Here is a 57,671-nt window from a genome sequence, read left to right as displayed (position 1 = left end):
GAGGATGAAGACATCAGCATTGAAGGGCTGATGGAACACATCCCGGGTCCAGACTTCCCGACGGCGGCGATCATCAACGGTCGTCGTGGTATTGAAGAAGCGTACCGCACCGGACGTGGCAAGATTTATATCCGTGCCCGCGCCGAAGTGGAAGCGGACGCCAAAACCGGCCGTGAAACCATCATTGTTCACGAGATCCCGTATCAGGTGAACAAAGCGCGTCTGATTGAAAAAATCGCCGAGCTGGTAAAAGAAAAACGTGTTGAAGGCATCAGCGCGCTGCGTGACGAATCTGATAAAGACGGCATGCGCATCGTGATTGAAATCAAACGCGACGCGGTGGGCGAGGTTGTACTGAACAACCTGTATTCCCAGACTCAGCTCCAGGTCTCCTTCGGTATCAACATGGTTGCATTGCACCATGGTCAGCCGAAGATCATGAACCTGAAAGATATTCTGAGTGCGTTTGTGCGTCACCGCCGTGAAGTGGTGACTCGCCGTACTATTTTCGAACTGCGTAAAGCCCGCGACCGTGCGCATATCCTTGAAGCGCTGGCCGTTGCACTGGCAAACATCGACCCAATCATTGAGTTGATTCGCCGTGCACCAACCCCTGCGGAAGCGAAAGCGTCTCTGATTGCCCGTCCGTGGGATCTGGGCAACGTGGCCGCCATGCTGGAACGCGCTGGCGACGATGCTGCGCGTCCTGAGTGGCTGGAGCCTGAGTTCGGCGTGCGTGACGGTCAGTACTACCTGACTGAACAGCAGGCCCAGGCGATTCTGGATCTGCGTCTGCAGAAACTGACTGGCCTTGAGCACGAAAAACTGCTCGACGAATACAAAGAACTGCTGGAACAGATTGCCGAGCTGCTGCATATCCTGGGTAGCGCAGAGCGCCTGATGGAAGTGATCCGTGAAGAGCTGGAACTGGTCCGCGATCAGTTCGGCGATGAGCGTCGCACCGAAATCACGGCGAACAGCTCTGATATCAACATTGAAGATCTGATCAACCGCGAAGATGTGGTGGTCACCCTGTCTCACCAGGGCTATGTGAAGTATCAGCCGCTGACCGACTACGAAGCACAGCGTCGTGGCGGTAAAGGCAAATCGGCAGCACGTATTAAAGAAGAAGACTTTATTGACCGTCTGCTGGTGGCAAACACCCATGACACGATCCTCTGCTTCTCAAGCCGTGGTCGTCTGTACTGGATGAAGGTCTATCAGCTGCCAGAAGCGAGCCGTGGTGCACGTGGTCGTCCAATCGTGAACCTGCTGCCGCTGGAAGCGAACGAACGTATCACCGCGATTCTGCCGGTACGTGAGTACGAAGAAGGCGTGAACGTCTTTATGGCGACCGCCAGCGGTACCGTGAAGAAAACCGCGCTGACCGAATTCAGCCGTCCACGTTCTGCCGGTATCATCGCGGTGAACCTGAACGACGGTGACGAACTGATTGGCGTTGACCTCACCTCCGGTTCTGATGAAGTGATGCTGTTCTCCGCCGCCGGTAAAGTGGTGCGCTTCAAAGAGAACGCGGTTCGTGCGATGGGCCGTACTGCAACAGGTGTTCGTGGTATCAAACTGGCCGGTGAAGATACCGTCGTTTCCCTGATCGTTCCGCGCGGTGAAGGTGCTATCCTGACCGTCACGCAGAACGGCTACGGTAAACGTACTGCCGAAAGCGAATACCCGACCAAGTCTCGTGGCACGCAGGGCGTTATCTCTATCAAGGTTACCGAGCGCAACGGATCCGTTGTGGGTGCGGTACAGGTAGACGATGCCGACCAGATCATGATGATCACGGATGCCGGTACGCTGGTGCGTACACGCGTATCTGAGATCAGCGTGGTTGGCCGTAATACTCAGGGTGTGATCCTCATCCGTACCGCGGAAGATGAAAACGTCGTGGGTCTGCAGCGTGTAGCTGAGCCTGTGGATGACGAAGAGCTCGACTCCATCGACGGTAGCGTCGCAGAAGGTGATGATGAAATCGCACCAGAAGCCGATACCGAAGATGATGCAGCGGATGACGCTGACGAGTAATGTCTCCTGATGCAAAAAGGGCCGGTTTCCGGCCCTTTTCTTTTGCACAAGCAGATAAGTGAACGTTGCGACAAGGCGCGTTTACCGCTACCTTAACCACATTCTTTTTGACCCCGACGGCGGAGCCTCGCCCCCTTGAAATACCTCGTCTCCTTTCGTACCACGCTGAAAGTCTCTCGCTATCTGTTTCGGGCGCTGGCGCTCTTGCTTTGGTTGCTGGTGGCATTATTGTCGGTGTTTTACATCGTTAACGCCCTTCATCAGAAAGAAGCGGAGATCCGCCAGGAGTTTAACTTAAGCTCCGATCAGGCCCAGCGCTATATTCAGCGAACGTCCGACGTGATGAAGGAGCTGAAGTACATTGCCGAGAATCGCCTGACCGCGGAAAACGGCATTCTTGCCATCCGAGGGCGTAATGACAAAACCGAAGTACCGAATTTCGAGCCGCTGTTTCCGGATTCCGATTGCTCTGCGATGGGCAGCACCTGGCGCGGTTCACTGGAGTCGCTCTCCTGGTTTATGCGCTACTGGCGTGACAACTTTTCCGCCGCCTATGATCTGAACCGCGTCTTCCTGATTGGCAGTGAAAATCTCTGCATGGCCGACTTTGGCCTGCGCGATGTGCCCGTCGAGCGCGATGATGCGCTGAAAAGCCTGCACGAACGTATTGTGAAATATCGCAATGCGCCGCAGGACGAGCGCGGGAATAACATCTTCTGGATAAGCCAGGGGCCACGCATGGGGGTGGGCTATTTCTACGCCCTGACGCCGGTCTATCTGGGCAATCGTCTGCAGGCGCTGCTGGGGATTGAACAGACCATTCGCATGGAAAACTTCTTCACGCCGGGCAGTCTGCCGATGGGCGTGACCATTCTGGATGAAAACGGACATACCCTGATCTCACTTGCCGGTCCGGATAATCGACTGAACGTCGACCCGCACTGGATGCAAGAGCGGTCGTGGTTTGGCTATACCTCAGGCTTCCGTGAGCTGGTGCTTAAAAAGAGCTTGCCGCCTTCGTCGCTGAGTATTGTCTATTCGCTGCCCGTGGATATGGTGCTTGAGCGGATCCGCATTCTTATCATGAACGCGATTTTGCTGAACCTGCTGGCCGGGGGGGCGCTGTTTACCCTCGCGCGAATGTATGAGCGCAAAATCTTTATACCCGCCGAAAGCGACGCCCAGCGGCTGGAAGAGCACGAGCAGTTTAACCGCAAGATTGTCGCCTCGGCGCCGGTGGGGATCTGCATCCTGCGCACGCAGGACGGGACCAATATCCTCAGTAACGAGCTGGCGCATAACTACCTGAACATGCTGACGCATGAGGACCGACAGAGGCTGACGCAGATTATCTGTGGCCAGCAGGTGAACTTCGTTGACGTGCTGACCAGCACGCACACGAACCTGCAAATCAGCTTTGTGCACTCCCGCTATCGTAATGAGAACGTGGCAATTTGCGTCCTGGTAGACGTCTCGGCGCGTGTGAAGATGGAAGAGTCCCTGCAGGAGATGGCGCAGGCCGCCGAGCAGGCCAGCCAGTCAAAATCCATGTTCCTCGCCACCGTCAGCCACGAATTGCGTACCCCGCTGTACGGGATTATCGGTAACCTTGATCTTCTGCAGACCAAAGAGCTGCCGAAAGGGGTCGATCGCCTGGTGACGGCGATGAATAACTCCTCCAGCCTGCTGCTGAAAATCATCAGCGATATTCTCGATTTCTCCAAAATTGAGTCGGAGCAGCTGAAAATTGAGCCGCGGGAGTTCTCTCCGCGCGAGGTGATGAACCACATCAGCGCCAACTATCTGCCGCTGGTGGTGCGTAAACAGCTGGGCCTCTACTGCTTTATTGAGCCGGACGTGCCGCTGACGCTGCATGGCGATCCGATGCGTCTGCAGCAGGTCATTTCTAACCTGCTCAGTAACGCCATTAAATTTACCGATATCGGCTGCATTGTGTTGCACGTGTGTCGGGCAGGGGACTACCTGAGTATTCGTGTGCGTGATACCGGCGTGGGTATCCCGGCGAAGGAAGTGGTGCGTCTGTTTGACCCGTTCTTCCAGGTCGGTACCGGCGTACAGCGTAACTTCCAGGGGACCGGGCTGGGTCTGGCGATCTGTGAGAAGCTCGTGAGCATGATGGACGGCGATATCTCCGTTGATACCGAGCCAGGCATGGGCAGCCAGTTTACTATCCGCATTCCGCTCTATTCTGCCCAGTACCCGGCAAAAGCGGTGGTGGACGGCCTGAGCGATAAGCGCTGCTGGCTGGCAGTACACAATGCCTCACTGAATGATTACCTGACGGCGCTTCTTACCCACAGCGGCGTGCGCGTGTCCCGCTATGAAGGGCAAACGCCGGATGTCGACGATGTGCTGATCACCGACGAGATGCTGGAACAACCCTGGCAGGGCAGAGGGGTGGTTCACTTCTGCCGTCGCCATATCGGTATTCCGGTCGAACGAGCTCCGGGTGAATGGGTGCACAGCGTGGCGACGCCGCATGAGCTCATGAGCCTGCTGGCACGTATTTACAGCGTGCAGCTGGAAGATAGCGACGGGGCGACGGAGTTGCCGTCACCGGATGCGCTGGCATCGCTGAATGACGATATGATGATTCTGGTGGTGGATGACCATCCGATTAACCGTCGCCTGCTGGCAGACCAGCTGGGTTCGCTTGGCTATCAGTGCAAAACCGCCAATGACGGCGTGGATGCGCTGAACGTGCTGAGTAAAAACCACATTGATATCGTTCTTAGCGACGTCAACATGCCGAATATGGATGGCTACCGTCTGACGCAGCGTATACGCCAGCTTGGCCTGACGTTGCCGGTCGTGGGCGTGACGGCGAATGCGCTGGCGGAAGAGAAACAGCGCTGTCTGGAGTCAGGGATGGACAGTTGTCTGTCGAAACCGGTGACGCTGGACGTCCTGAAACAGACGATTTCCGTGTATGCGGAACGGGTCAGAAAAGCGAGAGTATAAAAAAAGGCCCGTCAGGGCCTTTTTTGTTGTTTCCCTCACACGCCGGGAGGGGGGAGGTAAGGCCATCAGGCCGCACACCCGGTAAACATCAATCCTTATCCGACGCGCTCAGCGTAACGGAGGAGAGATAGTTTAGCAGCGCAATATCGTTATCCACACCCAGTTTCATCATTGCTGATTTCTTCTGGCTACTGATGGTTTTAATACTGCGGTTCAGCTTCTTGGCAATCTCGGTGACCAGGAAACCTTCGGCGAACAGGCGCAGAACTTCGCTCTCTTTCGGAGACAGGCGTTTGTCGCCATAGCCACCGGCGCTGATTTTTTCCAGCAAACGAGAGACGCTTTCAGGCGTGAACTTCTTGCCTTTCTGCAGAGCAGCGAGCGCTTTTGGCAGATCGGTCGGCGCACCCTGTTTCAGCACAATCCCTTCGATATCCAGATCCAGCACGGCGCTGAGAATGGCCGGGTTGTTGTTCATGGTCAGAACAATGATCGAAATGTCCGGGAAGTGACGTTTGATATATTTGATGAGTGTGATCCCATCACCGTATTTGTCCCCAGGCATAGAGAGATCGGTGATGAGCACATGCGCATCAAGCTTTGGGAGGTTATTGATCAGTGCTGTAGAGTCTTCAAATTCACCGACTACATTCACCCACTCGATCTGTTCAAGTGATTTGCGAATACCGAACAGTACAATCGGATGGTCATCGGCAATAATTACGTTCATATTGTTCATGTATAAGGCTACCTTGCTACAGCAAGCTTTTGACGTAGGCGTCAATGTCGCTGATGTATTTTTCAATGCCAGAGGCATCTTTCTCACGAATTAGATGTTCCAGCGTTTCACATAACTGCTTGCCGGGAACCAGATTAAGCATGGCAAACACCCCTTTAAGCCGGTGTGCTGTCTGTGCCAGCGCTGCAAAATCATTCGCAGCGGACTCAGTATACAACCGCTTAACATCATCTGGTACTGTATCAACAAAGAGTGAATAGTATCCGCTGGCGTGAAGCTCGGCATTTTCATTGCCGCCTAACGGTGATTCCGCTATCTCTTCCTGCGCCAGTTGCTCTTCTATTAGTTGTAGTACAGCTTCCTGCATCGCATTGCTTATATTAAAGTTGACGCGCAGCTGGCCTGGGCCGATTTTTCGCACGCCTGGCTCATCATCGCTTAAAAGCAAGCCGGAGGCAGTAAGATTAGACGGATTATCAGTTAAAAACAGATCAAATTCTTGACTTGAGAGTCTTTCATCCGGCGTTATGCAGGCCGCGCCCCAGTTTTCTAACTGACGAACCACAATATTGCGGATCTCGTTCGAGGTCACATCTACCATCACGACCACATCATCCAGCAGGCGTTCTTCGTCTTCTTCCTGTGGATTCGCCGCCATTTTAACGTGCAGTGAGTAACGCGTGCCAAGTGATTCGCGGGCCTTGATATTCAGATGGCCGCCGAGCTTACGTGCCAGCTGATCGCACAGCCAGAAGGTCAGGGCATTGGCCTTGCCGTAATGATCGCTCTGGGTGTCATTCAGGAACGGGAAATGCAGATTATCGATTTCGCTTGTCGTTACGCCTTCCCCGGTATCCAGGATACGGAACGTCAGGCGATCTTCAGCCGACTCGTCGGTACTGACTTCCAGGGTGATCTTGCCGATCTGGGTGGTGGTGACGGCGTACTGAATAATCATCAGCAGAATGCGACGCAGCGCTTCGCGATCGCCGTGACGTTCATCATTTGCCGGTAAATGGTTATTGATCAGCAGCTGCAGCCCTTTGCGCTTGATCACGGGCAGGACCTCAGGCACCACTTCATCGATCAGATTCTGGATAGAGAAGAGGGTCGGCGTTCCTTTCCAGAAATCATTTTCGAGCATATTCGCCAGTTGGATCTCATCTACCATGCGCACCAGCGAGTCGGCCTGGCAGGCAAGCTGATGGCTTTCAGATGTATTCAGCGCCGCCGCCTGGGTAGCCAGCGTTTTTAACGGCTTCTTGAAGGCATCGCCAATATTCTGCATAAAAGCAGCGCGCCCCTGCTGGTTTTTCTCATACAGACGTTGTGCCTGCTTGAGCTTTTTATTCACCAGCACTTCACGATCCTGATCGCGGATGATGAAGATCTGCGTGCGGGAGGCGATCTGGCTGCGGAACTGTCGGATCTCATACAGCTCGTTATTAATGGTGGCCTGAATCACGCCCTGATGTTGATCCGCCATAGCGGTGATGTTCTGCAGATTGAGATGAGGCAGCAGGTGGTCAGCAATTTTATTGCTCATCACCGTACGGTTGGCTTCCTGATCGTGAACCAGCACCCCAAGCGGCAGCACGGAAATAATCTCTTCATTCAGCGCGCGCAACACGCGCAGTTCGTTACTGGTTCCTGCCGGGACCGGAGCGGCATCGCTTTGACGCCCTGACTGGAAGCGGAACGTGCTGTAGCCAAACAGCGCCAGCGCCAGCAGGCCGATATTCAGCAGCAGGGGCAGGAGGATATTTTGCAGCGTATCAAGCAGCAGGGTGCCGAACGGCACTTGCCACACCAGACGCATACCGGTTGAGTTCAGCGAAGAGGCAATTTCGATTTTCGAGCCGTTAAAGGAGATCGATACGCTCTCTGCGGCCTCTTTGTCCGATGCGGCACGCATATTCTGAGTGCTGCTGTCCGGCTCCAGACGGAAGCTGTCGAGCGGCATATCCGGTGGAATCAAGTCATTGATGGGCAAATCGAAGGCCACCACCGTCGCCAGATGGCCTGGCTGGTTAAAGGTGGTACGCAGCGTAAAGTAATGGCCATTCTGCCAGGCGAGGCGGCGCAGAGATGAGAAGCTCTCACGTTCATCAAGGGCGTTCGCCTGCTGCAGCATTTCTGCCCGGCGGGAATCGACAATGCTGCCCACGGTCGTCTCTTTGAAACCGGAAGAGAGATCTTTTAGCGGCAGGGTTGAGATCAGGATCATGCTGTTGTCCTGACCGTTCAGATAGTACATCGACCACGGCACCGTCTCGGCACCCCAAAGGGTATCAAGATAGGTTGAGATGCGCTGGGTCATCTCAAGCGTCGCGCTGTCATGAGAGCCGAAGATCAGCGCTTCGGTTTTGCGCTGTGGTTTTTCCAGATAATAGACGTCTTGCTTCAGGCGAGTCTCCTGAAGCCCGTCTCCGGAAGAGGTTGCCGGCGCGGCCGCGATGTTGTCGTAAATCTGCCAGGTTGCATAGCGCCAGGTATCAATGCGCTTGTGGACGGCGTGGGTAATATCAACAACCTGATAGCTCTTGTCCTTCAGCCAGGCGTTAACCGCGCTCTGAACCATAACCCCCATTGTGACTAGCAGCACAACGATCAAAAGAAGAAAGAAACGGGTGATGCTCCCGGGTAAGAGGGAGAATTTGCTCGGAGCGGTAGTTTCAGTCTGACTCATTGATATCTTTAACCCGTAATGGTCGTGCTCTATGGCGATAGGGCAGTATAAAGGGTAATACCTGAATTTCCAGCGTCACGCTCTTTGAACCCGCCACTTTTTCGGCTGACAATATCGGAGAACGCCATTGCATGAAACATGTACAAAGCGAGTGAGAGTGTACAAATAAAAACCGATACATACCGGTAAATAGCACGAATTAACAAGAAATTGAGATTTGCAGTAATGACGCGGTTCTCGAGGAGAGAGGAAACGAATTTAGTTAATAGTCGTTACAATTTCAGTGCGGTAGCACAAAAAAACGCATGCTACGTAAAGAAAGGTAAAAAAAAACCGAATGCCAGGCATTCGGTAGAATTAGGGATAAACAGACATTCAAATCTGAATGACGGTAATAAATAAAGTTAATGATGATAGCGAGAGTTATTTTAGAGATAACGGCCGATCTTGTTTTGTCATTCAGTGCTGTAAATATTTTTAATGTAGTTTACTGAATTTAAATGTTTTTTCTTCTCGCTTGATGATAAGTGCTAAATTCTTAAGCTCTCTGTGCTTTGTAAAAGTTCCTTGATATTTACATTTTGAAACATGTTTATCGTGAAATGAAACATTTTCAAAGTTTTCGTATCATATTCCCGTTGGATTATTCTGTAATTTTGCGGAGAATGAAATTGCCGACTGGTTAATGAGGGTTAATCAGTAAGCAGTGGCAATTATAAGGCATATAACAGAGGGTTAATAAAATGAAAGTTAAAGTACTGTCCCTCCTGGTACCAGCTCTGCTGGTGGCAGGCGCAGCAAATGCGGCTGAAATTTATAACAAAGATGGCAACAAATTAGATCTGTACGGCAAAGTTGATGGTCTGCACTATTTCTCTGACGACAAGAGCAATGATGGCGACCAGACTTACATGCGTCTTGGCTTCAAAGGCGAAACCCAGGTTAACGATCAGCTGACCGGTTACGGCCAGTGGGAATACCAGATTCAGGGCAACACCTCTGAAAGCGACAACCAGTCCTGGACGCGTGTAGCGTTCGCGGGTCTGAAATTCGCTGACGCGGGTTCTTTCGATTATGGTCGTAACTACGGTGTGATCTACGACGTAACGTCCTGGACTGACGTTCTGCCAGAATTTGGCGGCGACACCTACGGTGCAGACAACTTCCTGCAATCCCGTGCTAACGGCGTAGCAACCTACCGTAACCAGGACTTCTTTGGTCTGGTTGATGGTCTGAACTTTGCTCTGCAGTATCAGGGTAAAAACGGCAGCGTAAGCGGTGAAAACGATTCCGGTCGTAGCACCCTGAAACAGAACGGTGACGGTTACGGCGCGTCTGTGACCTACAACCTGGGCGAAGGCTTCAGCATCGGTGGTGCGATGTCTTCTTCTAAACGTACTGCTGACCAGAACGACACCGCTAACCTGGCGCTGAAAGGCGAAGGCGATCGTGCTGAAGTTTACTCTGGTGGCCTGAAATACGACGCCAACAACATTTACCTGGCGGCGCAGTACTCTCAGACCTATAACGCAACCCGTTTCGGTAACTCTCAGAGCAGCAGCGACATTTACGGCTTTGCTAACAAAGCACAGAACTTCGAAGTGGTTGCTCAGTACCAGTTCGACTTCGGTCTGCGTCCATCCGTGGCTTACCTGCAGTCCAAAGGTAAAGACATCGAAGGTTACGGCGATCAGGATCTGCTGAAATATGTTGATGTTGGCGCGACTTACTACTTCAACAAAAACATGTCCACCTATGTTGATTACAAAATCAACCTGGTTGATGAAAATGAATTCACCCGTCAGGCGGGTATCGGTACTGATGATATCGTAGCGCTGGGTCTGGTTTACCAGTTCTAATCGCTTCATCGTGTGACAAAGGGGGCCTTATGGCCCCTTTTTCGTGCCTTTTCGGTTCTTACAATTCACCCTTTTGGTGTACTCTTGCCGCCCTGGCATGAGGATAATAATGAATGGACATGACTTTTTTACGCGCCAGCTTCCTGGCTATACTTTTTTTCCTGACAGCATGTGACTCTTCCACGCCTGTGGCCAAAACGGATGCTCCTGCGGCGACGGTGCTGGAAGGCAAAACGATGGGCACATTCTGGCGTGTCAGCGTGATGAATCTCGATAAGACACGCGCTGACGAACTTCGCAGCAAAATTCAGTCGCAGCTGGACGCCGACGATCAGCTTCTTTCGACCTACAAAAATGACTCTGCGCTGATGCGCTTTAACCTCTCCACCAGCACTTCCCTGTGGCCGGTGAGCGAAGCAATGGCCGATATCGTGACCGAATCAATGCGCGTGGGCTACAAGACCAACGGCGCGATGGACGTGACCGTGGGGCCGCTGGTTAACCTGTGGGGGTTTGGCCCGAACAAGCAACCTGTCACCACGCCTGACCAGGCGGCGATAGATGACGCCCGCGCCCGGACAGGGTTGCAGCACCTGACGGTGATCAACCAGTACGGACAACAGTACCTGCAAAAAGATATTCCCGATCTTTTTGTCGATCTGTCGACGGTAGGCGAAGGGTATGCGGCAGATCATCTGGCCGCGCTGATGGCCCAGGAAGGTATTTCACGTTACCTGGTGTCCGTGGGCGGTGCGTTAGTCAGCCGCGGCATGAATGCCAGCGGTAATCCGTGGCGGGTGGCGATTCAAAAACCGACCGACCAGCAAAACGCCGTACAGGCGATTGTGGATATCAACGGTCACGGTATCAGCACCTCCGGGAGTTACCGTAACTATTATGAGCTCGACGGGAAGCGGATTTCGCATGTGATCGATCCGCAGACCGGTCGCCCTATCGCGCATAATCTGGTCTCGGTGACGGTCATTGCCCCCACCGCGCTGGAAGCCGATGCCTGGGATACCGGTTTAATGGTCCTCGGTCCGGAGAAAGCCAAAGAGGTGGTCCGCCAGGAAGGACTGGCTGTCTATATGATCACCAAAGAGGCTGATGGCTTCAAAACCTGGAGTTCGCCGCAGTTCGACAGCTTCCTGGTAAGTGACAAGAATTAAAAAGCAAGGTTGCGGGTTTTTAATCAGTGGCACTCGGGCACGCTGTATGTATGCTTGTAAGAGGAGCTGATGATGAAAAACCCGACCTTTACTACCGATGACGATCGCTGGCTGGCCGTGCTGGCTCGCGATCCGCGTGCTGACGATCAGTTTGTCTTTGCCGTGCAAACGACGGGGATCGTCTGTCGTCCGTCCTGCCGTGCCCGCCACGCGTTACGTAAAAATGTCCGCTTCTACCCCGATGTAGATCATGCCCTTCAGGCAGGGTTTCGCCCGTGTAAACGCTGTCAGCCGGACAAACGCGATCCGCAGGAACAGACGCTGGCAAAAGTTGAACATGCCTGCCGTCTGCTGGAGCGCGATCCCGCGTTAACGCTGGAAATGCTGGCGCAGCAGGTCGCCATGAGTCCTTTCCACTTCCACCGCTTGTTTAAGTCCGTTACCGGTATGACGCCTAAAGCCTGGCAACAGGCGGCGCGGGTACAACGCCTGCGTACCGCGCTTGCGCAGGGGAACAAAATTACCGATGCCGTGCTGGCCGCCGGGTTTCCTGATAGCAGTAGCTATTATCGTCAAGCCAACGCTGCGCTGGGCATGACGGCGAAGCAGTACCGGAAAGGGGATGTGGCCGTGCGTTATGCGATTGGTGAGTGTTCGTTAGGCCGTTGCCTGGTGGGTGAAAGCGAGCGCGGGATCTGCGCGATTCTGCTGGGTGACGACGATGCGACATTAACCGAGGAGCTTTTGACGCTGTTTCCAAAAGCAGAGCGAGAAACGCTGGAAGGAGAATTCGCCCGGTGTATTGAGCGGGTGATTAGCGCTATCGATGACCATACCGTGCCGCTGGCACTTCCGCTGGATATTCGGGGCACCGCTTTCCAGCAGCGTGTGTGGCAGGCGCTTCGTGACATTCCCCGCGGTGAAACGGCAAGTTATCGCCAGGTGGCGCAGACGATCGGTAGCCCAGGCGCTGTGCGTGCGGTGGCGGGAGCCTGTGCCGCAAATAAACTGGCCGTTATCATCCCCTGCCACCGCGTTGTTCGTCACGACGGTGCGCTTTCGGGCTACCGCTGGGGGACAGAACGAAAGGCGTTGTTACTGAAACGTGAGGCAAAGAACCCGGAGGGATAATGCTCGATCTTTTTGCGGATGCGGAACCCTGGCAGGAGCCCCTTGCGCCCGGCGCGGTGATCCTGCGCCGCTTTGCGCTTTCCCGCGCGGCGGCGCTGCTTGCCGGCATCGATGAGGTGGCGGCGGTCTCGCCGTTTCGACACATGGTGACGCCCGGGGGGTACACCATGTCGGTGGCGATGACGAACTGCGGAGAACTGGGCTGGGCGACAAACGCGCAGGGCTATGTATATGCCCCGGGCGATCCTGTAACCGGCCAGCCATGGCCGCCGATGCCTGACGTTTTTCGGGCGCTCTGCCATGACGCCGCCGTTGAAGCGGGCTATGCCGACTTTCGCCCGGATGCCTGTCTGATTAACCGCTACGCCGTGGGGGCAAAGCTCTCGCTGCATCAGGACAAGGATGAACCCGATCTGCGCGCGCCGATCGTCTCGGTATCCTTAGGCCTGCCCGCGGTCTTCCAGTTTGGCGGATTACGCCGTAACGATCCGCTGAAACGGCTCATGCTGGAGCACGGTGATGTGGTGGTTTGGGGCAGGGAATCGCGGCTTTTTTATCACGGCATTCAGCCCCTCAAACCGGGAGTACATCCTCAGACCGGCGAGTTCCGTCTTAACCTGACGTTCCGGCAGGCATCCCGTGGCCAATAAAAATAAGAATTATTCTTGATGTAACCGTCCGGCAGTTTAAACTGCTGGCTGATTTTTATTGCCCGGATTGCCTGCATGCAACTACTTCTCCTCGTCTGGCGTCAGTATCGCTGGCCCTTCATTGCCGTCATGGCGTTAAGCCTCGCCAGCGCCGCGTTAGGTATCGGCCTGATCGCGTTTATTAACGTGCGCTTGATTGAAATGGTCGATACCTCACTCGCCGTCCTGCCGGAGTTTCTTGGCCTGCTACTGCTGTTGATGGCGGTGACGCTCGGCTCGCAGCTGGCGCTGACGGCGCTGGGACACCATTTCGTTTTCCGTCTGCGCAGTGAATTTATCAAGCGTATTCTGGACACGCAGGTAGAACGCGTTGAGCAGCTTGGAAGTGCCTCCCTGCTGGCAGGGCTGACCAGCGACGTGCGCGCCATTACCATTGCCTTCGTTCGTCTGCCGGAGCTGGTGCAGGGCATTATTTTGACCTTTGGTTCGGCGGCGTATCTCGCCTGGCTCTCCACAAAAATGCTGGCGGTCACTGCGCTGTGGATTGTTATCACCATCTGGGGCGGTTTTCTGCTGGTGTCGCGCGTCTATAAACACATGGCGGTGCTGCGTGAAACCGAGGATAAGCTCTATAACGATTACCAGACCGTGCTGGAAGGGCGTAAAGAGCTGACCCTGAATCGCGAGCGTGCCGAGCATATCTTTAACCATCTCTATATTCCCGATGCCCGCGAATACCGGCATCACATCATTCGCGCCGATACCTTCCACCTGAGCGCGGTGAACTGGTCGAACATTATGATGTTGGGCGCCATTGGTCTGGTTTTCTGGATGGCGAACAGTCTGGGATGGGCGGATACCAACGTCGCGGCGACCTATTCACTGACGCTGCTGTTTTTACGTACACCGCTCCTCTCCGCCGTGGGCGCATTGCCAACGTTGCTGAGCGCTCAGGTGGCGTTTAACAAGCTCAATAAATTCGATCTCGCACCGTTTAAAGCCGAATTCCCACGCCCGCAGGCCTTCCCGAACTGGCAAACCCTGGAGCTGCGTAACGTCATGTTCCGCTATCAGGACAACGCTTTTTCCGTCGGACCAGTAAACCTGACGATTCATCGCGGCGAGCTGCTGTTCCTGATTGGCGGTAACGGTAGCGGGAAATCCACGCTGGCGATGCTGCTCACCGGCTTATATCAGCCGCAATCGGGCGAGATTTTGCTGGATGGCAAAGCGCTGAGCGCGGAGAAACCTGAGGACTATCGCAAGCTCTTCTCGGCGGTCTTCACCGATGTCTGGCTCTTTGATCACCTGCTCGGGCCGGAAGGGCAGCAGGCTAACCCTGCGCTGGTGGAGAAATGGCTTGGGCAACTGCAGATGTCCCATAAGGTTGAGCTTCAGGACGGTAAAATCCTGAACCTGAAACTCTCGAAGGGGCAGAAAAAGCGCGTGGCGCTGCTGCTGGCACTGGCTGAAGAGCGCGACATCATCCTGCTTGATGAATGGGCGGCAGACCAGGACCCGCATTTCCGCCGCGAGTTTTATCAGGTGTTACTGCCGCTGATGAAGGCGATGGGCAAAACTATTTTCGCCATCAGCCATGACGATCACTACTTCATTCATGCCGACCGTCTGCTGGAGATGCGCGACGGCAAGCTCAGCGAGTTGACCGGCGAGGAGCGCGATGCAGCGTCTCGTGATGCGGTAGCGCGCACGGCCTGATGTCTCGTCTGACCCTCTCCGACCGGGAGAGGGGATAAAATCGCGGCCGATGTGCCGCTTTTTTATGCATCCCGTCACGTTGTTTATTCTTATTTACATATCCCCGCGCTATGCTTAATGCCATCTCATTTCATGGATTTATGATTGATGTCGGTATTAAAGAAAAACAGCGCCCGGCAGCGTGACCAGGAACGTGCGCGTCTCATCTGGCTTCTCACGACCGATAAAGCGGTCACGTCTTCGTTACTGGGCAAACTGACCCTGGCTGAGCAATATGATGTCGGCACTTTAGCCGACGATATTGCTGAGGTAGGTGCACTGGTTGCCCATTTGCCTCCGCCCGACCTGGCGGATACCCTCGAAGCACTTCCCTCGGAAGAGCGTCACGCCCTGTGGCGTCTGGTGCAGGATCACGAGCGCGGGCAGGTGCTGCTGGAGGCGTCGGAAAACGTCTGGGATGATCTTATCGATGAGATGAGCGACCGGGATATTCTTGATGCCCTGCAAACGCTGGATATCGACGAACAGATTTACCTTGTTCAACACCTGCCGCGTAACCTGACCGGCCGACTGCTGGCCTCGTTGCCTGCCGATGAGCGGGCGCGCGTGCGCCAGGTGATGCACTACGATAAACACAGCGTTGGCGCAATTATGGAGTTTGGCGTCATCACGGTGCGCCCGGACGTCACGCTCGGCACGGTGCAGCGCTATTTACGCCGCCTGGGCAGTATGCCCGACAACACCGATAAACTGTTCGTGACCTCGCGGGATAAAACCCTGCTCGGTGAGCTGGAGCTGAAAACGATCCTGCTCAACAGCACTCAGCGGCGGGTGAGCGAGGTCATGGAAAACGAGCCGATGGTCTTCTCGCCGGAGGATGACGCGGAAAAAGCCGCGCGTACCTTCGAACGTGACGACCTCGTGAGTGCGGCGGTGGTGGACTCGGTCGGCAAGCTGATGGGACGTCTGACAATCGATGAGATCGTTGACGTGGTCTACGAAGAGACCGATAACGATCTGCGTGCGCTTGGTGGGATCAGCGCCGAAGATGACGTCCATGCCTCCGTGGGCAGGGCGGTCAAAACCCGCTGGGCCTGGCTTGCCATTAACCTCTGTACCGCGTTTATCGCCTCCCGCGTGATTGATGGCTTCGAACATACCATTTCGCAGCTGGTCGCGTTAGCCTCGCTGATGCCGATTGTGGCCGGGATAGGCGGCAACACCGGCAACCAGACCATCACCATGATTGTTCGCGCGCTGGCGCTGGAGAACATTCAGCCGGGTAACTTTGCCTTCCTGATCTTCAGAGAGATGGGCGTGGCGCTGATTAATGGCCTGGTGTGGGGCGGAATTATGGGCGGCATTACCTGGTGGCTGTACGACGATATGGCATTAGGCGGCGTGATGATGCTGGCGATGGTGCTGAACCTGCTGGTTGCGTCGATGATGGGCGTCATCATCCCGTTGACGATGACAAAGCTCGGGCGCGACCCCGCAGTGGGGTCGAGCGTCATGATCACTGCCATCACCGATACGGGCGGCTTCTTTATTTTTCTTGGGCTGGCAACGCTTTTTCTTCTTTAACCCGACGCTTAATTCGGGCGGGAAGGAGTGCCATCACGATAATCCCGCCCAGCACACCAATGGCCAGGTTGCCGGTTGAAACCGTGGTTGCAACGGTCACCAGCATCACGACCGTTTCCGCAAGGGGGGCATTTTTCACCGTCGCGGGCTGCAGGCTATGCCAGCTGAAGGTTTTGACGGCGACAATCGCCATAATCCCGGCCAGCACGACCATCGGGATGCGGGCCATCACTTCACTCAGCGCCGTCACCAGCACCAGAAGCACCAGACCAGCCGCAACAGTGGAAATGCGGCTGCGGCCTTTGCCCATCTCCACGTTGACGATGGTTTGACCAATCATGGCGCAGCCTGCGATACCGCCATACCAGCCTGCCAGAATGTTACCGATGCCCAGAGCAATGCTTTCGCGGCGCTTGCCGGACGGGGTCGCCGTCAGCTCATCCACCAGTTTTGCCGTCAGCAGCGACTCCAGCAGACCCACAAATGCAATGCTTAATGCGCATGGCCAGATAATGCTCAGCGTATCGGTGTTCAGCGGGACAAGCAGCTGCGTCAGCCCGGGCAGGCCACCGCTCATGGTGCCTTCGTCACCCACGGTCGGCAGGATTTGCCCGGTGGTCACGGTAAACAGGGTTAACACCACAATGGCAATAAGCGGCGCGGGGATACTTTTGATATAGCGGGGCACCCAGAGGACGATCAGCAGCGTCAGCACGAACAGGCCCACAATCAGCGGGCTTCGGCTCCAGAAATGGGGAACCTGGGCGAAGAAAATCAAAATACCGAGCGCGTTAACAAACCCGGTCATCACCGACTGCGGAATAAAGCGCATCAGTCGCGCCATACCGAGCACGCCGAAGAGGATCTGTATCGCCCCGGCCAGCAGAACGGCCGGCAAAATGTACTGCACGCCATGCTGATGCACCATCGGGCCAATCACCAGCGCCACGGAACCCGCTGCCGCCGTGACCATTGCCGGGCGGCCGCCGAGCACGGACAGGGCAAGACACAGCACCACGGAAGCAATCAGGCTGACTTTAGGATCAACCCCTGCCACGACAGAAAACGAAATCACTTCAGGAATAAGCGCCAGGGCAGTAATCACGCCCGCCAGCGTTTCACGCATCACCAGCCGGGGAGAGCGTAATACCGAGGCGACATGGCCTTCATGGGGTAAAGAAGAATCGGGTAATGACATAACACTTCGCAGGTTAGGGCAGGCTTCCGTGCGCGCGATCACAAAACGCAACATACTAGCCAGAAAAGCCGCCTTTTGCCAGCCGCATAGGTAATCCCTCACAAACAATCCATCATTAAATTTCACAATTACAATAATTTCTTAACCTTTAAACACCATTTAAAAGTTGTTACCGTTCCCGCGCAGCTTTTTTCACCTGCAATTTCCACGCATCACGCACTTTTACACTAAGGCATAAATTATGAAAAAAATGACTGCCATGCTCTTGTCTCTGGCCGTGGGGCTGAATACCGTCTCAATGGCGGCAAAAGCTGACACGCCAAAAGAGCAGGAAACGGACGTCCTTTTAATTGGTGGCGGTATTATGAGCGCCACGCTGGGAACCTATCTGCAAGAACTGCAGCCGGACTGGTCTATGACCATGGTCGAGCGCCTCGATGGCGTGGCGCAGGAGAGCTCGAACGGCTGGAACAACGCCGGTACGGGCCATTCGGCACTCATGGAACTGAACTACACACCGCAGAAAAAGGACGGTTCCATTAGTATCGAGAAGGCGGTTGAGATCAACGAAGCATTCCAGATTTCTCGCCAGTTCTGGTCTCACCAGGTGAACAGCGGCGTAATGCACGATCCGCACTCCTTCATCAACACCGTGCCGCACATGAGCTTTGTGTGGGGCGAGCAGAACGTTAACTTCCTGCGTGCGCGCTATGCGGCTCTGCAGCAGAGCACGCTGTTCCGCGGCATGAAATACTCCGAAGATCACGCGCAGATTAAAGAGTGGGCTCCGCTGGTCATGGAAGGTCGTGACCCGAACCAGAAAGTTGCCGCGACCCGTACTGAAATTGGTACTGACGTGAACTACGGCGAAATTACCCGCCAGCTGGTAGGTTCCCTGCAGAAAAAAGAGAACTTTAATCTGCAGCTCAGCACCGAAGTGCGTGGCTTTAAGCGCAATGCGGATAACAGCTGGAGCGTGACCGTTGCCGATCTGAAACACAATGAAGAAGAGCACGTCATCAAGGCGAAGTTTGTCTTTATTGGTGCGGGCGGCGCGGCGCTGAAACTGCTGCAGGAAACCGGTATTCCGGAAGCGGACGATTACGCAGGCTTCCCGGTGGGCGGTCAGTTCCTGGTGTCTGAAAACCCGGAAGTGGTGAATCGTCACCTGGCAAAAGTCTACGGTCAGGCTTCCGTTGGTGCGCCACCCATGTCCGTTCCGCACATCGACACCCGCGTGCTTGATGGTAAACGTGTGGTGCTGTTCGGGCCATTCGCGACCTTCTCCACGAAGTTCCTGAAAAACGGTTCCCTGTGGGACCTGCTGAGTGCGACCACCACCTCTAACGTTAAGCCCATGATGGACGTCGGTCTGGATAACTTCGATCTGGTGAAATACCTGATTAGCCAGGTGATGCTCTCTGACGATGAACGCTTTGACGCGCTGAAAGAGTACTATCCGCAGGCGAAGAAAGAAGACTGGCGTTTGTGGCAGGCGGGTCAGCGTGTACAGATCATCAAACGCGATCCGAAAGAGGGCGGTGTACTGCGTCTGGGTACCGAAGTGGTCAGTGACAAAGAAGGCACTGTTGCTGCGCTGCTGGGTGCGTCACCGGGGGCTTCTACCGCTGCGCCAATCATGCTGCATCTGATGGAAAAAGTGTTTAAAGACAAAGTTGCCAGCCCGGAATGGCAGGCAAAACTGAAAACCATTATTCCTTCTTACGGCACTAAGCTGAACGGTAACGTTGACGCGACGGAACAGGAACTGGAATACACCAGCCGCGTTCTGCAGCTGCAATATGTGAAGCCGCAAGCTGCTGCTGACGCAGCACCAAAGGCAGAGCTGAAGCCTCAGGCGGAAAACAAACCGGTCGCGGATATCGCACTCTGATGTGAAAAAGCCGGGTAGCGTTAGCGCTTACCCGGCTTATTAAACCGCACAGTATCATGGCCGGGTCAGGCGAAATCGCCACACGGCTTATCCTTAACGGACTTCTGCGGTGCCCGTCTCTTCTTCCGCCTTCCACACGCGATATTTCACTTCCACGTTTGCAGGCGTATAAACGACGATTGGCAGCTTGCTGTTATAGCGCAGCAGACTGTTGTCACCCAGATACGCGGTAACAAATTTCTTCTCTTTCTTGCCATCCGGGCAGGCCATCATGGTCGAAACCGGAGACGTCACTTTATCAAAGACGTAATAGTCGTAGCCCCAACCTTCCAGGGTTTTGCTTTCCAGCTGACCGCCCAGACGGTGCTGGTTGCAGTCCACTTCCAGCGTCTGGCCAATTAACAGTTCCACTTTGAAATTCGCTTCATCCTGCTGAGCGGGTAACTGAATGACCTGACGCTTCATCCCTTTTTCCGCTTGCGGATAAGGCGCTACTTTTTCCAGAGGCTGCGCTTTAGGGGTGTCGCTGGCGAAAGCGCTGGTGCTAACGCATGCGGCGGCAATCAGGGCAATGGCAAATTGAGGTGCTTTTTTCACAGTCATTCCTTTATGTCAAACTATCAGGCACAGGTTAACATAATGTTCGTGAATGGTTAGTGTAATTTACTTACATTTTCAATATTGGCAGCGTATAAAACTCTATTCATGCGCAATAAGTGGTTGTTTGTACTGCATTGGAGTCTGGCGGCAGATCGTGTTATTTTAAGCGCCACATAATGTTATTCATCTGTGAAGGGAAGAGAGAGATGGTACGTGCAAAACTGAAAACACCTGAAGGCCGCAAGTTCCTGTTGGCGCTACTGGTTGTGTTTATGATTGCTGCCGCGTGTGTTGGGCGGGCAACCATTGTTGGCGTTATTGAACAGTACAACATTCCTCTCTCTGCCTGGACGACCAGCATGTATGTCCTGCAATCAGCGATGATCTTTGTTTATAGCCTGGTGTTCACCGTGCTGCTTGCCATTCCGCTGGGCATTTTCTTCCTGGGTGGGCGTGATAAACACTAAACGCCTTTCCTGCGATAAAAAAGCCAGCCTGAGCGCTGGCTTTTTTATTGGCTCGTTGTTCTTCCTCAGGTTTTTAATCCGTCGTATCCTATTCTGTAAGCAGTCAGGCCACTGTTTTCAGAGCAGGAGTTACAGATGCTTTCCAGATTTACGGTACTCAGCCGGATCCCTCGTGGGGTCTGGGTAGTGGGTGGCGTCAGTATGTTGATGGACATCTCGTCAGAGAGTATTCACAGCCTGCTTCCACTGTTTATGGTGACTACGCTGGGAACGAGCGTGTTGGTTATCGGCCTGATTGAAGGACTCGCGGAGGCTACCGCTCTCTTTATCAAAGTCTTTTCGGGGGCGATTAGCGACTATCTTGGCAAGCGTAAAGGGCTGGCGCTACTCGGGTATGGCCTCGGTGCGCTGAGCAAACCCTTTTTCGCCCTCGCATCCTCTTCGGGGATGGTTTTAGGCGCGCGCCTGATGGATCGTGCGGGGAAGGGGATCCGCGGTGCTCCACGGGATGCACTGGTCGCAGATATCACCCCGCCGGAACTGCGCGGGGCGGCATATGGCCTGCGTCAGTCTATGGATACCACCGGCGCATTTCTGGGGCCACTACTGGCCGTGGGGTTAATGCTGCTGCTACACAATGATTTTCGCGCGGTTTTCTGGATAGCCCTGATCCCCGGCTTTCTTTCGGTTGCGCTGCTGTATTTCGGCCTGAAGGAGCCGAAAACCCCTGTCGAACATAAACGCACTAATCCCATCAAAAGAGAGAATTTAACGCGGCTGGGAAAATCGTGCTGGTGGGTCATTGGCCTGGGGGCGGTATTCACACTGGCACGTTTTAGCGAGGCTTTTCTTATCCTCCGTGCGCAACAGTCTGGCGTTCCCCTGGCCTTAATCCCGCTGGTGATGGTGGTGATGAACGTGATCTATTCTTTCTCGGCCTATCCGTTTGGCAAACTCTCTGATGGTATGAGCCATACCCGGCTTCTGCAGTGGGGGCTAGTCGTATTGATTGCCGCTGATGTCGTTCTGGCCCTGAGTACCCACTGGATCGGTATTATTGTCGGCGTTGCGCTCTGGGGCATGCATATGGGGATGACTCAGGGGCTGCTGGCCGCGATGGTGGCCAAAACAGCACCTGCGGATTTGCGCGGTACGGCGTTTGGTCTTTTCAGTCTGGTCAGCGGGGTCGGGTTACTGATGGCCAGCGTGGGTGCCGGCGCTATCTGGGAACTGTGGGGCGCAGAATATACCTTTTATGCCGGCGCGGTGATTTGTTTGCTGACGCTGCTTTATCTGCGTAAAACGCCTGCCGAAGTGCGGTAAGAATACGGTTATTAAAATGCTTGTCTTTTTTTAGTCGTACGAATCAGGGCTGGACAGCATTCATGTTGATTCAACCAGCCCTGTCATCAATTCCAATAAATTCCTGCCTCTGTAATTAGCCTCCCGCTATACCGCCACGTTGTTCAATTATCACACCTCTTATCGCGTGAAATCCGGGCATGTATCCCTCTCTGTATTGCTGACGGTGTCTGGCTTGGGCCGTATCAGCTATGCAGGGACAGGGCGCTTTATCCAGAGGAGGGATGCTTTCGTTACGTCAATGCACGCGCACTGAAACATTATTTCACTTTTTTATGCAGGATAATGAACCGGAAAAATTCACCGTCTAAGTGTTATTCACTAAAAAAATGATTGGTTGCGATAACAATAGAGATGTTTTGAAGCGAATTAACAGGGAAATATAGTGGCTGAGTTGATTGTTATTTCTACGATTTGAATTAGGGATATTGATAAATATCAAATGTGTAATCGTTTACAGTCGTTATTATGCGCGGTTTGAAGTGCTTGTTTCGTTTGTTGAAAAAAGTCCCCGACATGTGCCGGGGTAGTTAATTGTTGTTTCTGTTTTCCCTTAACATAAATTAAAGGTAATTATTGTAATGAACCGCCATTCTATCATTTCTTTATCCGTAATAATTGCGCTTTCATGCGGAAGTGTGAACGCCTTCGCTTCTAATTTCATGACCATGGATGAAAAAGCCACTGCTATTCAGTCGATTCGCAATGAAGCCAATCAGGCCATGGAGGATAAGCAGGCTGCATTAAAGGCTTACAATGCCGACCGTTCACCTGAAAATATGGCCCGTTTAGGGGACATCGAAAACAGCTTACGCACTGCAGGCGATCGTATTAATGCAGTACAGGCAACTGAAACGGCTCCCGATGCGCCGCGACCTGTAACACAAAGAACGCCGCAACCCCTGCAGCAGAAAACGCCACACATTACGGGCACGACTTACCGGAACGCTGTGATTTCAATGCAGCAAGTCACAACAGGGCCAGCCTTACCTGCAGGAACTGCCGTTAACACCCCTGACGCCACCAAAACGTCTGCAGTGGCTGCGCCACAAATCACAGGCACAACTTACCGCGCCGCAGTGGTGTCTATGCAGCAAGCGACAACAGGTCCAGCCTTACCCGCTGGCACGGCGGTTACTTCGCCCTCGCTTACTCATACTCCAGCCACCACGAAAGCCCCTGATAACGTTACAAGTGTTGCCATAACAAAAGACACGGGCTCGATTAACGTTGCTGTGTCCAGTATGAAGCCGGGGACGCCTGTGAATATCACGGTTAATGGTGTCACCACTACCACCACCGCAGGGGAGATCGCCAAAGTCGATCCGAATGTGCAAATCGCAGTTCCGCATGTAGACGCGTTGATCGTCTCTCAGCGTCAGGGAAGCGATCATAGCCGTAATAACTCACGACATGAGCATGGAACGGGGAACGGCAGCAACAATGCAGCCAACAGCAACAGCGCCCACGGCTTAGGCGGTGGCAATCATATTGGTGGTGGTAGCGCTCAGTCTGGCTCCAGAAACGTGGGTCACTGGTGATAGTCAATCTCTTGATGGGGTGGTTTTTGGGGGTTGTCAGTGGCTGGTGTATGGCTGGAATAGTGGCAAACCTGAAAGAAATCAGGCGACAACATGTCGAATTTGGGAAGTATTTTAAGTGAAACCCTTAAAAAAAGCGTTACTGATGAAAAAGGCTCAGTGGACATTCATCATTCTGGCAGCGGTGACTACAACAGCATGTAGCATTGCTTCTCAACCCGAAACGGATGCATTAAGCACCCGGCCTTTCATGGGGGGAAATGGTAAACGTGTTGCGGCAATGTCAGATTTTCAAATCTGCGAGGCGTTGGGCTATGCACAGGCCCACCACGAAACGAAAGTTTACAACACGCTTTCCGCATTGTTGGAGCAACGCCAACAGGCGGGCACGCTCAGGATCGCTCAGGGCGATTGCACCGCAGCAGCGCTAAACGTCATCAATGAGGAAAAGGCCAAAGTGAAACCGTAACGCATCAGGGGGGCCTAACGGGCCCCTTTTTTTCCAGTAAGTTACATCACACCCATTTCCCTTTGCAGAAATACAAAAACAACCCGGAAGGGTTGGTTTTCAACAATATGTTGGTCGGAAAAACGCTTCTTGGGGATGTCCTCATGTGGCTTATGAAGACATTACAAACATCGCGGTGTGTTAATCAATGGGGATCAGGGTAGGGTTAGATATGTATCAGCTCAGACTCGTTTTGGCTGTCTCAATACACCGAACCAAACCTAATATGGCAGTAAACGCTCAATCGCGACGTAACAGATTTGGACTTACACTCGTAGCCCATCCACACTTACTCGTGGCAGATCAATTACTGTCTTAATGCTTGTTTCGATGCAGTCAATGATGGACTCACGAGGCCCGCAGCGCCAGTCTGTGCTCGCGTAGAAAGAATTAAGCACTGTATTCATATTTTCAATACTTTCAAAGGCTCGAATGAGATAGTAGCAATCAAGATCGTGCAGAGAGTGACCAAACGACACCACATCGATGCCGTGGCGTTGATGTAGGGGAACGCTAATTTCTGCCATGACGTTATGAAAAACTGCTCCGGTGCCTTTGTGTAAATTGTATTGCAGTATCTCGACTGTTTTCATCATCACTGCTCCAGACGTTGGTGTATCGCACTAAGTCGATTGTCCAATGTTATTGTGTTACACAAAGGAAAATTATCAGCTAAAGTCCGCGCCAGTACATTCGATATGAGGGCTTCAACGAAATTTATTCATTTGTAAGCCACATATCAGACTCTTCAAACATATCCTCCAGCATGCGGTTCAACTTTTCACGATCGCTTTTGCTGGCATCGCTATTGAGTCCGTTAGCCTGCATAGGCTTAACCTTCACTTCAGCATCAGGGAAGATGTTATGCACTCGCTTCGTAAGCTCGGCCAATATAATTTCTCTGGCTCCATCCAGGCCCTGAACATTTCGCTTATCGTAAACCAACTCAACAAACATAAAACCTCCGTAATAACTTCAAGTGGGGGAGGTATTTTTACTGTAAAAATATACAGCGTCAAGCGTGGCGGAATGTTTTAAGGGGGATTGTCGACCGTTGGTGCTGAAACTACAGGTAATGATTCCCATCAGAAATGAAGCAATAAAAAAACCAGCCATAGGTGGCTGGTTTTAAAGAGTATTTTTGGTCGGCACGAGAGGATTTGAACCTCCGACCCCCGACACCCCATGACGGTGCGCTACCAGGCTGCGCTACGTGCCGACGCATAAAAAGAATACTACTCGATTCCGTTTTGAATGCAAGGGAATCTGTTGCTAACTGGTTTATAATTAATCAGTTAGCGATAAAGCGCTTCTCATCCGTCAGAACCTGCAGCAGCAGGCTCAGCTGCGGTTTTTGGTCTTTCAACCGCTCACCCTGCAGATTATACGTCTGATACTTCCCATTGTTGTTCAGCACCAGCGTCAGCGCTGGCGTAGTCACCACCAGCGTGCTCTCTCCGGCAGCCGTCACCCAGTTATGGCGGCGGGTGGCACTGAAGAGATCCTGCCCCTGTGAATACTCGTTTGCTGGCGTGCTGACGTGCAGCAGACGTTGCATCAGGGTCGTCATCACATCTTTATGTTCAGTCAGCATATTGATGCGCTGCGCCGGCGTTCCCGGCCAGTGGATCACCAGCGGAACATGCAGATTTGGACGCGACCACTCCATGCTCTTCGTTTCGTCACCCAACGGGATACCATGACCGGCCGTGACGATCACGACGGTGTTATCCAGCTTGCCAGACTCGCGCAACGCGTCGAGCACGCGGCCAATCTGTGCATCCACATCACCGGCAGCGCGGCTGTAGCGGCGCGCAAAGCCTTTCTGATTCGTGTCCTCAAGGTTGGTGCCGTTTAAGGCAACCCACGAGAACCAGCGGTTATCTTCCTGGGCGTAGCGTTGCAGCCAGCTTATCCACTGACTGGCGGTCTGTTCATCTGTCTGGCTCTGTGCCGCCGGCAGTGAGAAGTCTGACAGCAGCGCCTGGCGATAGAGCGCGCTGTTAAAGCCATCCGAAGAGAATAGCCCTAACTGATAACCCTGCTGATTAAGTCCGGTGATCAGTGCCGCAGGAATACGGGCGGACAGCACGCCGTCCATGTATCCGGCTGAAATGCCGTAGAACAGACCAAAGATACCCGCGTCGGTCGAGTTACCGGAACTCATATGCTGTGTAAACGTCACGTTCTTACTGGCGAAATCAGCCAGAGCAGGCATCTGCTTCTCGTAACGTGAATAATTCAGGCCATCGACGGTGATTAACAGGACGTTTTGCCCGCGGCCCATATCGCGATAGCGTAGTTCGCTCAGCGGATACTGAACGCTGACCGCTTCCGGATTACCCTGTTCGACCAGACGGCGCTGATACTCCTGCGCATCCAGCAGGCCGTGTTTTTCGAGGAAACGGCGGGCCGTCATCGGATAAGAGAGCGGCAGGTTAGCGCGCTGCATGGTAATAGGGCGATAGAAGTTCGCATCCGCCCAGATATACATGATGTGCGAGCTAATAAAGGAGACGAAAAAGAGCGTCGCAACGGGTTTCGCGTAATGGCGCCGACGGGTCAGGCTGCGCAGTTTTTGCCAGCTCCAGGTGGCAAACAGCATCTCAATAAGCAGGATCACCGGAACGCTGATAAACATCAGCTGCCAGTCACGGGCCGTTTCGTTTTGATCCGGGTTGATCACCAGTTCCCAGACGATGGGGTTGAGATGCAGGTGAAAACGGGTAAAGACTTCGCTGTCGATAAGCAGCAGCGTTATCCCCGCCGTCGCGAGGATAGCGGATAAGAAACGCATGAGCCGCTGCGACATGACGATAAACGTCAGGGGGAACAGGATCAGCAGATAGGTGGCGAAAACCAAAAAGCTAAAGTGACCCACAACGCTCATCCAGGAGTAAATACGCCCGGTTAGCGTTGTCGGCCAGTCTGCGACAAACAGATAACGACAGCCAATGACCGACGCTAACAGAATGTTGAACAGGGCAAACCAGTGTCCCCAGCTGACCATCTGGGAGACTTTTTCACGGTAGCGCTGACGATTCGTCACCATAAACTGTTGTTCGTTTCCCTTAATGGGCCTGGTCGTCGCTGACGGAGGACTGTAACGCCTGGGCGAAAGATTTGGCGATCGCCTGACGCTGAGCCGGAGCAACGCTGGTATTGATAAGGTTGGTGACCATATTTCCCAAAACCATCAGGGAGAGATCGGTCGGCGTTTTATGTTTTTCCAGTACGTTGACCAGCTCACTGAGCAGTTGTTCAACGTGTTCATCACTGTAGCGGGAATGTTGTGGCATAAATCAAAATCAGTTTGTTGATGAAAGGGCAACATATTACCGTAGCGACAGCTTTTTTTCCCCTTTTTTATCTGTTGTTGCACACATGACCTGGTGGTGGTTGAATACCGCCCGGTCTAAAAGGAGAGTTTATCATGAGTCTGGAAATCAACCAGATTGCCTTGCACCAGCTTATCAAGCGTGATGAGCAAACCCTTGAAGTGGTGCTTCGCGATTCGTTACTGGAACCCACGGCGACCGTTGTGGAAATGATGGCGGAGTTGCACCGCGTCTACAGTGCTAAAAATAAAGCCTATGGTCTGTTCAGCGAAGAGAGCGAACTGGCTGATAGTCTTCGTCTGCAGCGTCAGGGCGAAGAGGATTTCCTGGCGTTTAGCCGTGCCGCCACCGGACGTCTGCGTGACGAACTGGCAAAATACCCGTTCGCAGATGGCGGTATCGTCCTGTTCTGTCACTATCGGTACCTGGCAGTAGAGTATCTGCTGGTCACCGTGCTGAACAATTTAAGCAGCATGCGCGTGAATGAGCAGCTGGATATCAGTTCTACCCATTATCTTGATATCAACCATGCGGATATCGTGGCGCGTATCGATTTAACCGAGTGGGAAACGAACCCGGAATCGACCCGCTACCTGACCTTCCTGAAAGGCCGCGTCGGCCGTAAAGTGGCTGATTTCTTTATGGACTTCCTCGGCGCCAGCGAAGGTCTTAACGCCAAAGCGCAGAACAAAGGGCTGCTGCAGGCGGTTGACGACTTTACCGCCGAAGCGCAGCTCGATAAATCTGAGCGTCAGACCGTGCGCCAGCAGGTGTACAGTTACTGCAACGAACAGCTGCAGGCGGGAGAAGAGATTGAGCTGGAGTCGCTGTCAAAAGAGCTGGCGGGCGTCAGTGAAGTCAGCTTCCAGGAATTTACCGCTGATAAAGGCTATGAGCTCGAAGAGAGCTTCCCGGCGGATCGCAGTACGCTGCGACAGCTCACTAAATTTGCCGGTAGCGGCGGTGGGTTGACCATCAACTTTGATGCCATGCTGTTGGGTGAACGCATCTTCTGGGATCCGGCCACCGATACGCTGACCATTAAAGGCACGCCGCCGAACCTGCGCGATCAGCTTCAGCGCCGCACCTCTGGCGGGAAATAACAGGCATAAAAAAAGCCCCGCAGAAGCGGGGCTTTTTTTTCGACGTGTTTGCGATTACGCGCGAACGAAGTCGATGTGAGTGACTTTTGGCTTGAACGCGTGACGCTGAACAGCCTGAACTTTCACTTTTTCTTCTTTACCGCCAACAACGATGGTCAGAACTTCGCTGTAGAATTCAGGTTTGTTCTGCAGGTTCCACACTTTGTCGTGATCCAGTTCGATTGCAACTGGAGCAGCTTCGCCACCGTAAACGATAGCCGGGAACTTGTTAGCGTTACGCAGGCGGCGGCTCGCACCCTTACCCTGCACGTTACGTACTTCTGCTTCGATAGTAAACATTGATTTCTCTCTGTATTTTAAACCCTACTACAGGCGACCCAGCAGCAGGTGAGTGTTCTGCTTCACGGATATGAAGCGGGCGGCATTTTATACTCAAATGCCCCTCACATCAATGAAAAGTCCCCTTAACCGCGCAATTCGTTGGCGCGACGAAAACGGCCTTCGTAATCAAACACCTTTTCCCGAACCTGCCAGAACTGTCCTTTCATACGAGCCACAACAAAATCCGGGTGGCGCAGTAACACCTGCTGGCGCACGATATCGGCCACGGTAATCCAGCGCAGCGGTACACCGGGAGTACGGGTGTGCGGGCGAATAAAGAGTTGTTCGAAGGCCATACGCTGGGCAGGCGTATGTACCCTGAAGCGCTCGCTGACGTCTGCGCCGTCTTCATCGTAATAGGTGATTTTCAGCCACTCGCCTTTGTCATCCGCGCCGGGTTGCAGTGCCATACCGGAACAGCGCAGCACCAGCGCATCTTTTAACTTCAGCGCTGCTTTTAGCATGTCATCAGGATCGACCAGAACCGTATCGCATTCGCGACAGCGACGGGCGGCAATATCGTTTTCCGCATTGCACTGCGGGCAGTTTTTAAAGCGGAAACGGAAATCGCACTGTTCGCGATGTCCTTCGTCATCTTCAAACCAGCCCTGACAGCGGCGGCCAAAATGTTCAATCAGCGTGCCGTCTGCGGTGGTTTTACCCCAGAAGGTGTTGGCAAAACCACAGGCAGGACAAAAGACCTGAACGGGGACGTTGTCGCTTTTGCCTTTTGGCGTGCCGACTTCCGGAGAGTAGAGATCGTGCGGGTTACCGGCGTAATCCAGAATAAGACAGTCGGTTTTCCCGGGCGCCAGGCGCAGGCCGCGCCCCACAATCTGCTGATAAAGACTGACCGATTCGGTCGGACGTAAAATGGCAATCAGATCGACATGCGGGGCATCAAACCCGGTGGTTAACACCGACACGTTCACCAGATAGCGGAATTGTTGCGCTTTGAAGGCGTCGATCAGGCGGTCGCGCTCCGGCCCGGGCGTCTCGCCGGTGATTAAGGCCGCGTCCTCGGCGGGCAACAGCCCGGTAATTTCTCGCGCATGCTCCACGGTGGCGGCAAAGATCATGACCCCTTTGCGTGTCGCGGCGAACTCTTCTATCTGGCTAATGATATGCGGGGTAATGCGCTTTTGCTTTTTCAGCTCCTGGTTCAACTCCGCTTCGCTGAATAACCCGTTGCTCTGCGCCTGTAACCGGCTGAAATCGTACTGCACCACCGGCATGTCCAGCCGCTCGGGCGGCGTCAGGTAGCCATGCTTGATCATGTAGCGCAAAGGAAGTTCATAGATACAGTCGCTGAACAGCGCTTTCTCATCGCCGCGCACCATGCCGTGATAATGGTAGCGATAGATCCAGCCTTTACCCAGGCGAAACGGGGTCGCCGTCAGGCCAAGCAGGCGAAGGTGCGGGTTCACCTCTTTCAGGTGAGTGAGGATTTGCTGATACTGGCTGTCGTCGTCATCGCTGATGCGGTGACACTCGTCGACAATCAGCAGCGAAAATTCACTGCGAAACAGATCAAGGTTGCGGGCCACCGACTGTACGCTGCCAAAGACCACTTTGCCGTGGCTCTCTTTGCGCTTTAGCCCGGCAGCGAAAATGTCAGCTTCCAGCCCGAGCGCGCAATACTTGGCATGGTTCTGCGCCACCAGCTCTTTGACGTGGGCCAGCACCAGCACGCGTCCGCGTGCCAGACGCGCCAGTTCGGCGATCACCAGGCTTTTGCCAGCACCGGTCGGAAGCACAATGGCCGCCGGTGCCTGGTGTTTACGAAACCAGGCGAGAGTGGCGTCAACGGCTTCCTGCTGATAAGGACGAAGTGTAAAAGTCATGGGGTCTCGGTTTAGTTATTTCGCATATAGTATGCCACGAAACTTTTTCCCTTGAGTGGCGCAACCAGACCATTATACTGAGCCATTCCAGACTGCTTCTTTTTCGGACCTGTTGTCCGACTTCCAGCATCATTAAGGCTAAAAAGATTTCATGCGACTTGATAAGTTTATCGCTCAGCAACTCGGCGTAAGCCGCGCTATTGCCGGGCGTGAAATTCGCGCCAGCCGCGTTACCGTGGATGGCGACATTGTGAAAGACACTGCGTTCAAACTCCAGCCTGACCATCAGGTTGAATATGACGGCAACCCGCTGACCCAACAGCACGGGCCGCGCTATTTCATGCTCAATAAGCCGGAAGGCTATGTCTGTTCCACGGACGATCCGGATCATCCAACGGTGCTTTATTTCCTCGACGAACCGGTCGCGCACAAGCTGCATGCCGCTGGCCGTCTTGATATCGACACCACCGGGCTGGTGCTGATGACCGACGACGGGCAGTGGTCACACCGTATCACGTCTCCGCGCCATCACTGTGAGAAGACGTATCGGGTGACGCTGGAGTCTCCGGTCGCGGATGACACGGCAGAACAATTTGCCAACGGGGTTCAGTTGCATAATGAAAAAGATCTGACCCGGCCTGCCGTGCTTGAAGTGATCGCGCCTACCGAGGTTCGTCTGACCATCAGTGAAGGGCGCTACCATCAGGTGAAGCGTATGTTTGCCGCGGTGGGTAACCACGTTGTCGGTCTGCATCGTGAACGTATTGGCGCAATTGAACTCGATCCTGAGCTGGCGCCCGGCGAATATCGCCCGTTAACGGAAGAAGAGATCGCCAGCGTTGGTCTGCCTTCGCATTAATTTCAGGAGAACTCTGTGACCACCAGGCCACACTCGTCGTTCAAAATCGTCTTCATTCTTGGCCTGCTGGCCATGCTGATGCCGCTGTCTATTGATATGTATCTGCCTGCACTGCCGGTTATTTCCGCGCAGTTTGGCGTACCGGCAGGCAGCGCGCAGATGACGCTCAGCACCTATATTCTCGGTTTTGCCCTCGGTCAGCTGTTTTATGGTCCGATGGCGGACAGCTTTGGCCGCAAGCCCGTTATCCTTGGCGGGACCCTGATTTTTGCAGGGGCAGCGGTGGCCTGTGCGCAGGCGCAAACCATCGATCAACTGATTGTCATGCGCTTTTTCCACGGTCTGGCGGCGGCAGCGGCAAGCGTGGTGATCAATGCCCTGATGCGCGATATCTACCCGAAAGAAGAGTTCTCCCGGATGATGTCGTTTGTGATGCTGGTGACGACGATTGCACCGCTGGTGGCCCCTATGGCCGGCGGTGCGGTGCTGGTATGGTTCAGCTGGCATGTGATTTTCTGGATCCTGGCGCTTGCCGCGCTGCTGGCCTCGGCAATGATCTTCTTCTTTATTGATGAAACGCTACCCGCGGAGCGCCGACAGAAGTTCCACATCCGAACCACAATGGGGAATTTCGCCTCACTGTTTCGCCATAAGCGCGTGCTGAGCTATATGCTGGCGAGCGGTTTCAGCTTCGCCGGGATGTTCTCATTCCTGAGCGCCGGGCCGTTTGTCTATATCGAACTGAACCATGTTTCTCCGCAGCACTTCGGTTATTACTTTGCGCTTAACATCGTCTTCCTGTTCATTATGACCATCATTAACAGCCGCTTTGTCCGCCGAGTCGGGGCGTTGAACATGTTCCGCGCCGGGCTTTGGATCCAGTTTGTGATGGCTATCTGGCTGGTGCTGAGTGCTTTTACAGGCATGGGCTTCTGGGCGCTGGTGGTGGGGGTTGCGGCCTTCGTCGGCTGCGTGTCGATGGTTTCCTCCAATGCGATGGCGGTGATCCTCGACGAATTCCCGCATATGGCAGGCACCGCCTCGTCGCTGGCCGGAACATTCCGCTTTGGCATCGGCGCCATCGTCGGGGCGTTACTGTCGATGGCCACGTTTAATACGGCCTGGCCGATGCTGTGGGCGATGGCGTTTTGTGCAACCAGCTCCATTCTTTTCTATCTCTACGCCAGTCGGCCGCGAAAGGTGGCCAGCTAACGCGCAAATAAGGCCCAGTCAGGGCCTTTTTTGTTGACACACATCAACCAAAGCTGCGTTCGTTTACCCTGTGTTTGTTTCTTTTATGTAAAATCTATTTGTGTAAAAAGTCACATCATTGTATTTAAAAAGGTTGAGTTAGATCGCAGAAACGGGTACATATAGCGCCGACGCGAGCCTGAACACCTATAAAAAAGCGCCGAATAGTGCAGGCTGGCGATGATGTGTTACTATAAATGTAAATAAATTGTGAAGTAAATTTTGCTTCCGGGGAACGAACGTGAATACATTACAACTCTCCATAGTCCATCGCTTGCCCCAGAGCTATCGCTGGTCGGCGGGTTTTGCAGGTTCGAAAGTTGAACCGATTCCGCAAAGCGTCGCGGGTTGCGAGAATTGTCTGGTTGCACTTAAGTTGCTGAGCCCGAGCGACGAAAATGCATGGCGAGTCATGGAGCGTCTCAGCGAGGCCCTGACGGATATTGAAGTGGACAGCTCCGTACTAGAGTGTGAAGGTGAACCCTGCCTGTTCGTGAAAAGCCAGGATGAATTTGCCGCGACCTGCCGTCTGAAAAACTTTGGTGTTGCTATCGCTGAGCCTTTCTCGGGCCAGTATCCTTTCTGAGCGCTAGTCTGCGGACAACAGCTGGCGCGTGTAGCTCTGCGTTGGCGCAGCAAATACGCGCTGGCACTCTCCCTGCTCGACCACTTCTCCCTGTCGCAACACAATCACCTGATGGCATAACGCCCGCACAACCTGTAAATCATGGCTGATAAAGATATAGGCCAGCCTGTGCTTTTCCTGCAATCCTTTCAGTAATGCCAGGATTTGAGCCTGAACGGTTCTGTCCAGCGACGACGTCGGTTCATCCAGAATGATCAGCTCCGGTTTGAGGATCAGCGCGCGGGCAATGGCGATACGCTGGCGCTGACCGCCGGAAAATTCAGCCGGGTAGCGGTGCCGGGTATCCGGATCTAAGCCAACTTCTGCCATAACGCGTATCACTTCTTCTTCCCGCTGCCGGGCGGTCAATGCTGGCTGATGAACGCGCAGACCCTCTTCGACAATCTGTAATACGTTCAGCCGTGGGTTAAGCGAGGAGTTTGGATCCTGAAACACAACCTGCATGCGGGGACGAACGGGCAACATCTGGCGACGGTTCCAGTTGTGCAGCGGCATACCGTCAAAGAGGATCTCACCCTGCGAGGCGATTAAGCGCAGCAGTGCCAGGCCGGTGGTGCTTTTTCCCGAACCGGACTCGCCCACCAGCCCCAGCGATTCGCCCGGACGCAGGGAAAAATGGATATTTTTCAATACCGGATTCTGGTCGACGATGCGCCGCAGAATCCCTTTGCGAACAGGAAACGACACGCCCAGCCCCTCAACGCGCAGCAACGGCGCGCTGTCAGCCGGCAGGGGAACCGGGTCACCCGTGGGCTCGCTATCAAGCAGACGCTGCGTATAGGGGTGCTGAGGCGCTTTCAGCAGGGTGGCTGCGGTGTTCTGCTCGACGCAGCGTCCGTTTTGCATCACGGCGACGCTGTCGGCGAGCTTTCTCACAATGCTGAGATTATGGGTGATAAACAGCAGGCTCATGTTCAGTTCGTCACGCAGCTCCCGCAGCAGCCGCAGAATTTGCGCCTGCACCGTCACGTCCAGCGCGGTGGTGGGCTCATCGGCAATCAACAGTTCGGGTCGCGTGAGCAGGGCCATTGCAATCATCACCCGCTGACGTTCGCCGCCGGAAAGCTGATGGGGGAAATCGTTCAGCCGTTTTGCGGCATTGCGAATGCCGGTTCGTTCAAGACAATCCAGAATCTCCCCCCGCGCCGCCTCTTTGCGCATGCCCCGGTGCAGGGACAGCACTTCATAGAGCTGTTTTTCCAGCGTGTGCAGCGGGTTAAGAGAGACCATCGGCTCCTGGAAAATCATGGCAATGTTATTGCCGCGAATCCCGCGCAGGGTTTTTTCATCAGCATGCAGCAGCGAGTGACCGTGAAACAGAATGTCGCCTTGCGGATAGCTGACGGGCGGAGACGGAAGCAGGCGCAGGATCGACAGTGCCGATACGCTCTTGCCAGAGCCTGACTCGCCTACCAGCGCCAGCGTTTCGCCGCGCTGGATCTGCAGCGACAACTCCGTGACCACGGTACGCGCCTCACCCTGTTTTGAAAAGGCAATCGACAGGTTATCAATACTGAGAAGGGGCTGCGTCATCTTATACCGCCTTGTTGGGATCAAAAGCATCGCGCACGGCTTCGCCAATAAAAATCAGCAGTGAAAGCAGCACGGCCACGGCAAGAAAGGCGGTGATGCCTAACCACGGTGCCTGCAGGTTGTTCTTGCCCTGCAGCAGTAGCTCGCCGAGCGACGGGGAACCGAGAGGGAGCCCGAAGCCAAGGAAATCAAGCGAGGTGAGGGTAGTGATGGAACTGCACAGAATAAACGGCAGGAAAGTGAGGGTCGCTACCACGGCGTTAGGAAGCATATGGCGGAAAATGATCCCGCGGTCGCTCACCCCCAGCACCTGGGCAGCGCGAATGTAATCGTAATTACGGGTGCGCAGGAATTCCGCCCGCACCACGCCTACCAGCGCCATCCAGCCGAAGATGACGGTAATGCCTAACAGCCACCAGAAGTTTGGCTGTACCACGCTTGAAAGCAGAATGATCAGAAACAGCGTCGGCATGCCTGACCAGACTTCAATAAAACGTTGACCCCACAGGTCGATTTTCCCGCCGTAGTAGCCCTGAACGGCACCAGCTACCACGCCCATCACGCTGGAAAAGACGGTCAGCATCAGCCCAAAGAGGATCGAGATCCGCGTGCCGTAGAGGATGCGTGCCAGCACATCGCCGCCGTTGGCATCCGTTCCCAGCCAGTTTTGCGCGGAAGGCGGGGAAGGGAAGGGGGTGGTGGTCGCAAAGTTAATGCTGTTTGCGCCAAAACGCACCGGTGCCCAGAGTGCCCAGCCGTGCTGTTCAATTTGCTGGCGAAGCCACGGATCCTGATATTCAGCGGGCGTCGCAAACGGGCCACCAAAATCGCTTTCGCTGTATTGGGTGAGAACGGGCACATACCAGCGGTCGTTAAAGTGCACCAGCAGCGGTTTATCGTTGGCAATCAATTCCGAACACATGCTTAAGACAAACAGGACGGCAAAGATCCACAGCGACCAGTAACCGCGGCGGTTGTGGCGAAAACGGGCCCATCGGGCCTGGTTGACGGGGCTTAAACGCGGCATCAGCGGCCCTCAAAATCAATTCGGGGATCAACCAGCGTATAGCTGATATCGCTGATGATATTCAGCAGCAGGCCAATCAGGGTGAAGATATAAAGTGTGCCAAACATGACCGGATAATCGCGCGACACGGTGGCTTCATATCCCAGCAAGCCCAGTCCGTTGAGGGAGAACATCACCTCTATCAGCAGCGAGCCGGTAAAAAACATACTGATGAACGTGGCAGGAAATCCGGCAATCACCAGCAGCATGGCGTTGCGAAAGACATGTTTCCACATGATCTGCTTTTCGCCGACGCCCTTCGCACGGGCAGTCACAACGTACTGTTTACGGATTTCATCGAGAAAGGCGTTTTTGGTCAACATGGTCAGGGCCGCAAAGCCGCCAATGACGGTCGCAAGCACCGGCAGCGTGATGTGCCAGAAATAATCGGTGATCTTCTTGTACCAGGGCAGGGTGCTGAAATCCGCTGACACCAGCCCCCGCAGCGGAAAGATATCGAAATAGCTGCCACCGGCAAAAAAGACAATCAACAGAACGGCAAACAGAAACGCCGGAATGGCATAGCCGATGATGATAAACGTGCTGCTCCAGACATCGAAGCGGCTGCCGTTGTGAACCGCTTTACGGATCCCCAGGGGAATAGAGACGAGATAAATAATCAACGTTCCCCACAGCCCCAGGGTAATCGACACCGGCAGACTTTGCTTAATCAATGTTAAAACTGACGCGCTGCGAAACAGGCTGTCGCCAAAATCAAAGCGGAGGTAGTCCCAGAGCATGTTGAAATACCGCTCGTGAAGCGGTTTGTCGAAGCCATAACGATGGGTGATCTCGGCGATGACTTCCGGATCCAGGCCTCGTCCGCCGCGATAATGGCTTTCACTGATATTTCCCAGGCCGGTGTGGGCATGGCTCGCGCCCATTCCTTCGCCACCGCCGCCAGGCATGCCGCCGCTGTTGCCAAATTCAATGGCTGCAATAGCCTGGTCGACCGGGCCGCCGGGCGCGATTTGCACAATAAAAAAGTTAATCGTGATGATTGCCCAGAGGGTCGGGATAATCAGCAGGAGACGGCGGATCAGATACGCACCCATGATGATTCCTTATCGCCGCTCAGCGGGAAGTCTGGCGGCTTTGTTAACGTCATACCACCAGGTGTCGAAGCCCAGTGAATAGACAGGGCGTACGGCAGGCTCGGAGAACTTGTCCCAGCGCGCAAGCCGGTCTTCGCCCATATACCACATTGGCAGCATGTAGTAATTCCAGGTTAAGACCCTGTCGAGGGCGCGTCCCAGCGGCAGGAGTTTTTCTTTATCACCCTGCGCCGCCACAATTTTCGCAATCAAGGCATCAATCGCCGGGCTTTTCACCCCCGGCGCATTGTAGGAGGAGTCGATATAGCTGGATGCCCAGGAGATTTGCAGATCTGAGCTGGGCCACGGCTGCGCGGGCCACAGGGTTTGCATCATATCGTAATCACGGCTGCGTTTGCGGTTGGTGAGCTGCGCGTTGTCGACCTGGCGAATGTTCATGGTAATCCCCAGCCGTTCAAGATTGTGCTTAAACGGCAGCACCCACTGATCGTTGCTTCCGGACGCAAGCAGCAGCTCAAAGCTTAACGGTTTGCCCGTTCTGGAATCGACGCGTTTTTGATTCTTCAGTGGCCAGCCTGCGTCATCCAGCAGTTTACTGGCTTTAAGCAGGTTGTCGCGATCGTAGCCGTCACCCTTTGACGCCGGAGGCTGAAATACCGTCGTGAACACCTCCGGTGGCAGTTCTGCTTTCAGCGGTGCCAGCAGGACAAGTTCGTCCGCTTTTGGGTAATCGCGAGCGGCATATTCAGTGTTCTGGAAATAGCTATTTGCCCGGCTGTAAGCGCCGTAAAATAGCGCTTTGTTCATCCATTCAAAATCAAAGGCCAGGGTAATGGCTTCCCGCACCCGGCGGTCAGTAAATACCGGACGCTGAATATTAAACGCCAGCCAGCGCGTATCCTGAGCGGACGCGTTTTTATGCTCGTCTTTAACGATATACCCGTTAGCGAAGTTTTTGCCGATATACCGTGTCGCCCAGTTTTTAGCGCTGCTCTCCACGCGCATATCGAACGCACCAGCTTTGAAGGCTTCAAATGCCACGTTATCGTCAAGGTAGTAATCGTAGCGAAGGGTATCGAAATTCCAGCGGCCCCGGTTTACCGGCAGGTTTGCCGCCCAGTAGTCTTTGACCCGGGAATAGACAATATACTGCCCCATGCGCCAGTCGGTGATGCGGTATGGGCCACCCGCCAGCGGGGGCGTGGAGAGCGGGTCGCTAAGTTTGTGATCTTTCCAGAACGATTCAGGCATCACGGGCAGGGAGAACAGGCTGAGCATGTTCTCTTTATTCGGCTCACTCAGCTCAATACGCACCGTGAGCGGGGCAATGGCTTTGACCGTAACGCCTTTATAGACAATGCGGAACTGGGGAACGCCCTCAGTCATGAATTTGTGAAATGTGAAGGCAATGTCGCTGGCTTTGACCGGCGTCCCATCGTGAAAACGCGCCCGTGGGTTAATCGAAATTTCCGCCCACGCGAAGTTATCCGCGTAACGCACGTTGTCCGCAATCAGCGGGTAGTAACTGACGGGTTCATCATCAGACGTAACAAACAACGTATCGTAGAGCGATTCTGTTCGCGCTGCCGCCACGCCGCGCAGGGCGAAGCGGTTGAAGTTGTCGAACGTCCCCGTGGCGGAGAGGGTCACGTTCCCGCCTTTGGGCGCGGCAGGGTTGACATAATCAAAGTGCGTAAAATTGACCGCGTACTTTGGCTCACCAATCACAGAGAACGCGATGTTCTCTTTGATGGTTTGCGCCTGGCTGGACAGGCTCGTTAACGCCAACAGCAGCAACATAAAGCGCATAAGCATCTCGCGGCGGCTCCCTTTCGACTGACCGGCTCAGTTAAGCTGAATAATAAGTGACGTCACGGGCAATGTGAAATCATTCAACGTTCAGGCTGCCATTGGCGGAACTGCTCCAGCGGCATCGGGCGGCTAATCCAGTAACCCTGAAGGAAAACAACGCCATGTTCGCGCAGCCAGGCTGCCTGCTCAGGCGTCTCCACTCCTTCGGCAACGGTCGACATATTCAGTCGTCTTGCCAGGGTGAGTACGGCATCAAGCACCGGGGAGGTCACGGTTTCCGTCCCGATCGCGTTGACAAAACCCCGGTCAATTTTGATGTAATCCATGGTGAAACGCTCAAGGTAAATCAGCGCACTGTGGCCGGTACCAAAATCATCAATCGCAATTTCAAAGCCTTCATTGTGCAGCCATTCGAAAAGATTGTTGGCTTCCCGATGGTTAACCATGTCGCGCTCGGTGATTTCCAGCACGATCTGGAAATGATCCGGCGGCATTAAGTCCAGGAAAGTGCGCATATCCTCTTTGAAGCTTTCCGCATGAAGATGCCCCGGCGCAATGTTAATGCCCAGTTTTGCGCCCGGCGGCAGAAGGGTCTGTAATACCGGCGCGTCGCGGATGATGAGGTCAAAGAGATGCAGCGTCAGCGGCACAATCAGCTTCTGCGCTTCGGCGAAGTTGATAAAGGCATCAGGCGGAATTTCCCCCATCGTCGGGTGTTTCCAGCGCATCAGGACTTCGACACCACGCATTTGCAGCGTCTCGGCATCCACAACAGGCTGATACACCACATAAAACTGGCCACGTTTAATGGCGCTCAGGATCTCTTTGCCTGGGTTTAGACGCGTGGTGAGGATATAGAAATTAAGCGAGCCGGCCGCGATCCCGCAGACCAGTCCAAAGAACACCGCGAACAGGATTTCATCGCTCGTCCACTCTTCGGCGTACAGTTTGATCGTCAGCGGAACCTCTTTTAGAGTCGCGGTACGCGCCGGCGTTTCATGTAAATCCTGTGCCTTCACCAGTGTGGCGGACCTGGTCGACAACGCATTGTCGCCAATGATGATGGCAATGCCCGCGAACTCGTTCTGGCGTGCGGTGTAAAGCATATACGGAGTCAGGTTGATGTTTACCGAAGTAAACACGCCGCCATCCTTCACCAGCGGATTTCGATACCAGATGGCAATCGCGGGTCTGTGCGGCATCATCGGTGTACCCGGCAGTAACGCCATATCAATCTGTTTATCAATGTGCAGCTCGGGTATCAGTTCTTCCATCGGGACGTTCATCGGACCGGTGGCTGAAGAGCAGTACGCCAGTTTATCCCTGACCAGCAAAAAGGCGCGCACGTTAAGGCTAAAGGCCGCGCGAGAGGTCAGCTCAGCATTGACGTCGTGGCAGCTGTTCAGCGTGAGCGGCTGAAGGAGATCGATAGAGCTTTTCAACTCATCGAAGTAGCTTTCCATGTAGATGCTCACGTCGTCAATCAGGGTGTCGAATCTGACTTCCCGCTTGTGGTAGCTCCAGAAAAATTGCAATGAACCCAGGAGCAGGGTTGTGATCAGGCCGGTGATAAGGCTGAGGAAAAGTATCTTGCGATTACTGGAGAAGTAGCGGGTGAACATAGACGTCGTGGTTCCTGGATTGCCGCTGAATGTATTCAGTGTAACGGGCAAAAAAAAACACCGCCGAAGCAGTGCTTTTTTTTATCATATCGCCGGCCAAGGGATAACCAACGATACAATGATTATTTTAACTGCGGGTCAGTACGCGGCGCGCTTCGTTATAGCGCTTCTTCCAGTAAGGTTCGTTCATGCTGGAAATGGTCACACCGCTGCTGGTGGAGGCATGTACAAACTGGTCATTGCCAATGTAGATGCCAACATGTCGACCTGTCGAACCCGCACGGAACAGGACTAAATCCCCGGTGCGCAGTTTAGTGCGTGAAATCGACTTGCCCATCTCCTGCTGTTCGTAAGTTGAACGCGGAAGATCTAACCCAAACTGCTCACGGAAAGTACGCTGTACGAAACCGGAACAATCAATGCCTTTTTTGGTGCTGCCGCCAAGACGATAACGCACGCCTTTCCAGTCAGCATACTGGTCCATAATACGGGACTTCACGTCCAGATTACGTACCATATTTTCAAATTCATCCTGAGAGGCTTGCAGTGACGAGGAATCTTCCATTCCCACAACACGCGTCTCAGGATGCATATTCTTTGCGGTGTTCGATGTACTACATGCAGATAACAGTACCGCCACTGCTATCGCCGGGATCCCCCGTAAGATATATCTCAAAATCGGTTGAGATTTGACCATTTTGTTTATTATCCCTTGAAGTCCTTAACGACAAATATCGTTATAAAAAATGCCAAACGTGACGAGACTAATTATCTGTTCACAATGAGACAATTCTTTCTGATCACATTTGTGGCGTAGCGCACAAATTTATTCACCAGCGAAATAATTATCTCTATGGGGCAAAACGAGTTCGAGATTAACCGATTGCCTGGGGTATTGCGAGCAAAAAAAGCCTTTTTTTTATAAGAAATTGTGATACAGAAAGTAAAAATTGATAATTGTTCAAAAAACGCACGATCAAGGTTAAAAACCGTGCAACACATTCATTTTTATCACGAATATTGTGACGAAATGATGACGGGAGGGGGTGAAAGGGGAGAAAAGTGCATCAAGGATCAAAACGATCCCTGATGCATAGTGTTAATTAAGGTTAATTATTGGTTTCTGATTTGTTGCGTTTTGCCGGGGAGGTAGCGATCGAACACGGCTATTATCTTGTCGCTCAGCGGTGTCATCAGACACCACGGCAGCGCAACCAGCACAGAAGAGAGCGAACCGACTGCAATATCAGTGAACCAGTGAGCGCCAATCATTACCCGTGGGAAGGCAAAAACCACAAAAATAATCAGGGCTATCGCAAAGGCTTTTCGGCCGAAATAGCGGAGCATCACGCCGGAAAAAATAAGCAGCATCATTCCGTGATCGCCCGGGAAACTGGCCTTCGACGCATCTTTCGTTGGAATATGCAGCAGCTCGCTGACGCGATAAATATCGGGGAAGAAGAGCGTTGGGCTGGAACGCTTAACCGGAATAATGGCCGTTGCCAGCTGGTTAATTACCACCGCAAGCAGCAACATCATCAAACCAATAATCAGAATACGGCGGCGTCCTGTTTTGTCCTCTTTCAGCCAAAAAGAGAGCATCAGGCCGCCCATCGCCAGCAGCGAGCAGCCGTCAAAGGCGCGGTTATTCGTGATAGCAACCAGCCACAGGAAGGCTTCGCTCTTCACCAGCTCCTGGTTGAAGAAGTGAAAAATGGCAGAATCCAGCGGAAACCAGACACCATGATTCGCCGGGATATACCAGGAGAAAAAGAGCGCCAGGCCGGCGACATTAAGCAGTAATATCAGGGGAAGTCGAGTCGTCATAACATTCAGCATAGAGTGAAATCTGGGGCAACGTTAGCCGCCCAAACTTAAACGAAGCTTCAACAGGCTGGACTGCAGGGCATTCCAGTCGGCGTTAACCGCACTAATTAACTCTATTCGGCTATCAGGTGGCGCCACATTTTGCGTTTCGATAAAGAAATCTTCGCCCTGACGGTTGATCCGCACCAGCCCGTCCGGGGTGCGCATGATCCCTTTAACACGATCGACCGGAGCCAGCCTGGCCCATTCGAGTATGCCGATGGTGTCGAATACGGTATCCGCATCGAAAATCCATCCGCAGGCCTGATAGCCCTGGCCGCTGTTAAGGTTACGACGCCAGCGCTGGTGTTCCGGCAGACTCAGGGCAGCCAGACCCTGTTTTTGCGGATGGCTGTGGGCGTGTTCCGCGCTTGCCGGAAGCGCCGCCAGGTTCAGGCGAGGCAGGTCAAGCAGGGCGTTATCAATTTTCCCCTGGGTGGTCTGCACCCGCTGACGGTTGCCACCGAAGTGCTGCCACCATGTCTCCAGCGCGGACTGGCTTTCCGCCGTTGCGCGATCCTCTTTATTGGCGACGATAATATCTGCCGAGGCGAGCTGGTCGCGGAAGTTCTCGTTGGTCACGGCTTTTTCATCCAGCAGCTGACGGGGGTCCAGCAGGCACAGCGTGGCACGCAGATCGATCCACGGCTCGTAGACCGGCGCGGTCAGTAAATCGAGAATTTGCTTCGGATGACCCAGCCCGGTCGGTTCAATCAGCAGACGGTCTGGTTTGCCCTGACGCAGCAGCGTATTCAGCCCGACCTGCATCGGCAGACCATTTACGCAGCACATGCAGCCACCGGGGATCTCTTTGATCATCGCGCCGCTGTCTGCCAGTAATGCGCCATCAATACCCACTTCGCCAAATTCATTGACCAGTACGGCCCATTTTTCTGCCGGATCCTTATTGGCCAGCAGGTGGAGAATTGAGGTGGTTTTACCGCTGCCGAGAAAACCGGTAATGAGGTTGGTTTTGGTCACGTGCGCTCCAGTCGATAATTGTGATGCTATAACAATTATCCATCATCCTGGCGAAAAACGGGCGCAATGAGAAGGGGGAGGGCGAACGGAGGCAATCGCCGTTCGCCTTAAGCGCAATAATCGCTAAATATTTAACGTTTCGATAACAGCCTGACGCGCGCCATGGCGGGCGATGCGCTGATAGGCCTGGCTGATGGCCTCCACGAAAATGCTATTTTGTGCGAGATCGTGACCAAAGATTTCACTCAGCCCCAGCAGGGCGTTGACGCGCTCAGCGTCGCTGCTGGCTGCAACAAGGGTGCGGATTTTATCGCTCAGCGGATCGCGCACATCAATCGCGTCGCCACGCTCGTCGGTTCCGCTGACGTAGCGGATCCAGCCTGCAACGCCCAGGGCCAGCAGCGGCCACGCGGTTTTACGTTCAAGATGGATGCGGATCCCATCCAGCATGCGCTGCGGCAATTTCTGGCTTCCGTCCATCGCAATTTGCCAGGTCCGGTGCTGCAGTGCCGGATTGGCAAAGCGTTCAAGCAGGCTATCAGCATAAGCCGTGAGGTCGACATCCTTAATACGCAGCGTAGGAGCCTGCTCATTTAGCATTAACCGACGTGCGGCTTCGCGAAAAGCGGTGTCTTCCATACATTCGTTGATGTGCGCATACCCGGCGAGGTAGCCCAGATACGCGAGGAAAGAGTGGCTGCCGTTGAGCATGCGCAACTTCATCTGTTCCCACGGCAGAACGTCCTGCACCATTTGTACACCAGCCACTTCCCATGCCGGGCGTCCGGCAACAAAGTTGTCTTCCACTACCCACTGAATAAACGGTTCGCAGCTGATAGCACAAGGATCTTCTACTCCAATCTCCTGCGTGATTTCTGCCAGCGACGCCTCGGTCGCGGCGGGAACAATTCTGTCGACCATGGTCCCCGGAAAGCTCACATGTGAATCAATCCACTCTGCCAGCGCCGGGTCGCGTTTCTGGGCCATGCCTAATACCGCGTTTTTCACCACATGGCCGTTATCAGGGATGTTGTCGCAGGAGAGGACGGTAAAAGCGGACAAACCGCGTTCACGGCGGCGGTGGAGCGCCTCGACCAGGATCCCGGGCGCGGAGTGCGGTTCAGACGGGGTCTCCAGATCGTGAACGATCCGGGGGTTGTGCAAATCCAGATTACCGGTGGCGGGATCGATGCAATAACCTTTCTCTGTGATGGTGAGCGACACAATGGCGACCTGAGGTTCACAAAATTTCTCAATGATGGCGGGCAGAGAATCCAGTTTTGCGTTCAGACATTCATGGACGGCACCGACGATGATCGGCTGGTTTCCCTCCGCCCCTTTTTCCAGCACGGTGAAGAGATGATCCTGTGCGCGCAACTGGCTCATCAGCACGTCGCCGCTGAAGAGGCTAATCTCACAAATACCCCAGTCGCCGCCTTTCTCATTCAGCACCCGGTTTGTTAACAAGGCCTGATGCGCGCGGTGAAATGCGCCGAAGCCAAAATGGACGATGCGAGAGCGTAACTGCTTACGATCGTAGCGAGGGAGCTGGACATGGGCAGGAAGCGATGTGGAGGCAATTGTCTTCATGAAATACACACCTGATTAACCATTAATTAACAACGCCAGTGTAAAGTTATATGACAGCAAATAAAATTGGTGAGCCGTAAATATCCCCGAAGTGTGAGTTTGATCAATCAATGTGTGGCGGTGTGTTGACCCTTTACGGCAAACATGTATGGTAGTCGTCATCGTAGTCATCCATATTGGTATAACAACTTTAGAGGTGAGGCAATGGAACAGACCTGGCGTTGGTACGGGCCGAACGATCCGGTTTCTCTTGATGATGTGCGTCAGGCTGGCGCAACGGGTGTCGTGACGGCGCTGCATCACATTCCTAATGGTCAGGTATGGCCGATTGAAGAAATCAAAAAGCGTCAGGCGCTGCTGGCGGAAAAAGGCCTGACCTGGTCTGTGGTGGAAAGCATCCCGGTTCATGAAGATATCAAAACCCATTCAGGTGATTACCAGACCTGGATTGCCAACTACCAGCAGAGCATTCGTCACCTGGCGGCCTGCGGTATTGATACTGTTTGCTATAACTTCATGCCCATTCTTGACTGGACGCGCACCGATCTTGAGTACACGTTGCCGGACGGCTCAAAAGCATTACGTTTCGATCAGATTGCCTTTGCCGCATTTGAGCTGCACATCCTGAAACGTCCTGGTGCAGAAGCCGATTACACGGCTGAAGAGCAGCAGCAGGCGCTCGCGTGGTTTAACGCAGCCAGTGACGCCGAGATTGAAAAGCTGACCCGCAATATTATTGCTGGCCTGCCGGGCGCTGAAGAGGGCTATACGCTGGATCAGTTCCGCGCGCGTCTGGCGGAATACGGGAATATCGATAAAAACCAGCTGCGTGAAAACATGGCGTTTTTCCTGCGCGCTATCGTACCGGTAGCGGAAGAAGCGGGCGTACGCCTGGCTGTGCACCCGGACGATCCTCCGCGTCCTATTCTCGGTTTACCGCGTATCGTGTCCACGATTGAAGATATGCAGTGGCTGAAAGAGACCGTGGACAGTATCTATAACGGATTCACCATGTGTACCGGCTCTTACGGCGTGCGTGCGGATAACGATCTGGTGCAGATGATTGAAACCTTCGGCGATCGTATTCACTTCACGCATCTGCGTGCGACCTGTCGTGAGGATAATCCAAAAACCTTCCATGAAGCAGCGCACCTGGGCGGCGATGTGAATATGGTGGCGGTAGTGGATGCGATTCTGGCGGAAGAGGTACGTCGTAAGCACGCGGGTGACGTTCGTCCTATCCCGTTCCGTCCCGATCATGGTCACCAGATGCTGGACGATCTGCGTAAGAAAACGAACCCAGGTTATTCGGCGATTGGTCGTCTGAAAGGCATGGCGGAAGTGCGGGGCGTTGAGCTGGCGCTGAAGATGACGAAATACCCGGAACTGCTGTAACGTCTGTTGCCCGGTGGCGTTGTGCCACCGGGCGAATAGCGCATTAGTCTGCGCGACCCATATAGCGTTTTTCTTCAATATGGATGCGGATTTTCTCGCCCGCGGAGAGGTATTCTGGCACCTGCACCACCAGACCGGTCGTTAGGGTTGCTGGTTTGTTGCGGGCACTTGCGGATGCACCTTTGATGCCCGGAGCCGTTTCCACGATTTCCAGATCCACGGTCTGCGGCAGTTCCAGCGCCAGCAGCACGCCATCCCAGGTCAGAACCTGCATGTCAGGCATCCCGCCTTCAGGAATGAAGAGGAGTTCTTCTTCAATCTGATCTTTGGTGAAGATATACGGGGTGTAATCTTCTTTATCCATGAACACGTATTCGTTGCCATCAATGTAGGAAAAATCAACATAGCGGCGGGTTAGGGTCACGGTATCAACGATATCGTCACCTTTAAAACGTTCTTCGACTTTCAGACCGGTACGCACATCGGCGAAACGCATTTTGTACAGCGTTGCTGCACCACGGGCGCTCGGGGCCTGAATATCGATATCTTTCACAATCAGCAGCTTGCCGTTGTAATTCAGTACCATACCTTTCTTAATTTCGTTCGCTCTTGGCATTGCAGTAATCCTGTTTACGGGTGGTAAAAAATATCGCGCCAAATTACTCGTGCTCGGCCTTTCAGGCAAGCGGAATTCGTGGCTTTTGCTATCAATACACAAAAGGTGTTACTGTGCGCGCAATGCCCGACTGCGCGGGCGTTCTTCAGCGAAAGAGAGCCTGTATGGATTGTCGTCCCGATTGTGGCGCGTGTTGTACCGCACCGTCCATTTCAAGCCCCATTCCTGGCATGCCGGACGGCAAGCCTAATAGTCAATTACTCACAGTATAGAATCGAAGGGGCTGAATCAGGCTATCGGTTAGTGTGATCTGCTGTTAAAGTTATGGGGAATTCAATGGTCGTGTCAGGGGCATTTCTAATGCAATGTCGTAGTGATTGCGGTGCATGTTGCATTGCTCCTTCTATATCAAGTCCGATTCCAGGAATGCCGCAGGGTAAGCCAGCCAATGTCAGGTGTGTTCAGTTATCGGAAGATAACTTATGCAATATCTTCGGATCGACTTTGCGTCCTAGAGTATGCGCTAGCTTGGTGCCGTCTCTCGATATGTGCGCAGCAAACCGTGAAGAAGCTTTGATTTACCTTATCAGACTGGAAGAGGAAACGGCCCCTTGCAGGTAGCATTTTTACAATCAAGTATTCTTCTTTTTTAATTCTTCAAGCTCCCTTCGCAATGCCTCATTTTCTGCCATCACTCTTACAAGCGCCGAAGAAGGTGCTTTTTCTGATTTCGCAGCGCCACGACGTTTCGTTACTAGGGTGAATTCAGAGTCAAATCGAAGATTTATATATCCATATGCTTTATCTGGTTGCGTAAGTTTATAGGTTGTTTTATAGACAGAACTTCTTGTTGTTGAATCTATAAACATTGTGTCGCCGCTGAAAACCATATCCGGTGCTGACAGATAAGCTATCTCTCCTTCACAGACGAAGAGATAGCATAGTGCCGAACGGTTACCTCTCGAGGGGGTGATATGCCATCTGGCAACTCCGATTAGTGTATGAGTAGGAAGTCGTTGTTTTATCTTTCTGACACGGTCTATCTCAGCTTTTTGAAGACCCATACTCTGAGCTATGATGTTAAAAGATCGTTCAAATTTGAAGTGTGAGCTGACGTCTTTGTTACTGATTCTATTGAATTTAACGGTCGCGCCGCGGATAAAATAACTTTCGTTGCGTGTTCTTTTAGGGAAGATTGTAAAGCTAAGTTTCATTACTGAATCCATTGTAATTAGTGATTTCATCATTATTTATCACTGGTTCTGGACAGGTTAACATATACATGTCACAAAATTAGAGACATAAAAAGACATGTTTTTATAAGCTCATGATATTATTGTTTTTATTTTTAATAAAAAAACAAAAAGGATGACATGTTTGTGACTTGTTATTGTGTATGTTTATGATTAATAATGTTTTTTAAACACTCTATAATAATAAGCAACTTCGGCTGTCGCCTCGTTGAAATTATACCTATCAACATTATCTGAGAAGATCACGAGCGGAGCGAGGTCAGGAGTGAGCGTAGCGAACGAGTGACTGGATAGTGTAAGGATCAATCAAATTAGATGTTCATGAGTTAAGTTTACTACTAGTCGCGTAGCGACGAAGTTGTACGAGGCGAAGCCGAAGTACTTTCAAAGGTCTGTAGAAGATCACTTATGAGAGTCACTCACTCGCTATGCTCGTTTCGTGATACTTCGTCGCTACGCGACTCGTAGTTCATTGTAGTGGCACATTGAATTTTTTAATAGCAGCATGAATTCGAGCTGTGGCTCGTAGGGGACTGAGCTGTTTCACTTCATGGAAAACTACAAGTTTTAAGAGTTTGCTAGATCTAAGAGTGAACATAACCTACGGATGGATGTTCCAGTAGCGTTTCACTGTTGCAATACCAAGATCCAAAAGTGATGCTGCTTTAGCTTGGCTCAATCCGTTCTTTTTAGCTTCTTGGACACTCTCACGGGTTCGTGTCGCTATAGGGCGACCCAACTTCTTACCCTCTCGTTTCGCCCGTACCAAACCCTCTTTGGTACGTTCGGTAATACGCGACTTTTCAAACTCTGCAAAAGCTGAAAACATTTGGAGCATCAATTTCCCCTCCGAGCTACTAAGGTTCCGCACTGGAAGATCTAATGAGACAACATCTATACCTTTCATGACTAGCATTTCGATAGTTTGCTGAATGTCTATGTTGTCACGGCCTAGACGATCTAGTTTCAATACCACCAACTGATCACCGCTCTCGAGTTTATGGTTAACCATATTCGCGAAGCCCGTTCTTTGCATTGCATGCATTCCTCCAGAAACTACCTCAGAGACAATCCTGCTATCAAGAACATCAAAACCTGCCTGCCGTATTGCGAGGATCTGATTCTCAGTTGTTTGTTCACTGGTTGAAACACGACAGTATGCAAAAGTGCGTCCCATAACATTCCTCTATTGGTATCAATAAACGGTATCATTATGTCTTAATGGTATCATAAATTCAATATGGTATTTTTATGATACCTTTTGAGAGGGCTGTTCAGCGTATCAACAAATGGTCGATTGCTGATACCAGCCTTAGAGTCATCTACATACTATTGATACTTAGGTTGAACTAGACATGTGGCCCTGATAAAAGCAGTTCTTACAAAGCGATAACCCATAAGTGCACAATGGATTATGAATATGTTTCACACAAGCTGGAGGGGTAGGACAAGGAGGGTATGCTGCGTATAATACTGGGAACTGAACATAGAATCTGAGTAACTAAAAGTGAAAGCTATTGATTTATTTGCCGGCGCAGGGGGATTTTCTCTTGCAGCACATAGAACTGGTATTGATGTTCAGGCTGCAATCGAGCTAGACAAGCTGGCCTCAGAAACCTATTACATGAACTTAGTAGAAAGTAATGAATCTCAAACTCAGGTTTTTTCTCAAGATATCAATGATGTAGACATAGATTCTCTAATGAGATTCCAAGGCATAAAGGCTGGAGAACTAGACCTGATACTAGGAGGTCCTCCTTGCCAAGGATTTTCGACACATCGGATCAATGATGCTGGCAAAGATGATCCGCGAAACGCACTGTTACTTCGTTACTTTGATTTCGTAGAAAAATTCAGGCCGAAGGTTTTTCTTGTTGAAAACGTTCCTGGTCTGCTCTGGCCTCGTCATGCTGAGTATCTGACTCATTTTTTTTCATTAACACACGAACATGGCTATCGGGTCATAGGTGAGAAACCTTTCATACTGAATGCAAGAGATTACGGCGTACCACAAAACAGGAAGCGGGCATTTATACTGGCGGTGAGGGCGGATATAGATGCTAGAGGCTTTGTCTGGCCTCCAAAACCGACCCATACCAAATCTGGTCCACAAGAATGGGTTACATCTTCTTGCGTGTTCGAACGTCCACCTGAGTCGATTTTAATTGAATTCAAAGAACGTTTAGTAGAAAAGTTCAATGTGTCTAGAGAATTGGCAGAAAGCCGTATAAAGCAATTGCGATGGGGTTCACCGATTCTAAAAGATGATCCATGTAATGTTCATATGGAACACTCGGCTGAATTGCAGTTGTTGTTTAAAAATACACCTTTGCTGGGCGATAGAACCGAATCGGGAAGGCAACTTGCCTGCCATCAAAACTATAGTGGTCATTTGGATGTATATGGTCGAATTTATCCACATTTACCTTCGAACACGATAACCACTGGTTGCAACAACCCCTCGAAGGGGAGGTTTGTCCATCCCTGGCTGCATCACGGTATTACGCTAAGACATGCAGCCCGTCTACAAACATTTCCTGATGACTATATTTTTCATGGGGGAACTATGGCAGTTGCTAAACAAATAGGTAATGCAGTTCCAATAAAGTTAGGCGAAGCATTGCTTAAATCTATTATCAAGTTGCTGTCAGCACAGCAGATTGAAGATGATTCAGATGAATGTGGAAATATTGATTTTGATAAGGAATGCATTTGATGACTGATCATGTCACGTTTCAAACTAGAGCAAGGACTATTGACCACTTAGGGCGAGAACAGATCGCCGATTGCCCCACAGCAATTTCAGAATTGTGGAAGAATGCTTATGATGCTTATGCACGTGATGTTGCTCTTCACATATTTGATGGTGAACTCAATGTTTCAGCCATTGTAGACAATGGTCATGGTATGAACCGAAATGAGTTCGAGTCGAAATGGCTTGTCGTTGGTACTGAGTCTAAAACGAATGGATTTAATATCCCTGAAGATGATCGTGATGGCTTGCCGGAACGGCCTAAACAAGGTCAAAAAGGAATTGGGCGTTTATCTTCCGCTGCTATTGGTCCATTGTTACTTTTGATATCTAAAAGAAAAAATAGCGATTATGTAGCAGCCCTTATAGATTGGCGTTTATTCGAAAATCCATTTTTGTTCTTAAGTGATGTCCAAATACCGGTTAGAGATTTTAGCAGCAAGCATGAACTTAGTGAAATCCTTCCTCTCTTGTTTGATCAGATGATGGGGAATGTGTGGGGAAACTCTAATGATCTTGAGCGAACAAAAAGAATTACCGCGGCATGGGATTCATTTAGCCGCCAAGAGGAGGAAGATGGGCTTGACATTACGACTCAAAAGAAAATAGAACAAACCCTTATTCAAGATGTTTTTAGAGAGAAGCATTTTTGTACGTGGCCTGTATGGACTGGCGAGTCTTTGCATGGAACAGCAATGTTTATAGCAGATGTGCAATACGATTTGTACATACAACTTTCAAATACTGCTCTCGACCAAACTGACGATGCAGAGAGAAGTACACGCGAGCGTTTTTTCCAAACACTTTCGAATTTCACTGACCCATTTTCTAGAGATGGCGAACCACTAATTAACGATTTTAACTATAGTGTAACTGGCTGGGTTAACGGTTTGCCAAAAGTAATTATTGGGGAAAATCGCGAATTCGATTTAAGTATTTTAGAAGATATAGAGCATATTATTGAAGGGAATGTTGATAATGAGGGCTATTTCAAAGGGCGAGTAAAAGTTTTTGGAGAGTGGATTGAAGATTATGTAATCAAACCAAAGCAATTATATAAAACTCGAAAAGATAGTGCGTTTGGACCATTTCATATACGTATTGGTGCATTTGAATTAAATATTAATAGCACATCGCTTAATGACTCACAACATGCACATTTCCTTGAACAGTCAGAAAGATATTCTGGATTCAGAGTGTATCGGGATGGTTTGCGAGTAATGCCTTATGGGCGTGCTGATAGTGATTATTTTTCAATAGAAGAGCGTCGATCCAAAAATGCTGGAAGATATTTTTGGTCAGGGCGGCGCATGTTTGGACGTATTGCAATTACGCGTCATGATAACCCTAACTTAAAAGATAAAGCTGGTCGAGAAGGATTTATCGAAAATAGAGCATCTAAGATCTTCCGTGAGATTGTGCAGAAAATATTGATTGATTCTGCTGATAAGCATTTTGGGAGCGGGTCTAAAGGTAGACAGGATGCTTTAGATGATATCAGGGAGAAAAAAAATGTACAAAAAGCTATAGAGGATCGCAACAAGCTTCTGTCCAAAGAAAGAAAAAGAATACGCTCTGCTATAAAAAACAACGCAGATTCATTGCACAACTTGGCAACAACAATTGCTGATTTTAATAAGAACTTGGAAAGCAGAATTAATCTCAATTCCAATGATGATTTGCAAGCTCTAAAGAACGCTGTTGATGAGTTTGCTGAACGGATTCAAGATTTTTCTTTAAGTCCAATACCTACCAATCTAGGCCGGTTAGAGGATGATTATCGTTCTTACAGAAAAGAAGAACTTCAATGCAGAGAAATGATAAAAGGGCTTACATACGTAATCAACCGAGCAATTGAAGAGTCAACCGACAAGAGTGATTACGAGAAAGCTAGCGAGGTTTATCGAAGCAAGCTGGCTAGCATTAATAATGCCATAACAAAATATGCCTCTCGAGGCAAAGAAATGCTTGTGAAGCAACAAAGCGAGTTCGAGGAACTGGTTAAGGTTTGTCGTGAGCAATACAAGGGGGCTATGGAGGATAGCCTTGAAGATCTAAACCTTCAAAAAGTATCGCTTGCATATGTACTTGAGAAGTTGGATACAGAGCATCAAAGGATTGAGATTGAAAATGCGCAGAAACTTTCACCATATATAACTGCCTTAGAACGAATTAATGAGCAGATAGATCTGGAAGGTTTGGCAATACACAGCATGAATGAGTCTGTAAAGTATCAAGAGGAGATTGCTAGACTTCATTCTTTAGCTCAACTTGGCATTACTGTAGAAATCATTGGTCATGAGCTCGATGGGCTTGACCAAGAACTCACACATGCATTAAAAATGATGAGTAATACAGATCTTACTAATGTACAAAGAAAAAGTTTAGATTTGGCACTTACATATCATGGGTCCTTAATAGATAAATTAAAGTTTCTTTCACCACTGAAACTATCTGGTAAGAAAGAAATTCAACGGATTACAGGCCATAGCATAAGCGAGTATATACGTAGCTATTTCTCTCAATATTTTGAAAATGGCGATGTAATCTTTAAATGTACCCCTGAATTCAATGATTTTTCCATTATGGAATTGCAGTCACGTATTTATCCCGTTTTTATAAACTTAATAAATAATTCAATTTATTGGGTGCAAAGGCAAAACAAGGATACTAAAGAAATACTTCTATCTTTCAAGGATGGCGAAGTGGTAGTAAGTGATAACGGCCCCGGAGTAGATGAGGATGATATAGATAGTCTGTTTACACTTTTCTTTACTCGTAAGCAACGAGGGGGGCGAGGAGTTGGCCTTTATCTCTGTAAGCAGAACCTCATGGCTGGTGGGCATAGTATACGTTATGAAACTAGAGATAATTTTAAAACTCTTTGTGGTGCAAATTTCGCTCTTACTTTTAGAGGATTGATAAAATGACTGATATGGCAATAACTTATTCTTCTTTAATAGAAGAGGCATTTATTAACACTATTAGAAATGTCACAGTCATTGATGATGAGTATCCAACACTTTTATCATTAATTGAACGGCAATATGCGAATGCTGGCGAAAATGCAGGTGCAGGTGCAGGTGCAGGTGCAGAAATTGATGTCAATGTGGATAGGTTAAAGAAAATCATTAACATGTGCCACTCCACGTATCAATGGGGGGTTGATGTCTTCAATGGGCATTCTCCTAATATTGGTGTAGACAACAATGTCCCACCGCATATACATCATAGCGATTTAATTATACTAGATTACCATCTTGATGGTGATACTGCTGTTGATGATGGAACCAGAGCGCGAGAGATCATAAAATCGCTTGATCAAAACAATCACTACAATCTGATCTTAGTTCATACAAAAGGCTATGCTGGAGATATAAGAAATGTATTTTCTGAAATACTTTCAAGCCTGATTGTATTAGATTCTGATAGCGGTTTTATCTCATCAGAGGACACGAATACTCGAATGGAGAATTGGCTCTTTGATAATAATGATGGAGCAGATTTTCCATGGATCGACGGTTCGGTTGATTTTCTTTCCATACTAAGAGATTACACTTCAAAAAGTAATGACGAGCTTGCAGATATAAATAATGACCAACATATTATGTATGGTTTTTTAGCGCAGATAAATGACATATCTAGAGCAACAGGTATAGAGGTTGACGAGCTACTCAAATGGAAGTTTTATGATCTACTAAAAGAAGCTGATGTGAAGTTTCAAAAAAAGGTTAGTTCAGACTTGGTATGGGACTGGGATGAAGAAACTAATTTTATAAGCACAGGGAAGACATTCATATCGGTAATAAGAAAAAGCTCAGATGATCCTGCTGAGGAGTTGATAGATTCATTACAAGCGGCTTTAGTTAAAAGAAATGCTTCACCAATGCATCTACTTATGGCTAAAATGCGTTATGAGTTAGATGAAAGAGGTATCGAGCAGGCTTGTAATATAATAAACAACCGACCAGCTCAAGCTGGATGGCTTTTTAATTTATTGGAACAAGCCGACAATGATACAGCTCATGATAAAGCTATTAATCTACATTGGGAGCAGCTAGCGACAGCATCTCGTTTAGAGCTACGAGATTTTTCTAAAAGGCTTATTAAAGCTGCCGGCTGCACTACATCTTTAGAGAATAGGGATTTTGTCAAAGGTTTTTTTAGTGAGTGCATGGCAGATAAAGATAAGACCTTAGGGCTTTTAAACGCATATAGTTGCTCCATGTCAGTAAATAACAATCACTTAAGAACTGGCACAATATTGAAAATTGGAGATGATAAATGGGTTTGTGTTACACCTGCGTGTGATATGGTTCCCGGACAAAGGGTAAAACAGTGGCAATCACGCATAGGAGATACCTATTTAGCCTTTAAAGCTGTTAAATTGGAATCTGTTGCAATTAGGGATGCTAATAAAAATGCGAACCGCAATGACTATCTTTTTTTGAATGAAAGTGGCACTCCCGTAGCATACTCGCTAGGGAAAGATAATATTGTCTGGGATACTTTTTTTGCAACTAAACAAGGCTATTATAAAGATGGACAATCAATTACTCTTTATGCTGCAAGAGAGGAAGAAAAAGAAGATCGTAAGACGTTGGTAATGAAAGACGTAGAGGCTATTGCAATTGCTGAATTACGATATGAATATGCATTAAACATTTTGCATAAATTTGGCGCATCTCAAACTCGAGTGGGACTTGATTTTCAGGATATCAGAAGCATGTGGGCCTGATTTATTCTAATAGATAGAAGTGCTGGCATTACTTTAGCACTTCTGTCTTTAATCGACAGAACTTCCTTTGATGCTGGACCTTGGCAGTATGTAGAATATCGAAGATATTGATGCTTGTGATTACTGATCTGTTGGTGTCATATTAGCATTTTACGTAACCTTTATTTCATGAGCTTTAGGTTGGCAAGGGGGGAAACAAGTCCTTAGAAGATATAAAAATCATAGAGCATCTCTACGATAATATTTTATATTATAAAGAGGGCTTTCATCTGAAAATGTTTTTATTCTTATTGAATCTCTATCTTCGTAATATACTCGCCATTTCGGTATATCTTTAGGTTATCTGGCGGAGATTTAACAACATCACGGATCTCATGCATAACGCCATTCGATATAATATCGCAACTTTCCATATACATAACCTTACGACTATCAATGTCTGGTATGTCAAGGAAGAGGCTACTAACCCACGAATCAGGTATTTCTATTTGATGTATCACTTGCATGTATTCAACGATGAAAGTATCTGTCAGGTAAAATCGTCCAACTTTGTATTTTCCTCTATAGATATTATCTAGTGAAGGGGATAAGTAAGTACTCTTTGATATCGCGCTTAATTCGTTACTTAGCATCTTTGTTTTCAACCCTAAGTTCAATAATGCGCTTGTTGGTCATATCAATTAAGCATTGAGTATCTTGATTGCAATTAGCTTGTTTTTTGATCCATTCTCGTTGTGATGGTAGTAATACTTTACGTTTTTGAGATGGGAGGGCTTTCCATGTGTCATTTAGTCTTTTATCCGTAATACGATATTCTTCTTCAATGTTAACTGGGGTTGTTAGCTCAGTACGATTATTTTTGGAGTATGATTTATTAGCACATGCTCTTTCCCAACCCTGGGATGCTTTTGTAGCTACATCCTCTATAAACATTTCGCGAAGTGTTAATCCTTTGAGTTTTGCTCCTTCCTCCATCATAAGACGATATTCGTAAGGAATAGCCCGCAATTGTTTATCAATGTCGATATTAGGATCATTTGATTCCTTTATATATGCCTTTATTTCATCTTTTGTCGGTGCACCTTGTTGGCACGTTTCGCTTTCATTTCTAAGCATTTTTTTCGTGAGTTTCCGTGGAGATGTAATCGTTTTGGATGAACACTTTTCCCTAATTCTTGTTTTAATACTGACGGATTGTTTATCAATCATTATTCGAGCCATCTCAGGGTTATTTTGATACATAGGCACTGCTAAAGGCCCATTCAGCAGTATGAGCCTTATGTCATCTGAAGACGGCCCTTCACCTACGCAAAGCTTGCTTGTTGGGAGTGCCAGAAGCTGATCTACAGTATCAATGCCTTGGTAGTGGTTACGGCTATCAGAGGCCACAGTAGAAGTAGGTGTAATTAATGCTGCGTATAACACTATGACTTTTATGAGTTTTGTATGGTTCATGTGAGAAGCTTTCCTTGCGTCATCGAATTACAGAGACTTTCCAGAAGGCTTAAAGCGGTGACTTTGAAGCGAAATCTGGCAGTGAAATCATGATTTTATATTGATCTGTAAAATCTATCAATAAATGAAAATTGATCTGTTTAAGCGATCAATTGTTGCGAGGCAAGACTGAAGATTGACTAGTCAATCTTCAGGGAAGCGGTAGAGGAGGCTGTCAAATCTTTTGAGTGAGCTATGTTCGAAATAGTTTGCTTAAGACTTGTTCAGGGCTTCAGTTGAACTGGACTTTTCGGCGACTTCAAATTTATCTATATCTTGCAACGAGTTAATTTCATATATGACACCATTGACGGTTACGGTAGTTTTGCCGCCCCCATTAC

General features: G+C 51.2%; 46 protein-coding genes, 1 tRNA gene and 1 pseudogene (2 of these 48 only partly in view). 23 read left to right on the top strand and 25 right to left on the bottom strand.

Annotated features, from left to right (window positions below):
* Both gyrA and rcsC read left to right on the top strand, forming a co-directional pair.
* Window positions 1–2,043: the 3' portion of a DNA topoisomerase (ATP-hydrolyzing) subunit A gene (gyrA, locus tag QLG09_RS00970; protein WP_014170963.1), read on the top strand. 594 nt of this gene lie to the left of the window's left edge; 2,043 of the gene's 2,637 nt are visible here — the last part of the coding sequence; its start codon lies off the left edge, out of view; it ends in the stop codon at window positions 2,041–2,043.
* 135 nt (window positions 2,044–2,178) lie between these two features.
* A complete protein-coding gene (gene rcsC, locus QLG09_RS00965) occupies window positions 2,179–5,025 on the top strand; it encodes a two-component system sensor histidine kinase RcsC (RefSeq protein WP_049022331.1) in 2,847 nt (948 codons plus the stop codon).
* An 88-nt stretch (window positions 5,026–5,113) separates the two neighbouring features.
* Here rcsC and rcsB read toward each other — a convergent pair whose 3' ends face one another.
* Both rcsB and rcsD read right to left on the bottom strand, forming a co-directional pair.
* The gene (gene rcsB / locus QLG09_RS00960; protein ID WP_006176468.1) at window positions 5,114–5,764 is read right to left on the bottom strand and encodes a response regulator transcription factor RcsB; all 651 of its coding nucleotides are present in this window, start codon (window positions 5,762–5,764) and stop codon (window positions 5,114–5,116) included.
* A gap of 16 nt (window positions 5,765–5,780) precedes the next feature.
* The gene (gene rcsD, locus QLG09_RS00955) at window positions 5,781–8,453 is read right to left on the bottom strand and encodes a phosphotransferase RcsD (RefSeq protein WP_014170960.1); all 2,673 of its coding nucleotides are present in this window, start codon (window positions 8,451–8,453) and stop codon (window positions 5,781–5,783) included.
* Between the two features lie 743 nt (window positions 8,454–9,196).
* Between rcsD and QLG09_RS00950 the strand changes: the two genes are divergently transcribed.
* The 6 genes from QLG09_RS00950 to mgtE all read left to right on the top strand — a co-directional run bounded on the left by QLG09_RS00950 (window position 9,197) and on the right by mgtE (window position 16,565).
* The gene (locus QLG09_RS00950) at window positions 9,197–10,312 is read left to right on the top strand and encodes a porin OmpC (RefSeq protein ID WP_020883165.1); all 1,116 of its coding nucleotides are present in this window, start codon (window positions 9,197–9,199) and stop codon (window positions 10,310–10,312) included.
* 113 nt (window positions 10,313–10,425) lie between these two features.
* Window positions 10,426–11,481 carry an FAD:protein FMN transferase ApbE gene (gene apbE, locus QLG09_RS00945; protein ID WP_014170957.1) on the top strand — a complete coding sequence of 352 codons (1,056 nt, stop codon included), beginning with the start codon at window positions 10,426–10,428 and terminating at the stop codon, window positions 11,479–11,481.
* A 72-nt stretch (window positions 11,482–11,553) separates the two neighbouring features.
* Window positions 11,554–12,612, top strand: a complete 1,059-nt coding sequence (gene ada / locus QLG09_RS00940; protein ID WP_049023598.1) for a bifunctional DNA-binding transcriptional regulator/O6-methylguanine-DNA methyltransferase Ada — start codon at window positions 11,554–11,556, stop codon at window positions 12,610–12,612.
* Window positions 12,612–13,262: a DNA oxidative demethylase AlkB gene (gene alkB, locus QLG09_RS00935; RefSeq protein WP_020883168.1), complete on the top strand. Its 651-nt coding sequence runs from the start codon at window positions 12,612–12,614 to the stop codon at window positions 13,260–13,262. Before ada ends, alkB begins: the two co-directional genes overlap by 1 nt.
* 75 nt (window positions 13,263–13,337) lie before the next feature.
* Window positions 13,338–14,981 (top strand): multidrug ABC transporter permease/ATP-binding protein, encoded by a 1,644-nt coding sequence (locus QLG09_RS00930; protein ID WP_049023597.1) that lies wholly within the window; start codon window positions 13,338–13,340, stop codon window positions 14,979–14,981.
* A 147-nt stretch (window positions 14,982–15,128) separates the two neighbouring features.
* Complete coding sequence (gene mgtE / locus QLG09_RS00925) at window positions 15,129–16,565, top strand: magnesium transporter (RefSeq protein ID WP_049023596.1); 1,437 nt, start codon at window positions 15,129–15,131, stop codon at window positions 16,563–16,565.
* Here the strand turns inward: mgtE and QLG09_RS00920 are convergent.
* Entirely contained in the window at window positions 16,528–17,817 is a 1,290-nt protein-coding gene (locus QLG09_RS00920; RefSeq protein WP_049023595.1) for a SulP family inorganic anion transporter, read from the bottom strand. The two genes, mgtE and QLG09_RS00920, sit on opposite strands and share 38 nt — an antisense overlap.
* A gap of 187 nt (window positions 17,818–18,004) precedes the next feature.
* On the opposite strand from QLG09_RS00920, the gene mqo reads away from it, so the two are divergent.
* A complete protein-coding gene (mqo, locus tag QLG09_RS00915) occupies window positions 18,005–19,657 on the top strand; it encodes a malate dehydrogenase (quinone) (protein WP_014170951.1) in 1,653 nt (550 codons plus the stop codon).
* A 93-nt stretch (window positions 19,658–19,750) separates the two neighbouring features.
* Here the strand turns inward: mqo and eco are convergent, their stop codons facing one another.
* On the bottom strand, window positions 19,751–20,254 hold the full coding sequence (eco, locus tag QLG09_RS00910; protein WP_040018015.1) for a serine protease inhibitor ecotin: 504 nt from the start codon (window positions 20,252–20,254) through the stop codon (window positions 19,751–19,753).
* Window positions 20,255–20,463: 209 nt separating this feature from the next.
* On the opposite strand from eco, the gene QLG09_RS00905 reads away from it, so the two are divergent.
* The 4 genes from QLG09_RS00905 to QLG09_RS00890 all read left to right on the top strand — a co-directional run bounded on the left by QLG09_RS00905 (window position 20,464) and on the right by QLG09_RS00890 (window position 24,096).
* A complete protein-coding gene (locus tag QLG09_RS00905; protein WP_010433451.1) occupies window positions 20,464–20,724 on the top strand; it encodes a DUF2534 family protein in 261 nt (86 codons plus the stop codon).
* 135 nt (window positions 20,725–20,859) lie between these two features.
* Window positions 20,860–22,047, top strand: a complete 1,188-nt coding sequence (locus tag QLG09_RS00900) for an MFS transporter (RefSeq protein WP_049023594.1) — start codon at window positions 20,860–20,862, stop codon at window positions 22,045–22,047.
* A gap of 620 nt (window positions 22,048–22,667) precedes the next feature.
* Window positions 22,668–23,627, top strand: coding sequence for a hypothetical protein (locus QLG09_RS00895; protein ID WP_049023593.1), 960 nt, complete (start codon window positions 22,668–22,670; stop codon window positions 23,625–23,627).
* Window positions 23,628–23,745: 118 nt separating this feature from the next.
* Complete coding sequence (locus QLG09_RS00890) at window positions 23,746–24,096, top strand: hypothetical protein (RefSeq protein ID WP_231106625.1); 351 nt, start codon at window positions 23,746–23,748, stop codon at window positions 24,094–24,096.
* A 305-nt stretch (window positions 24,097–24,401) separates the two neighbouring features.
* Here QLG09_RS00890 and QLG09_RS00885 read toward each other — a convergent pair whose 3' ends face one another.
* The 5 genes from QLG09_RS00885 to QLG09_RS00865 all read right to left on the bottom strand — a co-directional run bounded on the left by QLG09_RS00885 (window position 24,402) and on the right by QLG09_RS00865 (window position 27,434).
* On the bottom strand, window positions 24,402–24,728 hold the full coding sequence (locus QLG09_RS00885; protein WP_049023602.1) for an NIPSNAP family protein: 327 nt from the start codon (window positions 24,726–24,728) through the stop codon (window positions 24,402–24,404).
* Between the two features lie 124 nt (window positions 24,729–24,852).
* Entirely contained in the window at window positions 24,853–25,092 is a 240-nt protein-coding gene (locus QLG09_RS00880) for a DinI family protein (protein WP_014170944.1), read from the bottom strand.
* Between the two features lie 185 nt (window positions 25,093–25,277).
* Window positions 25,278–25,354, bottom strand: a tRNA-Pro gene (locus QLG09_RS00875).
* 72 nt (window positions 25,355–25,426) lie between these two features.
* Window positions 25,427–27,187, bottom strand: a complete 1,761-nt coding sequence (gene yejM / locus QLG09_RS00870) for an LPS biosynthesis-modulating metalloenzyme YejM (protein WP_032680580.1) — start codon at window positions 27,185–27,187, stop codon at window positions 25,427–25,429.
* Window positions 27,188–27,206: 19 nt separating this feature from the next.
* The gene (locus QLG09_RS00865) at window positions 27,207–27,434 is read right to left on the bottom strand and encodes a YejL family protein (protein WP_001135586.1); all 228 of its coding nucleotides are present in this window, start codon (window positions 27,432–27,434) and stop codon (window positions 27,207–27,209) included.
* A 134-nt stretch (window positions 27,435–27,568) separates the two neighbouring features.
* Here QLG09_RS00865 and yejK point away from each other — a divergent pair, with 134 nt between their 5' ends.
* Window positions 27,569–28,576 carry a nucleoid-associated protein YejK gene (yejK, locus tag QLG09_RS00860; protein WP_014170942.1) on the top strand — a complete coding sequence of 336 codons (1,008 nt, stop codon included), beginning with the start codon at window positions 27,569–27,571 and terminating at the stop codon, window positions 28,574–28,576.
* Window positions 28,577–28,630: 54 nt separating this feature from the next.
* Here yejK and rplY read toward each other — a convergent pair whose 3' ends face one another.
* Both rplY and QLG09_RS00850 read right to left on the bottom strand, forming a co-directional pair.
* Complete coding sequence (gene rplY / locus QLG09_RS00855; protein WP_014170941.1) at window positions 28,631–28,915, bottom strand: 50S ribosomal protein L25; 285 nt, start codon at window positions 28,913–28,915, stop codon at window positions 28,631–28,633.
* 125 nt (window positions 28,916–29,040) lie between these two features.
* Window positions 29,041–30,801 (bottom strand): DEAD/DEAH box helicase, encoded by a 1,761-nt coding sequence (locus QLG09_RS00850; RefSeq protein ID WP_020883178.1) that lies wholly within the window; start codon window positions 30,799–30,801, stop codon window positions 29,041–29,043.
* A gap of 151 nt (window positions 30,802–30,952) precedes the next feature.
* Here QLG09_RS00850 and rsuA point away from each other — a divergent pair, with 151 nt between their 5' ends.
* The 3 genes from rsuA to QLG09_RS00835 all read left to right on the top strand — a co-directional run bounded on the left by rsuA (window position 30,953) and on the right by QLG09_RS00835 (window position 33,497).
* The gene (rsuA, locus tag QLG09_RS00845) at window positions 30,953–31,660 is read left to right on the top strand and encodes a 16S rRNA pseudouridine(516) synthase RsuA (RefSeq protein ID WP_014170938.1); all 708 of its coding nucleotides are present in this window, start codon (window positions 30,953–30,955) and stop codon (window positions 31,658–31,660) included.
* A gap of 15 nt (window positions 31,661–31,675) precedes the next feature.
* Window positions 31,676–32,872, top strand: a complete 1,197-nt coding sequence (locus QLG09_RS00840) for a Bcr/CflA family multidrug efflux MFS transporter (RefSeq protein ID WP_049023590.1) — start codon at window positions 31,676–31,678, stop codon at window positions 32,870–32,872.
* 280 nt (window positions 32,873–33,152) lie between these two features.
* A complete protein-coding gene (locus QLG09_RS00835; RefSeq protein WP_014170936.1) occupies window positions 33,153–33,497 on the top strand; it encodes a YejG family protein in 345 nt (114 codons plus the stop codon).
* Window positions 33,498–33,500: 3 nt separating this feature from the next.
* On the opposite strand, the gene yejF is transcribed toward QLG09_RS00835, so the two are convergent.
* From yejF to QLG09_RS00790, 9 genes are all read right to left on the bottom strand, one after another.
* A complete protein-coding gene (gene yejF, locus QLG09_RS00830; RefSeq protein ID WP_049023589.1) occupies window positions 33,501–35,090 on the bottom strand; it encodes a microcin C ABC transporter ATP-binding protein YejF in 1,590 nt (529 codons plus the stop codon).
* Between the two features lies 1 nt (window position 35,091).
* Entirely contained in the window at window positions 35,092–36,117 is a 1,026-nt protein-coding gene (locus QLG09_RS00825) for an ABC transporter permease (protein WP_014170934.1), read from the bottom strand.
* A complete protein-coding gene (locus QLG09_RS00820; protein WP_049023588.1) occupies window positions 36,117–37,211 on the bottom strand; it encodes a microcin C ABC transporter permease YejB in 1,095 nt (364 codons plus the stop codon). Before QLG09_RS00820 ends, QLG09_RS00825 begins: the two co-directional genes overlap by 1 nt.
* Before the next feature lie 9 nt (window positions 37,212–37,220).
* Window positions 37,221–39,026 carry an extracellular solute-binding protein gene (locus QLG09_RS00815; protein ID WP_282488684.1) on the bottom strand — a complete coding sequence of 602 codons (1,806 nt, stop codon included), beginning with the start codon at window positions 39,024–39,026 and terminating at the stop codon, window positions 37,221–37,223.
* A gap of 77 nt (window positions 39,027–39,103) precedes the next feature.
* The gene (locus tag QLG09_RS00810; RefSeq protein ID WP_282488683.1) at window positions 39,104–40,645 is read right to left on the bottom strand and encodes a cyclic di-GMP phosphodiesterase; all 1,542 of its coding nucleotides are present in this window, start codon (window positions 40,643–40,645) and stop codon (window positions 39,104–39,106) included.
* A gap of 127 nt (window positions 40,646–40,772) precedes the next feature.
* The gene (gene mepS, locus QLG09_RS00805) at window positions 40,773–41,342 is read right to left on the bottom strand and encodes a bifunctional murein DD-endopeptidase/murein LD-carboxypeptidase (protein WP_014170930.1); all 570 of its coding nucleotides are present in this window, start codon (window positions 41,340–41,342) and stop codon (window positions 40,773–40,775) included.
* 416 nt (window positions 41,343–41,758) lie between these two features.
* Window positions 41,759–42,472 (bottom strand): phosphatase PAP2 family protein, encoded by a 714-nt coding sequence (locus tag QLG09_RS00800; protein WP_025203633.1) that lies wholly within the window; start codon window positions 42,470–42,472, stop codon window positions 41,759–41,761.
* Between the two features lie 33 nt (window positions 42,473–42,505).
* A complete protein-coding gene (locus tag QLG09_RS00795) occupies window positions 42,506–43,492 on the bottom strand; it encodes a GTP-binding protein (RefSeq protein WP_014170928.1) in 987 nt (328 codons plus the stop codon).
* Between the two features lie 123 nt (window positions 43,493–43,615).
* Window positions 43,616–45,082 carry a fructuronate reductase gene (locus QLG09_RS00790; RefSeq protein WP_049023586.1) on the bottom strand — a complete coding sequence of 489 codons (1,467 nt, stop codon included), beginning with the start codon at window positions 45,080–45,082 and terminating at the stop codon, window positions 43,616–43,618.
* A gap of 204 nt (window positions 45,083–45,286) precedes the next feature.
* On the opposite strand from QLG09_RS00790, the gene uxuA reads away from it, so the two are divergent.
* The gene (uxuA, locus tag QLG09_RS00785; RefSeq protein WP_032678583.1) at window positions 45,287–46,477 is read left to right on the top strand and encodes a mannonate dehydratase; all 1,191 of its coding nucleotides are present in this window, start codon (window positions 45,287–45,289) and stop codon (window positions 46,475–46,477) included.
* Window positions 46,478–46,520: 43 nt separating this feature from the next.
* On the opposite strand, the gene yeiP is transcribed toward uxuA, so the two are convergent.
* Complete coding sequence (gene yeiP, locus QLG09_RS00780; protein ID WP_008500940.1) at window positions 46,521–47,093, bottom strand: elongation factor P-like protein YeiP; 573 nt, start codon at window positions 47,091–47,093, stop codon at window positions 46,521–46,523.
* A gap of 164 nt (window positions 47,094–47,257) precedes the next feature.
* Here yeiP and QLG09_RS00775 point away from each other — a divergent pair.
* Window positions 47,258–47,341 (top strand): annotated as a pseudogene (locus QLG09_RS00775) (YkgJ family cysteine cluster protein); the annotation flags it as partial.
* A gap of 112 nt (window positions 47,342–47,453) precedes the next feature.
* Complete coding sequence (locus tag QLG09_RS00770; protein WP_262811227.1) at window positions 47,454–47,714, top strand: YkgJ family cysteine cluster protein; 261 nt, start codon at window positions 47,454–47,456, stop codon at window positions 47,712–47,714.
* An 11-nt stretch (window positions 47,715–47,725) separates the two neighbouring features.
* Here QLG09_RS00770 and QLG09_RS00765 read toward each other — a convergent pair whose 3' ends face one another.
* Both QLG09_RS00765 and QLG09_RS00760 read right to left on the bottom strand, forming a co-directional pair.
* The gene (locus QLG09_RS00765; protein ID WP_282488680.1) at window positions 47,726–48,307 is read right to left on the bottom strand and encodes a hypothetical protein; all 582 of its coding nucleotides are present in this window, start codon (window positions 48,305–48,307) and stop codon (window positions 47,726–47,728) included.
* A gap of 640 nt (window positions 48,308–48,947) precedes the next feature.
* Window positions 48,948–49,523 (bottom strand): recombinase family protein, encoded by a 576-nt coding sequence (locus tag QLG09_RS00760; RefSeq protein WP_282488679.1) that lies wholly within the window; start codon window positions 49,521–49,523, stop codon window positions 48,948–48,950.
* A 330-nt stretch (window positions 49,524–49,853) separates the two neighbouring features.
* On the opposite strand from QLG09_RS00760, the gene QLG09_RS00755 reads away from it, so the two are divergent.
* From QLG09_RS00755 to QLG09_RS00745, 3 genes are read left to right on the top strand one after another with little or no spacing between them, the layout of a single operon-like run.
* On the top strand, window positions 49,854–51,062 hold the full coding sequence (locus QLG09_RS00755; RefSeq protein ID WP_282488678.1) for a DNA cytosine methyltransferase: 1,209 nt from the start codon (window positions 49,854–49,856) through the stop codon (window positions 51,060–51,062).
* Window positions 51,062–54,028, top strand: coding sequence for an ATP-binding protein (locus QLG09_RS00750; RefSeq protein WP_282488677.1), 2,967 nt, complete (start codon window positions 51,062–51,064; stop codon window positions 54,026–54,028). Before QLG09_RS00755 ends, QLG09_RS00750 begins: the two co-directional genes overlap by 1 nt.
* Complete coding sequence (locus QLG09_RS00745; RefSeq protein ID WP_282488676.1) at window positions 54,025–55,836, top strand: response regulator receiver domain; 1,812 nt, start codon at window positions 54,025–54,027, stop codon at window positions 55,834–55,836. Before QLG09_RS00750 ends, QLG09_RS00745 begins: the two co-directional genes overlap by 4 nt.
* A 621-nt stretch (window positions 55,837–56,457) precedes the next feature.
* Here the strand turns inward: QLG09_RS00745 and QLG09_RS00740 are convergent.
* Both QLG09_RS00740 and QLG09_RS00735 read right to left on the bottom strand, forming a co-directional pair.
* Window positions 56,458–57,291: a lysozyme inhibitor LprI family protein gene (locus tag QLG09_RS00740; protein WP_282488675.1), complete on the bottom strand. Its 834-nt coding sequence runs from the start codon at window positions 57,289–57,291 to the stop codon at window positions 56,458–56,460.
* 252 nt (window positions 57,292–57,543) lie between these two features.
* Window positions 57,544–57,671 carry the 3' end of a recombinase family protein gene (locus QLG09_RS00735; protein WP_282488674.1) on the bottom strand. 1,834 nt of this gene lie beyond the right edge of the window, so only the last 128 of its 1,962 coding nucleotides appear in the window; the start codon falls outside the window, past its right edge; it ends in the stop codon at window positions 57,544–57,546.

It is taken from the genome of Enterobacter sp. V89_11 (assembly GCF_029967775.1).
Classification (GTDB): domain Bacteria; phylum Pseudomonadota; class Gammaproteobacteria; order Enterobacterales; family Enterobacteriaceae; genus Enterobacter; species Enterobacter ludwigii.
The sequence above is the reverse complement of the archived record's forward strand: the minus strand, read 5'-3'. Positions and strand labels throughout refer to the sequence as shown.

What these genes read in the sequence shown, in the direction of transcription:
- yejF (WP_049023589.1), bottom strand. Translation starts at nt 35,090, where the DNA reads ATGACGCAGCCCCTTCTCAGTATTGATAACCTGTCGATTGCCTTTTCA.
- rcsD (WP_014170960.1), bottom strand. Translation starts at nt 8,453, where the DNA reads ATGAGTCAGACTGAAACTACCGCTCCGAGCAAATTCTCCCTCTTACCC.
- QLG09_RS00920 (WP_049023595.1), bottom strand. Translation starts at nt 17,817, where the DNA reads ATGTTGCGTTTTGTGATCGCGCGCACGGAAGCCTGCCCTAACCTGCGA.
- QLG09_RS00865 (WP_001135586.1), bottom strand. Translation starts at nt 27,434, where the DNA reads ATGCCACAACATTCCCGCTACAGTGATGAACACGTTGAACAACTGCTC.
- QLG09_RS00815 (WP_282488684.1), bottom strand. Translation starts at nt 39,026, where the DNA reads ATGCTTATGCGCTTTATGTTGCTGCTGTTGGCGTTAACGAGCCTGTCC.
- yejM (WP_032680580.1), bottom strand. Translation starts at nt 27,187, where the DNA reads ATGGTGACGAATCGTCAGCGCTACCGTGAAAAAGTCTCCCAGATGGTC.
- yeiP (WP_008500940.1), bottom strand. Translation starts at nt 47,093, where the DNA reads ATGCCAAGAGCGAACGAAATTAAGAAAGGTATGGTACTGAATTACAAC.
- apbE (WP_014170957.1), top strand. Translation starts at nt 10,426, where the DNA reads ATGGACATGACTTTTTTACGCGCCAGCTTCCTGGCTATACTTTTTTTC.
- mqo (WP_014170951.1), top strand. Translation starts at nt 18,005, where the DNA reads ATGAAAAAAATGACTGCCATGCTCTTGTCTCTGGCCGTGGGGCTGAAT.
- yejK (WP_014170942.1), top strand. Translation starts at nt 27,569, where the DNA reads ATGAGTCTGGAAATCAACCAGATTGCCTTGCACCAGCTTATCAAGCGT.
- QLG09_RS00950 (WP_020883165.1), top strand. Translation starts at nt 9,197, where the DNA reads ATGAAAGTTAAAGTACTGTCCCTCCTGGTACCAGCTCTGCTGGTGGCA.
- QLG09_RS00820 (WP_049023588.1), bottom strand. Translation starts at nt 37,211, where the DNA reads ATGGGTGCGTATCTGATCCGCCGTCTCCTGCTGATTATCCCGACCCTC.
- QLG09_RS00760 (WP_282488679.1), bottom strand. Translation starts at nt 49,523, where the DNA reads ATGGGACGCACTTTTGCATACTGTCGTGTTTCAACCAGTGAACAAACA.
- alkB (WP_020883168.1), top strand. Translation starts at nt 12,612, where the DNA reads ATGCTCGATCTTTTTGCGGATGCGGAACCCTGGCAGGAGCCCCTTGCG.
- QLG09_RS00850 (WP_020883178.1), bottom strand. Translation starts at nt 30,801, where the DNA reads ATGACTTTTACACTTCGTCCTTATCAGCAGGAAGCCGTTGACGCCACT.
- QLG09_RS00930 (WP_049023597.1), top strand. Translation starts at nt 13,338, where the DNA reads ATGCAACTACTTCTCCTCGTCTGGCGTCAGTATCGCTGGCCCTTCATT.
- mepS (WP_014170930.1), bottom strand. Translation starts at nt 41,342, where the DNA reads ATGGTCAAATCTCAACCGATTTTGAGATATATCTTACGGGGGATCCCG.
- rplY (WP_014170941.1), bottom strand. Translation starts at nt 28,915, where the DNA reads ATGTTTACTATCGAAGCAGAAGTACGTAACGTGCAGGGTAAGGGTGCG.
- QLG09_RS00885 (WP_049023602.1), bottom strand. Translation starts at nt 24,728, where the DNA reads ATGAAAACAGTCGAGATACTGCAATACAATTTACACAAAGGCACCGGA.
- QLG09_RS00745 (WP_282488676.1), top strand. Translation starts at nt 54,025, where the DNA reads ATGACTGATATGGCAATAACTTATTCTTCTTTAATAGAAGAGGCATTT.
- mgtE (WP_049023596.1), top strand. Translation starts at nt 15,129, where the DNA reads ATGTCGGTATTAAAGAAAAACAGCGCCCGGCAGCGTGACCAGGAACGT.
- ada (WP_049023598.1), top strand. Translation starts at nt 11,554, where the DNA reads ATGAAAAACCCGACCTTTACTACCGATGACGATCGCTGGCTGGCCGTG.
- QLG09_RS00770 (WP_262811227.1), top strand. Translation starts at nt 47,454, where the DNA reads ATGCAATGTCGTAGTGATTGCGGTGCATGTTGCATTGCTCCTTCTATA.
- rsuA (WP_014170938.1), top strand. Translation starts at nt 30,953, where the DNA reads ATGCGACTTGATAAGTTTATCGCTCAGCAACTCGGCGTAAGCCGCGCT.
- QLG09_RS00810 (WP_282488683.1), bottom strand. Translation starts at nt 40,645, where the DNA reads ATGTTCACCCGCTACTTCTCCAGTAATCGCAAGATACTTTTCCTCAGC.
- rcsB (WP_006176468.1), bottom strand. Translation starts at nt 5,764, where the DNA reads ATGAACAATATGAACGTAATTATTGCCGATGACCATCCGATTGTACTG.
- QLG09_RS00900 (WP_049023594.1), top strand. Translation starts at nt 20,860, where the DNA reads ATGCTTTCCAGATTTACGGTACTCAGCCGGATCCCTCGTGGGGTCTGG.
- QLG09_RS00905 (WP_010433451.1), top strand. Translation starts at nt 20,464, where the DNA reads ATGGTACGTGCAAAACTGAAAACACCTGAAGGCCGCAAGTTCCTGTTG.
- QLG09_RS00790 (WP_049023586.1), bottom strand. Translation starts at nt 45,082, where the DNA reads ATGAAGACAATTGCCTCCACATCGCTTCCTGCCCATGTCCAGCTCCCT.
- QLG09_RS00800 (WP_025203633.1), bottom strand. Translation starts at nt 42,472, where the DNA reads ATGACGACTCGACTTCCCCTGATATTACTGCTTAATGTCGCCGGCCTG.
- uxuA (WP_032678583.1), top strand. Translation starts at nt 45,287, where the DNA reads ATGGAACAGACCTGGCGTTGGTACGGGCCGAACGATCCGGTTTCTCTT.
- QLG09_RS00740 (WP_282488675.1), bottom strand. Translation starts at nt 57,291, where the DNA reads ATGAACCATACAAAACTCATAAAAGTCATAGTGTTATACGCAGCATTA.
- QLG09_RS00750 (WP_282488677.1), top strand. Translation starts at nt 51,062, where the DNA reads ATGACTGATCATGTCACGTTTCAAACTAGAGCAAGGACTATTGACCAC.
- QLG09_RS00825 (WP_014170934.1), bottom strand. Translation starts at nt 36,117, where the DNA reads ATGCCGCGTTTAAGCCCCGTCAACCAGGCCCGATGGGCCCGTTTTCGC.
- QLG09_RS00895 (WP_049023593.1), top strand. Translation starts at nt 22,668, where the DNA reads ATGAACCGCCATTCTATCATTTCTTTATCCGTAATAATTGCGCTTTCA.
- QLG09_RS00765 (WP_282488680.1), bottom strand. Translation starts at nt 48,307, where the DNA reads ATGAAACTTAGCTTTACAATCTTCCCTAAAAGAACACGCAACGAAAGT.
- QLG09_RS00880 (WP_014170944.1), bottom strand. Translation starts at nt 25,092, where the DNA reads ATGTTTGTTGAGTTGGTTTACGATAAGCGAAATGTTCAGGGCCTGGAT.